Here is a 41,127-nt window from a genome sequence, read left to right on the forward strand (position 1 = left end):
CGCGAAACCATCAAACAGCGTCGCTTGCTTCATCGAGATGCAGCGGCCTAATGTGACAAACCTGATGGACCAGAGCCTCCGTTAGCTCACGCCGCCGGTTGTCCCAAAAACCCTGACGACGGACAGGCACCGACCTCAAGGCCTTCCTCGAAGGCGCCTTCGCGCATATGGACCATGACCCGCGTCAGGGCGCGGGGCCGGCAAGGGGCTGGTCGAAACTCCCCTATGTGAACGGTAGCCTGTTCTCGGAGAGGAGCCCCGTCCCCGAATTGGACGGTCGCTGCCGCCGCCACCTGCTCGACTGCGCTCGCCTGGACTGGCGCGACATCAACCCTGATATCTTTGGCTCTATGCTCCAGGGCGTGGTCGACACGACGCTGCGTGGCGAATTGGGGATGCACTACACATCCCCCACCAACATCATGAAGGTGCTGCGCCCCATTCTGCTCGATGAGCTCAGGTCCGAGTTGGATCGCGCGGGCACAAGCAAGGACAAGCTGCGTGCATTCCTGAAGAGGCTGCGCAACATACGGGTGTTCGATCCGGCCTGCGGGTCGGGCAATTTCCTGATCATCGCCTATAAGGCGCTGCGCGAAATGGAGATTGAGACCTTCAAGCGGCTGGGAGAAATGCCTCTCGATGTGATCTCGCTCAACAATTTCTACGGTCTGGAGATCGATGATTTTGCGTGCCAGACAGCCCGCCTGGGCCTATGGATCGCCCAGCACCAGATGGATGAGCTGTTCTGGAAGGAGCTCGGCATCAGGCGGCCCTTCCTGCCCTTGAGCGAGGCCGGACGCATCACCCGCGCCAACGCTGCAACGGCGAACTGGCTGGAGGCCTGCCCGTCGAAAGCGGGAAGCGAGACCGTTGTCGTGGGCAACCCCCCGTTCAAGGGCTCCAAGCATCAATCGAAGGCGCAGCGCGAGGACATGAAGGCGGTCTTTTCGCGTCGCGTCCCGAATTCTGGGGAACTCGATTACGTCGCGATCTGGTTCCTCAAAGGCGCCGACTACGCCAAGGCCGCGAACGCGCCCTTCGCTTTCGTCTCCACCAACTCGATCGTGCAGGGCGCTTCTGTCTCGACGCTCTGGCCGCATCTTCTCGATGGCCTCGAGATCCGTTTCGCTCATCGCTCGTTCAAATGGTCGAATCTCGCTACGAAGAATGCGGGCGTGACCTGCGTCATCGTTGGCCTTGGTGCTCCCACGCAGGCCAGCAAGAACCTCTATGACGGGGAGACGGTCCGTCAGGTCTCCCTGATCGGTCCCTACCTTGCACCAAATGTAGCGACCATCGTTGCCAAAAGATCCAGGCCCATCGCCCCGGACTTCGCTCCGATGGTGTTCGGGAACATGCCGAACAATGGGGAGGCGCTTCTTCTCGATCGCAACGAACGAGACGAACTCATCGGGGGCTACCCGGAAGCGGCCCGTTTTGTGCGCCGGCTCTATGGCAGCCAAGAGTTGATGAAAGGTATCGAGCGCTGGTGCCTCTGGATAAAATCCAATGATGTGGAGATGGCGCGCGCCATACCGCCACTGGAGGAGCGCTTCGAGAAGGTGCGCACAAAACGCCTAGACAGCTCGGACGCCGCCGCTAGGAAAATGGCTGAAACGCCATGGTCATTTCGCGAACAGAATGAATCCAAGTCTCACACCATCATCATTCCGCGCCCGTCGTCTGAGAACCGTATTTACTTGCCTGTTATCATATCAGATTTCGAAGCTATAATTTCTAGTGAGGCATTCGGAATATATGATGGAGCTTCGTGGCAAGCGGCAGTTCTTTCTTCTAGATTGCATAGATTATGGTTAGAAACAGTGGGTGGCCGATTGGAGACCCGTGTGCGTTACTCGAACACGCTGGTCTGGAACACTTTTCCAATGCCGGCTCTTTCTGATCATCGAAAGGCTGAACTCGAAGAACATTGGTGGGAGATCGACCGGGCACGCAAAGAGGCCGGCTTCGGTCGAACGCTCGGCGACCTTTACGCCCCGAAGACCATGCCACCTGATTTGCGCCGGGCGCATGAGGAACTCGACGACACGGTGGAGAAGTTATTCGGTGCCCGCCGCTATCGCTCCGATGCGGACCGGATCGAGCATATGCTCCAGCTCTATGACGCGGCGATCCAGGAAAGGGGCGGGCGATGACCGGTATCGCTGACACGACGCTGCATTATGCCGCGAATGGCTCGTCCAAGCAGACCGACAGCCTCGGCATGCGGGCCATGCAGCGGCGTGTCTGGGACGTGCGCGACGCGCATTACATCCTCGTCAAATCGCCGCCCGCCTCCGGCAAGTCGCGTGCCGCCATGTTCGTCGGTCTCGACAAGCTGAAGAACCAGGGCCTGCGCAAGGTGATCGTCGCGGTGCCCGAGCGCTCCATCGGCGCCTCGTTCCGCGACACGAAGCTGACCGAGGGCGGCTTTTTCGCCGACTGGAAGCTCGATCGGGATTTCTGCGGCGTCGGCTCCGAAACCGGCTCGAAGGTGCGGGAGCTGTTGGGCTTCCTGGGCTCCGAGACGGAGACGACGGCGCTCTGCACCCACGCCACACTGCGCTTCGCCTTCGCATCTGCCGGGCTGGAGGCGTTCGACAATTGCCTGGTCTGCGTCGACGAGCTGCACCACGCCTCCAATGATGAGAACAACCGGCTGGGCAATTTCCTGCGCGGCCTCATGGATCGTGGCAGCGCGCATATCCTCGCCATGACGGGTTCCTATTTCCGCGGCGACGGTGAAGCGATCCTGCACCCCGAGGACGAAGCCCGCTTTGAGCGGGTGATCTACACCTACTATGAGCAGCTCAACGGCTACGAGCACCTCAAGGAGCTGCATATCGGCTTCCGCTTCTATCGGGGCAGATATCTGGACGCGATGGGCGAGGCACTCGACCCGCAGCTCAAGACGATCGTTCACATTCCGCATGTCGGCTCATCGGAGGCCGCCGTCGACAAGATGTTCGCTGTGGACGCGATCATCTCCGCCCTCGGGGAGCCGCTCGGCCAGGATTCGAGCACAGGCTTCGAGCGGGTGCGGGCCGGCCGCCGTATCTTGAAGGTAGCCAATCTCGTCGATGACGGCCCCGGCCGCGACAAGGTCATGTCCTCACTGCGCAATCTGCGAAAGCGGGAGGACGTCGACGTCATCATTGCGCTCGGCATGGCGAAGGAGGGGTTCGACTGGATCTGGTGTGAGCATGTCCTGACAGTCGGCTACAGGGGCTCGCTCACCGAAATCGTGCAGATCATCGGACGCGCGACGCGCGACGCGCCTGGCAAGACCTCCGCCCGCTTCACCAACCTTGTATCGGCGCCCTTCGCCAATGATGAAACGGTTGCTCGCGCAGTCAACGACATGCTGAAGGCCATCTCAGTGTCGCTCCTGATGGAGCAGGTGATGGCGCCGGTCTTCCGTTTCCGCACCTTCAGGGGCGCTGATGAGTTTGACGGCACTCCCGGCAGAACAGGGCGGCCAGAGCCCGTCACCAATATGGGCGAGATCGAGGTTATCGGCACGCCGCCGGTGGACCGCGATGCGGCCCGGGTCATTGAAACCGACTTCCCCGATCTTTTCGCGGATGTGCAGGCCGATCCCCGCACCCTGACCGTGATGATCAATCCGGATGATCACCATGCCGATGTGATCTACGACATGGTCGTCACCGATGTACTCCGAACCCGATACCCGGGCTTTTCCGAGGAACAAGTCAGCGATGCGGCGACCCTCTTCGGCATCCGCTCAGGTCTTGCCCGCGCTGTAAACGACGAACCGGAGGCGATCCAGACCGTACCGGCTGGCGCGGCCTATACGCCTGATGTCGCCCAGGATCAGGCGGCCGCAACAGACGCCATGGCGATTGCGACTTCTGCGGGCGACCGTTTCGTTCGCGACACACGTCGCTTCATCGATGTGCGCGAACTGCAGGTGGACCTGCTCGGCAGCCGCCGCGAGTTCGACGACGCCTACGAGCTCTTGTCCAAGGAGCTCAATGAAGAGGTGCTGGCGCGCCTTCATGGCGAAGTCCGTGCGCTGAAGGTCTCAATGACGCAGGAGGAGGCCGAAAAACTGCTCCCGCGCATCCGCGAGTTCATCGGCCGCGAGAACCGAGAGCCCAACCTCAACTCTCCCAATGGACGCGAAGTGCGCCTGGCCGACGCCCTCGCCTTTCTGCGGCGCTTGGCACGCCGGCGTCGGGAAGACATGGGAGGAGCGGACGGCACCGCGGGACCGGCTGGAGCCGACGCAAATGTCTGACGAAGAGATCGATTATCTCAATGATCCGCTTCTCCAATCGCCAGAAGAAAAGCCCAAGGCCGCGAGGACGCCGTTGCTCGAAAGGGCGGCGGAGGTCCTCGGTAAGATCAACGCCTTCGTAGCAGAGGCCGGCACCGAGCCGGTTTCGGCAAAGGGAAAAAGCGTGCGTGAACGCCTGCTGGCCAACGAGCTTGCCGGTCTCCGGGCGTCTCGCGCCGACCTGACGGGGCTGGAGAATGCCGACATTCATGGGCTTGTCTTTGGCCGCTCGGAGCGAAGCGACCCGCTGGACGATCCCTTGCTCAACGATGTCGGCGATATTTTCCTGGTTCGCGATACACTGAAGTCTAAGGCTCAGCCGGACTATGTCGCCGATCGGCGGCCATGCTTGGATTTCGACCGGTTTAGCGCTGCGTTTGAGGCGGTGCGCCTTGCTGTCGAGGAAGGAAGCCGGAAGCCGCAACCTTTCCATCAGGAGCGCGTCGAGCTCGGGGAGTTCTTTGTTCTCAAAGGACAGCTCGTCCATGTCGCCGATGTGCGCGACGAACATCGGCGCAACGGCAAACCGGACGCACGCCTTCGCGTGATTTTCGATAACGAGACCGAATCCAACCTGTTGATGTCCTCGCTGGTGCGGCGTCTCTATGAGGATAAGGACGCCCGCCGGATCGGATTTTCAGGGGCAGGACCGCTGTTCGAGGGAGCCCATACCGGCTTCGTTTATGTGCTTCGCTCTCGCTCAAACCGTCCGGAGGTCCGGGGCCTCCTGAAGGTAGGAACGACGGCCGGAACCGTCGAGGACCGGGTGGCCCGGGCAGAGACGCAGGCGGCATTTCTGTTCGCGCCGGTTGAAATCATTGAGACCTACGAGCTCGTTGGATACTCGGCCAAGGAGGCTGAGCGCATGATCCATGCGGCGCTTAGGCCGTTCCACGTCGCGCTAAAGGTCACAGGGCCAGATGGCCGCTCGTTCAACGCCACCGAGTGGTTTCGAACCGACATCGAGACCGTGTTTCAGATGTTTTCACTCATGTTCGTGAGATGAAAATAATTAGCGCGGGATTAAAATGTGATTATTATGCAAGATAATGAAAAGCTGTAAGGCACCATGGAGTGCCGTGACTAAAGACCTTGGTGGATGGCCCGCGCGACTGCGCCAACCAACCGATCGTCCAGGAAAAGCCCCAGATCGTGCAGCGTACGTAGCCTTTGTTCAAATTCGGCATGGATCGGAATCGCGTCGGGCTCGCGAGCAAGCATTTGAAGCTCAAGGCCGATGGATTGAATGCGCTCCATCCGAGCCCGCTCCTCCTCCGGACTGGGCCAGCCCGGTCCGTCCCGAGCCGCCTTGTCGGCATGTGCTAGGACCCAGCGCGCCACCGCCTCCACGGCGTCGGCGGCGCTAGCGATGAGGCTGTAGCTAGTGCTCCGCCCGCCGGCCGGATCCCGTACCAGAATGCCTTTGCCGCATAGGTCTTCGATGTCGCGCGCGGCAGTGTCCTGCGAGCACTTGGCGAGCGTGGCATATTTGGACGAGGTCAGCTTGCCTTCGAAGCCGTCAAGCAGGCGGTTCACCACGAGGTGCTGCCTCGGATTAAGGGCGCTCCTGGCATGAGCCTCCCAGAACCTCGCCTTGCGCAGAACCGTTGCCAAGGCCGCCTCTGCCCCTTGAAAGGCGCGGTCCAGGCATTCTAGGAACCAGGACAGCCACGCAGTGATGTCAAGGTCGCCCTTCTGCGTCCGCTCCAGGGTGTCGTAATAGGTCTTCCGTTCGATACGGATCTGCGCGGACATGCTGTAGAACCGCTGCGGCGAGCCCTCCGAGCGCGCCAGCGCCATGTCGGCGATGGCGCGGGCGATGCGTCCGTTCCCGTCCTCGAAGGGGTGGATGGTGACGAACCATAGATGGGCTATGGCCGCGACGAGGACAGGGTCGATGCTGCAGGGTGCGTTGAACCACGCGAGGAAGGCCTGCATCTCGGCCGTAAGGCGTTCCGCCCTCGGCGCTTCGAAATGGACATGCTCGCGCCCGATCGGTCCGGAAACCACCTGCATGGGACCAGCCTCCCCGGGGCGCCACGCGCCGACGGTGATCTTCGCCAAGCCGCTGCGCCCGGTGGGAAACAGCGCGGCATGCCAGCCAAACAGCCGCTCCTCGTTAAGTGGGAGGCGGTAGTTCTGGGTCGCGTCCAGCATCATCTCCACGACCCCTTCGACATGGCGATCCACCGGGGCAAGCGCCCCGATATCCATGCCGAGGCGCCGCGCGATCGAGGAGCGCACTTGCGCGCGGTCGAGCCGCTCGCCCTCGATGTCGCTGGATTTGAGGACCTCTTCGGTCAGGGATCGCAGGACGGCTTCGCCACGGAGCTCGAAGCCGAGTCCTTCCATGCGGCCGACTAACCGTCCCTGGTGATGACGCACCGCGGCCAGCGGCGCGGTCAGCACCGCGTGATCCCAGCGAAACCGGTGCCAGTCTGGCAGCTCATGAATGTAATTCATCATTTTCCGCGCTCCATGCGGAGAATGTGAGGGGCAATCTCCGCAAGCGCAAGAGGCAATATCCGCAATTTATGCGGAGAATGAATTCAGCAATCTCCGCGTCAGGCATGCAAACCCGGCGGGTTGGCGCCAACCGCCCTCCGCAAACCCCTGAAACTCGCTGGCCGACAGGACCTGTTTAATCGCACCGCTTCACCATTCCGCCTGCGGCGCTCCCCGGTCTGCTCACCGGACGTCCTGCAACTATCGCGCCCCACGCCTGGGAGGACGCGCAGCCGCCGCCTTGCCGTCGAGAATGTCGGCCATCTCGTCCGCGACGCGGTCGGCCGCGAGCCGCAACGCCTCGTCGATATGGATATAACGTTGCGTCACGCCGCGCGCCGCGTGACCGAGCAGCGCCGCGATCGTCAGTTCGGAAAAGCCGAGGTCGCCGGCGACGCTCGCGAAGGTGTGGCGCAGGGTATGTGGGGTGACGTCCTCCAGGCGCGCCATTGCGCAGAGGCGATCGAGCACGCGCACGATCCCGACGAAATGCCCTTCACCCCAGTCGGCCGGGAAGAAGAAGCGCGATCCGGCTTGTGGCTGAGCCAGCAGCAAGTCGACGGCGGCGCGGCCGATGACCCGCGTCTGCGCGCCGCTCTTCGTGTCGGGAAATCGGATGGAGCCTTCCTCGTCATGGAGCCAGGCACGCTCCAAAGCGAGCCCCTCCATACGGCGCAGGCCCGTCATCAGAAAGAAGCGGATCGCCGCAAGGCCGGTCGGGTGCTCGCCGTCCTGCTCCGCTATCCGCATCGCCTTGCCGAGCTTCTCGATCTCGGCGCGGCTCAGCCGGCGGTCGCGTGGCGTACTGGCGAGGCGACGGACACCCTTTGCCGGGTTGCTTTCGATCTTTCCTAGCCTGACACCGTGCTCGAAGATGGCGTGCAAAGTCGACATGGTCCGCGCAGCGACACCCTCGCCGCCAGTCGCCGCACCGCCGCGACTGCCGGCGCGCGGCTTGGACGTCTTGCCCGCCGCGATGTCGGCCTGTGCCCCCTCGATATCTCCGAGCTTGAGCGCGCTGACCGCGCGCTTCCCGAGGAGCGGCCGGATATGCACGTCGATGCGGCTGCGATCCATGGCAAGCGTTGACGCTTTGATGGGCCGGCGTCTCTTACCGAGGATCCGGCCGGCCTCCGCCTCGGCCAGATACCAGTCGCACACCTCAGCAACGGTGATGGCGTCACTGGCCGCCGCTTGCTTTTCTTCGAGAGGGTCGACGCCCCTGGCGATCCGGCCGAGGACGGTCTTCGCCTCGCGCCGTGCCTCCTCCAAGGTCATGACGCCGTAGCGGCCGATCATGATGCGACGGCTGCGGCCTTGGGCGTTGCGATATTGGACGACGAAGGTCTTCAAGCCCGAGGCGACGACCTTGACGCCGAAGCCCCTGAGCTCCTGATCCCACTCGATCAAATACGAACCTTTGACCCCAACCTTCGAAGGTTTCAGAGCATCGACCGTCTGCTTCGTGATCTTTGCCATTATATATCAGCGTGTTAGATGACCTTTGCTTACTTTATCACGGGCGGCCCGCCGGAGTAAGCAGAAAGTCAGCTTTTAAGGGCGAGTTCAGGCGCGCCCTCGGTGAGGTTCGGCGACGGAAATGAGGAAAATATAACGTTATTACCGTAGTTTATACGAGTCCAGCGCAGTTCCTCGCAGCGTGGCGCAAGCACCTGGGGCACCTTGCCAAGGTTGGGGTCGTGGGTTCGAATCCCATCGCCCGCTCCAATTTTCCCAAAGAAAATCAAATGCTTAGTAAGCGCCCTTCGGGGCTTTTTCTGCTTGCCGGCCAGGCTCGGCCCTTCCGGCGAGCGCTCGGCAAGGTCGCCACGAGCACCCCGATGAGCCCAGTGTGATGGCCGGGTCGATGACGATTGCCACCTATCAGGCGCCGATCGTTTCGCCATGATGAAAGCGCACCAGCCGCGTCACCGCTGCGGTCGCGGATACGGGCATTCCGCCGCTGGGTTCCGAGGTCCGTTCCGGCACCGCGTGGCTCAGCGGAACTGGGCGGGAAGCCAGAGCGAAAGCGCCGGCACATAGGTCACCAGCAGCAACACCAGCACGCTGGCCCCGAAGAACGGCCAGATCGTGCGCATCGCCTCGCGTATGCTGATGCCTCCCACCGCGCAGCCGACGAAAAGCACCGTTCCTACCGGCGGTGTGTTCAAGCCAATCCCTGCATTGAGAATCATCACCACGCCGAAATGCACCGGATCGATGCCGAACGCCTTCACGATCGGCAGCAGGACGGGCGTGCAGATGATGACCATCGGCGCCATGTCCATGAAGGTACCGAGCACTAGCAGCGCGACATTGATCAGCAGCAGCACGATGATCGGGTCGCTGGAAATCGCCTGGATGCCCGCGATGACGGCCTGCTGCACCTGCAGGAAGGACATCAGCCAGCCGAACGACGCCGCCGCGCCGATCACCAGCAGCACCATGGCGGTGGTGCGCACGGCGCCGAGCGTCGCCTCGACGAAGCCGTGCCAGTCGAGTTCGCGATAGACCAGCAGCGACACCAGCAGCGCATAGAGTACCGCGATGCAGGAGCTTTCCGTCGCGGTGAACACGCCCGAGCGGACGCCGCCGAAGATGATGCCGACGAGCAGCAGCCCCGGCAGCGCGGCGAGGAAGTAATAGGCGACCCTGACGACGCCAGGGAACGGTTCCGCGGGATAGCCGCGCCGGCGCGCCACCCAATATGCTGTGGCCATCAGCGCGAGCGCCAGCAATAGCCCGGGGACGATGCCGGCGGTGAACAGATCCGCCACCGACACCGTGCCGCCGGCGGCGATCGAGTAGAGGATCAGATTGTGCGAAGGCGGGATCATCAGCGCGATGATCGCCGCATTCACCGTGACGTTGACCGCATAGTCGCGATCATAACCGCGCGCCGCCATCTGCGGGATCATCAGGCCGCCGACGGCTGAGGCATCGGCCACCGCGGAGCCGGAAATGCCGCCGAACAGCGTGGAGGCGACGATGTTTACCTGGCCGAGGCCGCCGCGCAGGTGGCCGACCAGGCCGGCGGCGAAGCGGATGAGTCGCGCCGCTATGCCGCCGCGGATCATCATGTCGCCGGCAAAGATGAAGAACGGGATCGCCATCATGGCGAAGACGCTGATGCCGGAGTTCAATTGCTGGAACACCACCACCGGCGGCAGTCCGATATAGAGCACGGTCGCAAGCGAGGCGATGCCGAGGCAGAAGGCGATCGGTGTGCCGATCAGCATCAGCAGGGTGAAGCTGCCGAACAGAATCCAATGGGCCATCACAGCGTCTCCACGATCTCGACGTCCGCCGCGGGCTTCACGCCGAGCAGGATGTCGACGAAACGCTCCGCCGCGAACAGCGCGATAAGCGCGCCGCCGCCGACAAGGGGCAAGAAGTCGACGCCGCCGGGAATGCCGAGCACCGGGATGGTGGCGGTCCAGGTGCCGATGGCCAGTTGCAGGCCGTAGACCGTCATGGCGCCGCCAAAGAACGCGACCAGGCCTAGATTGACGAGGTCCATCAGCCTGCCGGCCCATTCCGGCACCATGTGGCGCAGCAGGTCGAGCCCGAGATGTACGCTCTCGCGCACGCCGACTGCGGCGCCGAGCAGGATGAACCACGCCATGAGCTGCAGCGCGATCGGCTCGGACCATGTCGGCGTGTCGTTGAGAATATAGCGGCCGAAGACCTGCCACCCGACCACGATCGTCATGGCGATCAGGCCGGCGCCGGAGAGGTACAAGGCCGCGCTGGAGAGCAGGCTCAGCACGCGACGAACGCGGTGGAGCATCTGGTGCATGCGGGAAACCTTCACGGGGCGTGTGCCTCCGCCCGGCACGGCGACCCGCGCACCGGCGTCACCGGGGGCGGGCCATCCGGTCGCGACCGGCCGTGTGCGCGCGTTCACTGGACCGCCTGGATGCGCGTCACCAGATCCTTCATCTTCGGGTCGGTGATGAATTTGTCGTAGACCGGCTTCATCGCGTCGATGAAGGGCTGCTTGTCGACGGTGATGACATTCGTGCCGGCGGCGCGAACCTTGTCTTCTGAGGCCTTCTCACGCGCGCTCCAGAGTTCGCGCATCTTGACGACCGATTCCTTGGCCGCGGTCCGCACGATCTTCTGGTCCTCGGGTGACAGCTTGTCCCAGCTGATCTTGGAGATCACCAGCGCTTCCGGCGCGAGCGAATGGTCGGTCAGCGTGTAGTTCTTGGCGACCTCGAAATGGCGCGAGGATTCATAAGACGGCCAGTTGTTCTCGGCGCCGTCGACCACGCCGGTCTCAAGCGAGGAGTACACCTCGCCGAACGGCATCGGCGTCGCATTCGCGCCGAAGGCCTGCATCATCGCGATCCACAGGTCCGACTGCTGCACTCGGATCTTCATGCCCTTGAGATCGGCGATCGATTTGATCGGCTTCTTGGTGGTGTAGAAGGAGCGGGCGCCGGAATCGTAGAAGGCGAGGCCCACCAGCCCGTGCGGCGCGAAGGCAGCGAGTATCTCGTCGCCGATTGGCCCGTCGATGGTCTTGTGCATGTGGTCGACGGAGCGGAATAGGAACGGCAGGCCGAGTACCTGGGTTTGCGGCACCAGATTGTTGAACGGCGCCGTGTTCACCCGGTTCATGTCGATCACGCCGAACCGGGTCTGCTCGATCGTGTCCTTCTCGCTGCCGAGCGAAGCGTTGTTGAACACCTTGACGCCGATGCGCCCATTGGTGCGCTCCGACACCAGCTTGCCCATATAGATGACGGCTTCGACCGTCGGGTAGCCGTCCGGATGGATGTCCGCGGAGCGGAGTGTGATCGGCTGCGCGCTCGCTGTCGTCACGACCGACGACAGCGCAAGGGCCGCAGCGAGGCAAAGCATGCTTGCTGTCTTCATTGACGTTTTCCTCTCCCAGGGCAGCGGCGATTTTCGCCGTCTTGGTTCGCGCGAGGTCGGTCGTTGCCGCTCGCGGATTGATTCAGGATGCGGCGGCACGTCTCCTGTGCGGGTAGGCGGCGAAGCGAATGTCGAAGCTGCCGACGCCCTCGAATTCGAGCCGCGCGGTCTGGCCCGGCAGGACGTCGTGAACGCCGGTCGTCATGCCGGTCAGAACGACATCGCCCTTGGCGAGCGACCTACCGCGCCCGGCCAGCTGCCGGGCAAGGAAGGCCACCGCGGCGAACGGACCACCCGGCACGCGGGCCGCGCTGCCCTCGCCGACCGGGACGCCCTCCACCCGCGTGGCCGAGGCCAGGGTGCTCCAGTCACGCATCTGCCCGGGCTCGATCCGTGGGCCGACAATGGCGCCGGCATTGTTGCCGTGATCGGAAATCACCGCCCCGGGGCCGAGCTGGTTGATGGTGGCGAGAGGGCTGGAGGCGATCTCCGAGCCGACATGCAGCGTGGCGAAGGCGCCGACATCGCCCAACCAGTCCTGCGGATCGGAGGGCGGCTCACCGGTCACCCGCACCACGAACTCGGCCTCGACTGCAGCGAAACCGCCCTCGAAAATCAGTGCGTCGACGGCGCCGCCATCGGTAACCGTCTGCACAAGGTCGGCGAATACCGGCCCGACCAGCCGCTCCGCACTATAGCGGGCGTGGAACGCCGGCGGGATCATCGCGACCTTCCATCCGCCGAGGCGACGGGTGGTCAGACGCAGCACCTCGTCCTGTACCGCATAGGCCTCTTCAAGGCTGCCGGGCAGCACGCCGGGGAAACCGGACAGCGCTCGCCCATCGCTACGCGCGGAAACGAATTGTGCGGCGGCACTCGTCACTACCGTCTCCCCCGGGCGTTCGCTCTTCATTTTTAGTATGGTAGATACTGATACTGGTATGGTACAAGGTCAAGTGGCAATGTGATCGACGTTGGTATCCAAGGGGGACGGCTTGAACATCGAGACGGGCGACGCAGCGGAAACCAGCGCGCGCCGCATCGAACGCGAGATACGCAAGGCGATCATCACGATGGAGATCGAGCCCGGCGCGCCGCTCTCGGAGCAGGACATCGCCGCGCGTTTCAAAGTTTCCCGCCAGCCGGTCCGCGAGGCGTTCATTTCGCTGGCCCGCGCCGGCCTCGTCGAAATCCAGCCGCGTCGGGGCACCTTCGTCGTCAAGATATCGCTGGAGCGGATGCTGGAAGCCCGCTTCATCCGTGAATCGCTGGAGACCGCCGTGGTCCGTCGCGCCTGCGAGCGGTTCGATGCACGTGTCCGCACCCGGATCGACTTTTATCTCGACGCACAGACCGCCGCCGCCGAAGTCGGCGCCCACTATGAATTCCAGCGGGCCGACGAGATGTTCCACGCCGCCCTCGCGGAAGGCGCCGGCTGCCCCTCGGCCTGGACGGTAATCGACGACATCAAGGCGCACATGGACCGTGTCTGCCATCTCACGCTGCCATCCGCCACCGCCCTGCCGCGCCTGATCGAGCAGCATCGCGACATCCTTAGAGCGATCGACGCCCGCGACGCCGATCAGGCCGAAGCCGCGCTCAAGGCGCATCTGGCGGAAATTCTCAAGGCGCTGCCCGCGGTGCGAAGCGCCCACGCCGACATTTTCATCTGACGAGGTCGGGCAACGACCCGTGCGAGAAGGGAACGCCAATGGATATTCGCCACGCGGTTCATCCCGCCCAAGCCGAGGCGCTTGATAGCGAGGGCCTGCGCCAGCATTTCCTCATCGAAAGCGTGTTCGAGGACGGGCGGATAACCGCGTCCTACACGCATTACGACCGCATGATGGTGCTCGGTATCGCACCCGCCGACGCGCCCCTGACGCCAGCGGACGAACTGGCCCGCGTGGTCGGCTCCGATTTTCTGCTGGAACGTCGCGAACTCGGCGCCATCAATGTCGGCACCGGCGCGGCACGCGTCATCGCCGACGGCGAGGTCCTGATCGTGCAACCCCAGGAAGCGGTCTATCTCGGCATGGGCATACGCGCGCTCAGCTTCGAGAACGTCGACCCCGCGCATCCCGCCCGCCTCTATGGCAACTCGGCTCCCGCGCATATGCGCCATCCGAGCCGCGTGGTGCGCGAGCAGGATGCCTCGCCACAGCCGATGGGAAGCCTCGAGACGTCCAACAAGCGGACCATCTTCAAATATCTGCACCCCGGCGTGCTGCCGACCTGCCAGATCGTGATGGGCCTCACCCGGCTCGAACCCGGCAGTGTCTGGAACACCATGCCGGCCCATACCCATGACCGGCGCATGGAATCCTATTTCTACTTCGAGCTCGCCCCCGACAGCCTGGTGCTGCATCTGATGGGACGGCCGGAGGCGACGCGTCACATCGTGGTGCGCAACGAGCAGGCGGTACTGTCGCCGCCCTGGTCGATCCATGCCGGCGCCGGCACCGGCGCCTACGCCTTCATCTGGGCCATGGCCGGCGACAACCAGTCCTTCGCCGACATGGACTTCGTGCCGATGGCGGAGCTGCGCTGATGGGGGTGGGCGCGCTGTTCGATCTTTCCGGCCGCATGGCACTCGTCACCGGCGCGCGGAGCGGCATCGGCCAGGCCGTCGCCGATGTGCTGGCGCAGGCGGGTGCCGACATCATCGGCCTCGGCTCGAGCCCGATGCCGGAGACGGCGGAACGGATTGCGCGCCATGGCGTGCGGTTCCACGCGGTGCTGCACGACCTTGCCGAGCCCGGCGACCTGGACGGGCTGGTTGGCGAACTCGAGGCGGCGTTCGGCAGCATCGACATACTGGTCAACAATGCCGGCATCATCCGCCGCGCCGGCGTGCTCGACTTCACGCAGGCCGATTGGGACGCCGTGATGGACGTCAACCTCAAGAGCCTGTTCTTCCTGTCGCAGGCTGTCGCCCGCCGCTGGGTGTCGCGCGGCACGCCGGGACGCATCATCAACATCGCGTCGCTGCTGTCGTTTCAGGGCGGCATCCGCGTGCCGTCCTATGCCGCGAGCAAGCATGGCGTACTGGGGGTTACCCGGTCGATGGCCAACGAGCTGGCCGGCCACGCCATCACGGTGAACGCCATTGCTCCCGGCTATATCGAGACGGACAACACGGTGGCGCTGCGCGCCGATCCCGAGCGCAGCCGCCAGATACTCGAGCGCATCCCCGCTGCCCGCTGGGGGACGCCGGACGATCTGAAGACCGCCGTCCTGTTCCTGGCCTCACCCGCCTCCGGCTATGTCAACGGCTCAGTGGTTGCCGTGGATGGTGGCTGGCTGGCGCGTTAGGGGCAGGTCGCGCGTGCGACGCGCGGCGCCTCCGGGGGATGGCCGAGCGCATGCAGGATGCCGCGCAGCTCGGCCAGCCCGCGCATGCGGCCGATGGTCGGATAGCCTGGGGTGACGGTCTTGCCGAGATCGTCGAGCATGCGATGCCCGTGATCGGAGCGGAAGACGATGGTCGCGCCGGGCGCGCGGCGGCGATCTTCCTCCACCAGCGCCTTCAGCACCGCGACCATGTCAGTGTCGCCGTCGAGATGCGCGGATTCGTGGAAACTGCGCGGATCCTGCTCGCGCCTCGTGTTGCGCAGATGCGCGAAATGGATGCGGGGCGCGAAACGGCGCGCGATGGCGGGTAGATCATTGTCGGCCCGCGCGCCGAGGCTGCCGGTGCACAGGCACATGCCGTTGGCGGGCGAGGGCACCGCCTCGAACAGGGCCGCATAATCGGCCGGTGTCGAGGCCACGCGCGGCAGGCCGAAGAGCGGGCGGGGCGGGTCGTCGGGATGCAGCGTCAGCTTGACCCCGACGCTCTCGGCGGCGGGGACGACGGCGGCGAGAAACTCGATGAGGTTGCGGCGCAGCCGCGCGGCGTCGATGTCGCGATATTCCTTCAGCTTTTCGCGAAAGCCGGGAAGCGTCATCGGCTCGGTGGTCGAGCCCGGCAGGGCGCTGGCAATGTTGCGCACGAGGTCGGCGACCGCGCCTTCGTCCATCGCCTCGTAAACCGCGCGGGCGCGGGCCTGCTCGGCCGGCGTGTAGTCGCGCTCGGCGCCGGGGCGCCGCAATAGGTGTAGCTCGAAAGCGGCGAAGGTTTCGAAATCGAAGCGCATCGCGGTGGCGCCGGTGTCGGTGACGTAATCGAGATCGGTCCGGCACCAGTCGACCACGGGCATGAAATTGTAGCAGACGATGCCGATGCCGGCCCGGCCGACGGCCTCCAAGCTGGCGATCCAGGCCTCGATCTCCGTCTTCGCCGCGCCGCCGCGGCGCTTCACCGCGTCCGGGATCGGGATGCTCTCGACCACCGACCAGGCGAGCGGCACCCGGCCGGGCGGCGTGGTCTCGATGAGATGGCGCCGCGCCTCGACTGCCTCGCGTGTCCAGACCGCCCCGATAGGCACCTCGTGCAGCGCCGAGACGATGTCGGTGGCGCCGACATGGCGCACCTCGTCGAGCGTCACCGGCGCCTCCGGCCCGAACCATCTCCAGCCCTGGCGCATGCGTTCCTCCTCGTGCCCGGTTGGCCGGGTCCGCCGATCAGACGAAATAGTTCGGGAAGCGGCCCTTCAGCGCGTCGACATCCGGGATGACGGCGCTGACATGGGCCTCCATCGCCCTCTTCGCCGCCTCGGCGTCTCCGGCGGCGATGGCGTCGCGAATGGTGGCGTGCTCTGCCAGAACCTGATCCATCCGCCCCAGCATGGGCAGGGTGAGGCGGCGGGCCCGGTCGACCTGCACCTTCACCTGGGTGAGCAGCGTCCAGATGCCGGGATGGCCGGCGAGATCGGCCACGGCGGCATGAAACGCTTCGTCGGCCTCGTGGAACGCATCGGTATCGTTGACCAGCGCGGCCGCCTTCTGCCGGCCGATGGCGAGGTCGATCATGGCCATGCGATGAGGCGCCGCGGCCTGGGCGGCCTTCTCCACCGTGAGGCTCTCCAGCGCCTTGCGGATCAGCACGGCTTCGGGGATGGCGCTGACCGGCACCCGCGAGACGAAGGTTCCCGACTGCGGAAACACGTCGACTAAGCCCAGCTCCGCCAGCCGGATCAGTGCCTCGCGCACCGGCGTGCGGCTCACCTGGAAGCGTTCGATCAGCGTCTTGTCCTGCAACGGTGTTCCCGGCGGCAGGCGCAGGGCAATGATCTCCGTGCGCAGCATGTCGAACACCTGCGTGGCGGAGGTGATGCGGCGCGCCCGCAGCGGCCGGGCAAGGTCCTCGGGGGCGCGCGGAGAGAGCAGGGAGGTGTCGGTCATCGAGGATGGCGTCCGATCGGAGCGGATTGACATTCTAATATATTAGTTGGTACTGGTTGCCAAGGCCGAACGAAAACACAAACGGCCAGACCAGCTAGAGGGGAGGACCGATGGCGCTGCATCCAGACCGGCTGCTGCCGATAGAGGCGGAGGCGCGCGTTGTTGCGCGGCGGCTGTTCGCGCAGGTCGAGGCGCTGCCGATCGTCTCGCCGCACGGCCATACGGAACCGGCCTGGTACGCGCAGAACCTGCCTTTTCCCGACCCGGCGGCGCTGTTCGTCATTCCCGACCACTACATTTTTCGCATGCTGTACTCGCAGGGCGTGCCGCTGGAGGCGCTCGGGGTGCCGCGCAGCGATGGCGGGCCGGTGGAGACGGACGGGCGGAAGATCTGGCGGCTTTTCGCCCAGCATTACCGGTTGTTCCGCGGCACCCCCTCGCGCCTGTGGTTCGAGCATGCGCTGGAGACGGTGTTCGGGATAGAGGAGCGGCTCGGTCCGGACAATGCCGACGCGCTCTATGACCGGATCGCTGCGGCGCTGACGCGCGACGATATGCGTCCGCGCGCGCTCTATGACCGGTTCGGCATCGAGGCGATCGCCACCACCGACTCCGCGCTTGACGATCTCGCCCATCACGACGCCATCCGCGCCTCGGGCTGGCATGGCCGGGTGGTGCCGACCTATCGCCCCGACGCGGTGGTCGATCCGGACCGGCCGGGTTTCGCGGCGGCGCTTGCGCGACTGTTCGAGATCACCGGTGAACCGGTGAACTGGGCGGGCTATCTCGAAGCCCACCGCATCCGGCGTGCCTATTTCGCGGAACGCGGGGCACGGGCGACCGACCACGGCCACCCGACTGCGCTCACCGCCGATCTCGATGCCTTCGAGGCTGCCCGGCTGTTCGAGCAGGTGCGCTCCGGCACGGCGGATGCGCGCGAGCGCGAGCTGTTCCGCGCCCAGATGCTGACCGAGATGGCGCGCATGAGCCGCGACGACGGGCTGGTGATGCAGATCCATCCCGGCTCGGTGCGCAACCACAATGCGCCGCTGTTCGCGCGCTTCGGCTTCGACAAGGGCGCCGACATTCCCTCCAGCACCGATTACGTGCACGCGCTGCGTCCGCTGCTCAATGCCGTGGGCAACGACCCGGCGCTGACGGTGATCGTGTTCACCCTTGACGAGGCCGCCTATTCGCGCGAGCTCGCCCCGCTGGCCGGCCATTACCCGGCGTTGCGGCTCGGGCCGGCATGGTGGTTCTTCGACAGCCCGGATGGCATGCGCCGCTTTCGCGAGACCACCGCCGAGACCGCCGGCATCTACAACACCGTCGGCTTCAACGACGACACCCGCGCCTTCCTGTCCATTCCGGCCCGGCACGACGTTGCCCGGCGTGTGGATTGCGCCTGGCTCGCCCGTCTCGTCTGCGATGGCCGGCTGGACGAGGACGAGGCGCAGGAGATGGCACGCGATCTCGCCTACCAGCTCGCGAAGGACGCCTATCGACTGTGACGAAACGGCCGGGGCCTCGACGCACCGGCACATCGGAGGAAGCCCACCATGCGCATGACCCGCCGACATTTCATGGGAACCACCGTCGCGCTTGCCGGCCTGCCGCTGTTCGGTGGCGCCGCCTTCGCCGCGCTCAAGCCGCCGTCCAGGCCCGTAACGCTCACCGTGGCCGACGTCGCCGGCAACCTCGCCCTCACCCAGGCGGCACTCCAGCTCTATGCCGAGACCAAGCCCGACTGGGTGAGCCGCATCGCCTTCACCAAGGCCCCCGCGCCCGAATTGCCATCCAAGCTCAAGGCGCAGCAGGCGGCGGGCCGGGTGGATATCGATCTGGTGCTCACCGGCACCGATGCGCTCTCCGCGGGCATCGCCCAGGGAATATGGACCGATCTCGCCCCCTACAAGGCCGATCTTCCCGATCTTTCCGCCATCCTCATCCCGCAGGCTTTCAAGATGCAGGCCATGGCGCAGGATCGCGGTGTCGTCGTGTCCTATTACCCCTCGGGACCGCTGATCGAGTTCATGCCCGACCGGGTGCCGACGCCGCCCAAGACCGCCGAGGAACTGCTGGAATGGAGCCGCCAGCACAAGAACAAGTTCATCTACGCCCGCCCGTCCAATTCGGGGCCCGGCCGCACCTTCCTCATGGGCCTGCCCTACATACTGAAGGACAGCGACCCGAAGGATCCCGAGAAGGGCTGGGGCAAGACCTGGGCCTATCTCGAGGAACTCGGCAAGAATATTGAGTACTACGCCTCCGGCACCACGCAGACCATGCGCGAGCTGGGCGACGGCACCCGTGACATCGTGATCTCCACCACCGGCTGGGATATCAATCCGCGCGTGCTGGGCACCGTGCCGGCGGAGGCAAAGGTGGGCACGCTGGCCGGCTTCCACTGGGTGACGGACGCCCACTACATGGTCGTGCCTAAGGGCGTGCCGGAGGACCGGCTCGCGGTGCTGCTCGACCTGATGAACTTCATGCTGACGCCGAAGGCGCAGGCCTATGCCTATGATCAAGGCTATTTCTATCCCGGCCCGGCGGTAAAGGACGTGCCGCTGTCGATCGCTCCGGCCGAGAGCCAGCAGGCGATCAAGGAATTCGGCCGTCCGGAATATGACCGCTGGATCGCCGACAATCCGCAGGAGGTGCCGCTCGACGCCGACCGGATGGTCGCGGCGTTCCGCATCTGGGACGAGCGGATCGGCGCGAAGAAGAGCTGATCGCGGTCCGTCCTTGCGGCCGGGCAAGCCCCGGCCGCCTGCCGCCGCCGGAGCCTTGCCCGGCCCCGTCTTCGCCTCGCCCCGGAGCCGTCACGCGATGAACGCCCATCCCACTTTTGCCACGACGGCTGCGCCTGCGGCGGGTCCCGCCGGCGGTGGCCGGCTCGAACTCCTCGACCTGCAGCGCAGCTTCGGCACCTATCGGGCGCTCGACGGCATCAGCCTCACCGTGGAGCGTGGCGAGTTCATCGCGCTGCTCGGCCCGTCCGGCTGCGGCAAGTCGACGGCGCTCAACTGCATAGCCGGCCTGCTGCCGCTGACCGGCGGGGAGATCCGCGTCGATGGGCGCCCGATCCATGAACTCCAGCCGGAGCAGCGCGGCTTCGGCATGGTGTTCCAGTCCTATGCGCTGTTTCCGCACATGACGATCCGCAAGAATGTCGCTTTTGGCCTCACCATGCAGGGCGTGCCCAGGGCAGAGACCGAGCAACGCGTGGATGCCGCACTCGATCTGGTGCGACTGCGCTCGCAGGCTGACAAGCTGCCCGGCCAACTGTCCGGCGGCCAGCAGCAGCGCGTAGCGATCGCCCGCGCCATCGTCATCCGCCCGCCACTGGTGCTGATGGATGAGCCGCTGTCGAACCTCGACGCCAAGCTGCGGCTCGAAATGCGGGCGGAAATCCGTGCCATCCATGATGCCATCGGCTCGACCACCATCTACGTCACGCACGACCAGGACGAGGCGCTGTCGCTGGCAGACCGCATTGTGGTGATGTCGCATGGGCTGATCCGGCAGGTCGGCACGCCGGAGGAACTCTATGAGCGCCCGATCGGCGTGGATGTGGCCGATTTCATGGGCTACCGCACCCGCATTGCCGGCGTGGTCGCCGATGCCGGCGGCAATGTCGACATTCCCGGCGGAAGGCTTTCGCTGCCGGCCGCGCGGGCGCATGCCGCCGGTGCCCGCATCTCGATTTCCGTGCGTCCCGAGGACCTGCTTGCGGGTCCGTCCGGCGCCGGCATCCCGGCGACGGTGCGGGCGATCGAGTATCGCGGCCGGGCCTGGTTCGGCTCCGCCGTGCTGGCGGACGGAGCGGTGGTGTTCTTCCGCGCCGAGACCGCGCTCGCCAGCGGCCAGCCCGTCAGCCTGCGCTTTGATCCTGCGCGCACCCTCGTCTTCGCGGAGGCGGCGGCATGAGCGAGGCGACGTTCACCCCCGGCTACGCGCCAGCCCGGCTCTCGCTGCGCACGCGGCTCGCCGCCCGCGGCTTCGATGGCACCACGCTGCTCGTGCTGCCCGGCCTGCTCGCTGTGCTCGGGCTGTTCATCTACCCCTTCATCTATGGGGTGATCGATTCCCTCTCCCCCGCCACCGGGCCGTGGTACGAGAGCTACCGGCGTTTCTTCACCGATCCTTTCCTCTACAACACCGTCGGCGCCACGCTGCGGCTGGCCGTGCCGGTGACGGTGCTCAATCTCGCTCTGGCGGTGCCTATCGCCTTCCGGGTGCGGCTGATGCGCCGTCAGCGCCTGCTCACCATCATCCTCGTGCTGCCGATCACGCTCGGCACCGTGCTGGTGGCTGAGGGCCTTTTGAGCTTTCTCGGGCCGCAGGGCTGGTTCAACCGCACGCTGGTGACCTTCGGCCTGATCGAGGCGCCGCTGCGGCTCACCAATAATTACTGGGGCGTGTTCGCCTCGCTGCTCATCACCGGCTTTCCCTTCGCCTTCCTGCTCACGCTGTCCTACGTCTCCGGCATCGACCCGGCGATCGAGCAGGCAGCGGCGACGCTGGGAGCGAATGCACGGCGCCGGTTCCTGCGCATCTTCCTGCCTCTGCTGGTGCCGGGGCTGGCGGTCACCTTCTGCCTCGCCTTCGTGCAGGCCTTCGCCGTTTTCCCTTCGGCGGTGCTGCTCGGCGCGCCGGCCGGGCCGACCCGGGTCATCTCCATCGCCGCCTATGCGGCGGCGTTCGAGGAATACAACCACTCGCTCGGCTCGGCGATCGCCATGATCATGGGCGCCGTCCAGTTCGTCGTCGTGCTGGCCGTGCTGGCACTGCGCAACCTGTTCTATCGCGGCCCGGCGGGCGGGACGAAAGGCTGACATCGATGATCCGAGACCGTGGCATCGGCTCGAAGCTCTGGCGCACTGCCGTCTGGGGCGTGGCGCTACTGTTCGTGTTCAATCTCATCGGCGTCATCGCCGCCGTGATGGTGAACTCCTTCGCGACACGTTGGCTCGGCACCTGGCTGCCGGTGGACTACACCACGCGCTGGTATTTCTCCGCCTGGCAGGAATTCCAGCTCACGGAGGTGCTCGTCGTCACCTTCGAGATCGTCTTCCTGGTGACTGCGCTGTCCGGCCTCATCGGCATCACCACCGCCTATGCGCTGGCGCGGCGGGACTTTCCCGGCAAGCGGGCGGTGACGCTGCTGTTCCTTCTGCCCATGCTGGTGCCGCCGCTCACCTATGGCATTCCGCTCGCCACCCTGCTCTACCAGGTCGGCTTGGGGGGCAGCTTCTGGGGGGTGGTGATCATCAATCTGGTGCCCTCCATTCCCTTCGTGGTGCTGGTAATGATCCCATTCATCGAGCAGATCGACCCTCGCGTCGAGGCGGCCGGGCGGGTGTTCGGCGCCGGCACGGGCAGCCTGTTCCTGCGCATCCTGCTGCCCCTGCTGCTGCCGGGCATGCTGGCCGCGCTGCTGCTGGTGCTGGTGCGCACCATCGCCATGTTCGAACTGACCTTCCTCGTCGCCGGCCCGACCAGCCAGACGCTGGTGGTCTCGCTCTATTACGCGGTGTTCGCCTCCGGCGTGCGCGCCTCGCAATCCATCGATGCCATGGCGGTGGTCTATATGGTGACGACGCTGTTCTGGCTGGTGCTGGCGCTGCGCTTCGTCAACCCCACGCAGATCGTCGCCCGGGCCAAGCAGTCCCAGGCGGCGCATTGAGCTCGGCACGATGAAGCGTCTCTCGCAGGCCACTTTGTGCGACCTCCCGGCAGGAGTATCACGCCCCGGCTATGACCGTGGCGCCACCCGCATCGGCATCGTGCATCTCGGCATCGGCGCGTTCCACCGTGCCCATCAGGCGGTGATGACCGAAGCCGTGCTCGCCGCCGGCGATCTTGCCTGGGGCATTGCCGGGGTTTCGCTGCGCAGCGCCGAGACGCGCGATGCGCTCGCTCCGCAGGACGGGCTGTATTCGGTCGCGGTTCGCGATGGCACGGGCGATCGTTTCGCCGTGGTCGGGGCTGTACTGCGCCTTCTGGTGGCGCCGGAGGATCCCGTCGCCGTGCTCGACCTGATGGCCGCGTCCGAGACCCGCCTCATATCGCTCACCATAACCGAGAAGGGCTATTGCCACCTGCCGGCAACGGGCGAACTCGACGAGACCCACCCCGACATCGTGCATGACCTCGCTCATTCCGAACGGCCGCGAACAGCGATCGGTTTCCTCGTCGAGGCGATTGTCCGGCGGCGCGAGGCGGGACTGCCGCCCTTCACCGTGCTGTCCTGCGACAACCTGCCGGCCAATGGACGCACGTTGGCCCGCGTCGTGACGCGCTTCGCGGCGCTGCGCGATCCGGCGCTGGCGGAGCATGTGAAGACCCGCGTGGCGTTCCCCTGTTCCATGGTGGATCGCATCGTGCCCGCCACCACGGATGCCGACCGCGCGCTCGTGGCCGGTGCGCTCGGCGTCGAGGATGCCTGGCCGGTGACGACCGAGCCGTTCCTGCAATGGGTGATCGAGGACCGTTTCCCTGAGGGGCGGCCGAACTGGGAGGGGGCCGGCGCGCTCTTCGTCACCGATGTCGAACCCTTCGAGCAGATGAAGCTGCGGCTGCTCAACGCCAGCCATTCGACGCTCGCCTATCTCGGCTATCTCGCCGGGCATCAGACGGTGGCCGAAGTGATGGCCGCACCGGGGTTCGCCGCCTTGCTCGACCAGATGATGAGAGAGGAGGTCTCGCCGACGTTGCCGCCGCTCGAAGGCTTCGACCTCGCGGCCTACCGGGCCATGTTGCTCGCCCGCTTCCGCAATCCGGCGCTGCATCATCGCACCTGGCAGATCGCCATGGACGGTTCGCAGAAGCTGCCGCAGCGCCTGCTCGGCACCATTCGCGACCGGATCAAGGCCGGTGCCGGCTTTGAGCGTCTCGCGCTGGGCGTTGCCGCCTGGATGGTCTACGCCACCGGCCGCGATGAGGCGGGCAATCCCATCGACATGCGTGACCCGCTTGCCAGCCGCTTCGCTGCGGCAACGGCAGGGAAGCGGCAGGCCTCCGCTCTCGTGGAGGCCTATCTCGGCATCCGCGAGGTGTTCGGAGACGATCTGTCCGCCTCGACGCCCTTCCGCACCACGCTGGTGCGCGTGCTGGACGGACTGCTGGCCGACGGGGCGGCGCGAACCGCCCGGAGCTTTGAGAGGACGTAGACGCGGTCATCGGTCGCATGATCCGTTTGCGCAGCGGATCGTCTCCGTGTCATGCGGACCCGCCAAGTTCCTTCACCTTCTTCCGCAGCGCCTTGACCTCCTCGAAACGGGGCGTGACGTCGCGCAGCACGGCCACCATGCCGGTCACCGCGCCGCCCGCGTCCTTGAGCAGGCCGATGGTGAACTCCAGCGAGATCCGTCGTCCGTCCCTGGTGAGCCCGGGAACCGCGAGCAGGTCGCCGGCGCCGTAGCGGCTCTGGCCGGAGGCAACCGTCTCGCGATAGCCCTCCCAGTGGCGGGCGCGGAACGGCTCGGGAATGATGATGTCGAGCGAGGAGCCAAGCGCCTCTTGCTCGGAAAAGCCGAAGATGCGTTCGGCGCCGGGGTTCCACAGTACGATCAGGCCCTGCGCGTCGCTGGCGACGACGGCATCGGCGGCACTGTCGACCAGCGCTTCGCCGATTCCTCCCCGAGTGAAGCCGGCAAGGGCGCGCGACTGCCGCGATCCGACCACGGCGGCGGGCGGTGCGGCCACCGTGCCGCCTGCCGCCTCATCGCCGAACAGGTCCTCCACCGCGCCGAAGAATTCGTAATGCAGTCGCTCCGGCGGGACACCGAAGCTGGCGAGCGTCGGCACGAAGGCGCGGAGGAAGCCGAGCGGGCCGCAGAGAAAATACTCGGCCTCGGCGAGCGGCGTGTGCGCCGTCAGCCAGTCCTGCGTGAGCCGGCCGGAGATGTCGAAATCCCGCCCCGCCACCTCGTCACTGCCGGGATGGGTATGCAGGAACGTCGTCTCCACCCCGCCATGCGCGGCGGCGAGCGCACGCACATGCCCGGCGAACGCCTGGGTGCGCGCGCTCTGCGTGCAGTGGACGAAGTGCACGCGAAGGCCGGGACGCTGCGTTGCGACGGCTTCGAGCATGGCCACCATCGGCGTCAATCCGACCCCGGCGCTCACCATGACGACGGGGCGCGCATCGGTGGCGGGCAGCACGAAGCTGCCGCCCGGCGGCGCGATGTCGAGCCGCGTGCCGGGCTGGGCCTCGTCATGCAACCATTTCGATACCAGCCCTTCGGGCTCTCGCTTCACCGAAATGCGGTAGGTCGCACCGTTCGGCGCCGCCGAGATGGTGTAGTTGCGCTTCTGCCGCCCGGCGCCCGGAACGTCCGCGAACAGCGTCAGATGCTGGCCGGCCACATGCGGCGCCGGCGGCCGTCCGTCGAGCGGGCACAGCACGAAGGAGGTGATGACGTCGCTCTCCCGGTGGCGGCTCTCGATCGCGAAGGGCCGCGGCGCGGCGCCGTGCCGCTCCTCCTGCTCGACGTCTCTCGCCACCTGGCCGCCTTCGGTCATGTTTGCCTCCGTTTAAATCATGTATATGATATACATGTATTCATGAACTGGAAAGCCTCCAGACAGGCGGCCTCATGCGACTCACCCGCTATTCCGACTATGCCGTGCGCGTGCTGCTCTATCTGGCGGCGCGCAGCGACCGGTTGTGCTCGATTTCCGAGATCGCCGCCGCCTATGGCATCTCGCAGAACCATCTGATGAAGGTGCTGCACGACCTCGGCAAGGCCAACTATGTGGCAGGCGTGCGCGGGCGCGCCGGCGGCTACCGGCTGGCGCGGCCGGCCTCGGAAATCCGAGTCGGCGATCTGCTGCGCCACACCGAGGACGATTTCGATCTGGTTCCCTGTGGGGACTGCGCGCTCTCCACGGGCTGCGGCGTTTCTCCGGTGCTGGATGAGGCGATGGCCGCCTTTTTCGCCGTCCTCGACGGTTACACGCTGGCCGACCTCGTCGACCGCAGGAGCGGCTTTCGACGCCTGATCCTGTCGCTTGGTCCAGACGGGCCGGCCACCAGCGCCGGCGTGTCGTGAGCGCGGCGATCCCCTTGTGCTCCTCGCCGTGCTGCTCGGTGCCGTCCTGTTATCCGCGGCTAGGCTCGCCCCGATGATGCGCCGGGTCGCCATCTGGATCTCGGCAGAACTTCGGCTGGTGCATTTCGCGCAGGTCTGGCCGTGACCCGCATCGCTTCCCTCAGGTTTCGGAGATCATCTTGTCTGCCATTGCCCGCTTGAAACTGTTCCGGCCGATACTCGCGGGCGCGAATCTGCGTGACCGCCTGCTGGCCTGCATCGGGGCTCTGGTTGGAATTGTGCTGACGGGGCTTATCTGCGGGCTCGCCGCGAGCGATACGCAGCATCTGCTTTGGCTCGTACCACCCATGGGCGCCTCCGCCGTGCTGCTGTTCGCCGTGCCGGCGAGCCCGATGGCCCAGCCCTGGCCGACGATCGGCGGCAACACCATCTCCGCGCTCATCGGTCTTGTCGTCGCCCACAACATGCCAATCTCCGCGCTCGCCGCCGGCATCGCGGTGGGCGGCGCGATCGGCGTCATGTCGCTGCTGCGCTGCCTGCATCCGCCGGGCGGGGCCGCTGCGCTGGTCGGCCTCTTCGCCGGAGCCTCGTCGAGCTATGCCTTCCCGATCCTGCCGGTCGGCCTGAACGCCGCCGTGCTGGTTGGCTGCGCCTGGATCTATCACCGGTATTCCGGGCACAGCTTTCCGCATGTCGCGGCGGCGCCCCCACCGACGGCGAAGGAGCTGCCCTGGACCTTCAGTAAGGCGGATCTCGCCGCCGCGCTGGCCCAGACAGGCGAAACCTTCGACATCGACGTGAACGACCTCGAACGGCTGTTGCGCGAGATCGAGCAGCGGACGCTGGCGCGTTCCTATCGCGACCTCGACTGTGCGGACCTCATGTCGCGAGGTGTCATTTCCGTCCGCCTGTCGACGCCGCCCGAGGAGGCGCGAGCCCTTCTCGTCCGGCACGATGTGCGCCGACTGCCCGTGCTCGACAAAGCCGGCGGCGTGGCCGGCGTCATCGGCCTGCGGGAGCTGGCGGGCTCGGGAGCCTCGCTGCGGGAGTTGATGACCCCGGCCGCCACGGCATCGCCGCAGACGCCCGCCATCGGGCTCCTCGACCGCTTTGCCCGGGATCGCGTCCACGCCGTCTTCATTGTCGACGATGCCTGCCGTCCTATCGGCGTCGTGACGGAGGCCGACTGGCTCGCCGTGCTGACACGCGGGCTCGCCTAGCGGGACGGCCGGCTGATGCCGTCGAGGGTTGCGTGCCTCACCCTCGGCGGCTCCTCGCATGTTCGATCAGTGCTCGGAGCTTCGGCGCCAGGTTCCGGCGGCTTGGATAGTACAGATAGAAGCCCGCGAAACGCGGACAATAATCTTCGAGGATCGGCACCAGTTCGCCTCGCTCGATGGCCGGGCGGAAGCTCTCTTCCATCCCGAAGGTGATGCCGGCGCCGGCGATGGCGAGCTTGATCATCAATGCCATGTCGTTGGTGGTGATCTCCGGCGCCACCGCTACCGCGAACTCCTTTCCGCCCTCGGCGAATTCCCACCGATAGGGTGCAACCCGCGGCGCGGATCGCCAGCCAATGCAGCGATGGGCCGCGAGTTCGCGCGGGCTGGAGGGTGCGCCATGGCGGCCGAGATAAAGGGGCGAGCAGACCGCCAGCTGGCGCTGCTCGCCAGAGACCGGCACGGCGATCATGTCCCGCTCGATCACTTCGCCGAGTCGCACGCCGGCATCGTAGCCTTCGGCGACGATGTCGAACTCCTCGTCGGTTACCGTGATGTCGAGCTGGATGTCGGGATGGGCCGCCGCGAAGCCGGCCAGCAGGGGTCCGTCGAGAAAGCGCTCGGCGATGGAGGAGACGGCGAGCCGGAGTTGGCCGCGAGGTTTTCCCTCGAGGCTGCCGGTGGTCTCGACGGCGGCGCGTATATCGGCAAGCGCCGGGCCCAGGGCGGCGTTGAGACGTTCGCCGGCCTCGGTGAGGCTGACGCTGCGCGTGGTCCGCCGGACGAGAGCCGTCCCCATCACGGCCTCGAGCCGGCCGATGGTCTGGCTCACCGCCGAACGTGTGACGCCGAGCCGGTCCGCGGCGGCGCGGAAGCTCCTCTCCTCGGCGACCAGCCTGAAGATCGTGAGAGCGTTGAGGTCGATGTTCATTGGTTAGTTTGGCTTTCCAATTTGTCGAACAATGGCCGACTTCCGGCGACAATGCCGCGCGACTACCTTGCTGCCAACGTCAAGTTTCCAGCAGCACAGGAGAATTCAGATGGCTCTCGACCAGGTCGTCCTGATCACCGGCGCTTCCAGCGGCATCGGCGCGGGCATCGCCCGCGAACTCGCAAGGGCTGGTGCTCGGCTCGCCCTCGGCGCCCGGCGCACCGACCGGCTCGACGCTCTCGCGGCGGAAATCGGCGGCGACGTCCTCATCCGTCGGCTCGACGTGACGAACCGCGCGGATGTCGCCGCCTTCGCCGCGGCCGCCCGCGAGCGCTTCGGTCGCGTGGACGTCATCGTCAACAATGCCGGCATCATGCCGCTCTCGCTCATGGCTTCGCTCAAGGTCGACGAGTGGGATCGCATGATCGACGTGAACATCAAGGGCGTGCTCTACGGCGTCGCTGCCGTGCTGCCGGAGATGACCGCGCGCGGCGACGGCCACATCATCAACATTGCCTCTATCGGGGCGCTCGCGGTCTCGCCAACGGCGGCGGTCTACTGCGCGACGAAGTTCGCTGTCCGGGCCATTTCCGACGGGCTCCGGCAGGAGAACGACCGGCTGCGCGTCACCTGCATCCATCCGGGCGTGGTCGAGAGCGAACTCGCCGACAACATCACCGATCCGGTGGCTGCCGAGGCGATGAAGGCCTACCGCGCGATCGCCTTGCAGCCGGACGCGATCGGCCGCGCGGTCCGCTACGCCATCGAACAGCCCGCCGATGTCGATGTCAGCGAGATCGTCGTCCGCCCCACCGCCAGCCGGTGAGGAGATGACGACATGGCTTTCACGCTGAACGCGCCACTGCGCGCCGCCACGACGCTTGCGTTTGTCGCGGCGCCGGCCACGGTCCCTGCCGACACGCTGGAGGAACGTCGCCGGCGTGGCGATGCGGTTGTCCGCTTGCTGAACAAGGGCGAAGCACAGCCGACGCTCGAGAGACTGCGACGGGAATTTCCCTTTCTCGCCGACGCAACGGAGGCTTACGCGCTCGGCGATGTCTGGTCGCGTCCCGGCCTCGACAACCGCACCCGCCAGCTCGCGGCGGTTGCGGCCTTCGCCTCGCTCGGACTGCCGGCCTACATGAAGATCCATGCCGGCTATGCGCTCAATATCGGCGTGTCCGAGGAGGAGGTGAGGGAGGTGGTCTCCATGGTCACCGTCACTGCCGGTTTCCCACGTGCCATCGCCGCGTCGCAGGCGCTGTCCGACCTGTTCGCCGAGCGCCGTGCCGCGGCGCCGGCCCAGCCATAGGAGAGCCCGATGACAGATCGCGCATCGCTGCGAGCGGCCCTTGCCGCCGCTCTCCTGCTCCTTCTCGCACCCGAAAAGGCGTTCGCCCAGATGACCCGCCTCGACCCCGTCCAGCCTCAACCCGCGCAAATTCATCCCTATGTCGGCATGTGGGTGACCACAGACGGCCTGATCCGCCAGGAACTGCTGCCGAACGGACGCTATGATGAGGCGCGAGGCGCCCGCCGCAGCGCCTATCAGGGGCGTTACGAGGTGATAGGCCGCGAGATCTTCTACTGGGACGACACGGGCTTCACCGCCGATGGCATCTTCGTCGACCAGGACACGCTGCACCATGGCGGCATGGTGTTTCTCCGGGAGAAGTGAGGGGCTCCCTCTCCCGGGCGGGACTTGGTTGCCATGCGCCAGAGGCAGATGGTCGGCTGAACGCCGGGAATGGACACGTTCGCGCGCGGTCTCGGCAGGAACTTGGGCCGCGTAGCTAGGTCAATGCCAGCTTGCGCAGCAAAACGCGCACCCGTTCGGCTTCCTGCCGGACGAAGCCCGCGAATGCGTCGCCCGTCAGATAGAAACTGGTCCAATTGTACTGGAACAGCTTCGACCGCCAGGCGCCGCTGACGACCATGCGGTCGACCGCCTCGCAGAGCCATGCCTTCTGTGCCGGCGTGAGGCCGGACGGGGCGACGACGGCGCGCCAGTTCGACAGCTCGATGTCGAGGCCCTGCTCGGCGAAGGTGGGGATGTTCACGCCAGGCAGACGCTGCGGCGAAGTGACGGCCAGGGGCCGCAGCCGCCCGAGTCCCAGTTCCGGCAGCATCTCGCTGAGCCCGGTAGCGAGGCAGGTCGCGCTGCCGGATATGACCGCGTTCGCCGCGCCGACTCCTCCGGTAAAGCCGCGATAGGTCAATAGACGTCCGGGAATACCGATGTGCCGCCCCAGCATGCCGACCAGAAGATGGCCGGTGCCGCCGACCGATGCGCCCGTATAGACAATGCGCTCGGGATTCGCCCGCGTCGCCGCGAGAAGCTCATCCAGGGAGAAGATGGTGGAATCGGTGGATACGGCAAGGGCGACATGCTCGGTCGTTAGGGAGGCGATCGGCGTGAGGTCGAGTATGTCGGCATGAGCGCGATCAATGGAGGTCGGGCCGATCATCCCCAGCCCGCAGACCATCAGCGTGTCGCCGGCACCACGATAATTGTCGGTGAACTGCACCAGGCCGGCGACCGGCCCGGCGGTCTGATAGACGAAGTCGGGCTCCGCGACGATGCCGGTTTCTTGCAGGCTTGCGGCGATGGCTTGGCCGATGCGGTCCCATCCGCTGCCCAAGGTCGAGGGAATGAAGAGGGTCAGGCTGTCGCCGGCGTGTGACCGCGCACCCGTCATTGACAGGCCGGTGAGGCCGCCGGCCAGACCGGCGATGAAGTGACGACGGTCCATGCGCTCCGCGCTCCGCTCCGCGCCGCCGGATCGGACGGAGGCGCTGCACGTCTTGGCATAGCGTGTTGGCTGCCGGGCTGGAAGCCAGGAGTTGCATCGAGGCTGCCGGCGACGCGGTGAGCGCTACTCGGAAGGTGTCTCGCCGGTCGCGAAATGGTATCTGGTAACCTGCCTATAGGTTCGGCCGGGCCGCAGCCAGGGCGAGGGGAAGGCCGTGTGATTGACGGCGTCGGGAAAATTCTGCGCCTCGAAGCAGATTCCGGCATGTGGTCCGTGTCTCTGTCCGCCGAGTCCATGCTCGGTCGGCTGCAGGTACTGGCCGTCATAGAGCTGCAGCCCCGGCTCCGTGGTGAACACGGTGAGCGACATGCCGGTGCGTGGTGACCGGGCCCGCGCGGCGATGCGCGGCGGGGCGTGGGGCGTGCCGTCGAGCACGAAATTGACGTCGTAGAGTGTCGCCTGGTCGGCCAGCCGGCGAGGCCTGACGAAGTCGAACGGGGTCCCCGCGACGGGCGAAACCTGCCCGGTGGGTACCAGCTCTCCGCCGACGGGTGTGTAACGGTGCGCGGCGATCTCGACCTCGAGATCGCGCACCGAACCCTCGGGATCGAGCGTGAAATAGGAATGATGGGCGAGATTCACCGCGGTCGGCGCGTCCGTCGTGGCGGTCATCTCCACGGTGATCGTGGCGGGTGCCGACAGGCGATAGGTGCAGCGCACGTCGAGCGTGCCGGGATAGCCTTCCTCGCCGTCGGGCGATTGGCGCGTCAGCGTCACCGCCGTCGCGTCCGCCGCCACGATGTCCCACGGGCGATGCGAGAAGCCGCGCGCGCCGCCATGCAGATGGGTGATGCCATCCTCGTTGCGGCCGACATCATAATCGCGCCCGTCCAGCCTGAAGCGCCCGGCGCGGATGCGATTGGCGACGCGCCCGCAGGTGGCGCCGAGATAGGACGGATTGGTGAGATAAGGCTCGAAATTATCATAGCCGAGCACGACCCGCACCGGGGCACCGTCCGGGCCGGGCACGAGAAGGTCGCGCAATGTCGCGCCCCAACTCAGCACGCGCGCCGAGCTGCCGTCCGGTCCGGTGAGGGTGATTTCGTGGATGGGGCTGCCGTCGGCCTCGCCGACCCGTTCGATGCGGCTCATTTTTCCTTCCCGTCTGCCTCGCTGCTGCGGGTCTGCCGCAGGAAATCGATCAAGGAGCGCCCGGCGCCGAGAATGTGGTCGCGGGTCAGGCTGGCGGCCTTGTCGGCATCGCGGGCGATGGCCGCCTGAAGAATCCCCTCATGCTCCAGGCGGGCGCGGCGCATGCCGTCCGTCTGTACCAGCTGGACTCGCGAGTAGCGGTCCACCCGATCGAGCGCGGCGTTGATCGTCTGAAGGTAATAGGGCCGGCCGGAATCCTCGTACAGGGCATAGTGGAAGCGCCGGTTGAGCTCGCCCCAGCGCGCCGTGTCGGGCTCGGTGGCGAAGGCGGCGGCGAAGGCGGCGGCGCGGTCGAGCGATTCCGGCGAGATGCGGGCGATGGACCGGCGCAGTACCTCCGGCTCAACCAGGGCGCGGAACTCGAACAGTTCCTCGACCTCCTCGATGGAGAGGCGGGAGACCACGGCGCCGCGATAGCGCTGGGTGGTGACGAGGCCCTGTTCCTCAAGGCGCGTGAGCGCCTCGCGCACGGGTATGCGGCTGACATTGAACATCTTGGCGATGTGGTCCTGCCGCAGCGCCTCGCCCTCCTTGATGTCGCCCTGGGCAATGGCCTCGCGAAGCGCATCGAAGATGACGTCCGAGGCCGAGGCCATCAGGCCGATATCCGTCGCTTTCAGCTTCACGTGGCGTTTCTCCCAGCTGGCAAGAAAAGGATATTGAAAATTGGATCCAAAAAATAGATACTCACGTTAGAAACCTTGATCGCCCATATCTTGATCACCCAGGAGCGCGGACCATGTGGACAGGTGTTTTTCCGGCTGTAACCGCCAAGTTCACCGAGGACGGCGCCCTCGACCACAAGGAAATGGAGCGCTGCTTCGCCCGGCAGATCGCCGCCGGCGTGGACGGCATCATCGTCAACGGCTCGCTCGGCGAGGGCCCGATGCTCTCGCATGACGAACGGCTCGAAGTGCTCTCGGTCGCTCAAGGCGTGGCCGGCTCCCGTCCCGTGCTCATGACCATTGCCGATGCGGCGACGCGCGACTGCGCCGCGCTGGCCGCCCGCGCCGCCAAGGCCGGCGCCTCGGGCCTCATGGTGGTCCCGAGCCTCGTTTATCATACCAATCCGAAGGAAACCGTCGCCACGCTGAGCGCCATCGCCCAGGCGGCCGACCTGCCGGTGATGATCTATTCCAACCGCATCGGCTACCGCGTGGACGTCACCATCGACATCATGGCCGAGCTGGCCAAGGATGCGCGCTTCGTCGCCATCAAGGAATCCTCCGACGACATCCGCCGCACCACCGAGATCTTCAATGCGCTGGGCGATCGCTACGACGTGTTCACCGGCGTCGACAATCTCGCCTTCGAGGCGCTGGCGGTGGGCGCGGTCGGCTGGGTCGCCGGCCTCGTCATCGCCTTCCCCGAGGAGACGGTCGCGATCTACCGGCTGATGAAGGCCAAGCGCTATGACGAGGCGCTGACGATCTACCGCTGGTTCCGCCCGCTGCTCGACCTCGATGTGTCGACCTACCTCGTGCAGAATCTCAAGCTGGTGGAAGCGCTGGTGACCGGCACCACCGAGCGCGTGCGTGCCCCGCGCCTGCCGCTGGAGGGCGAGCGCCGCGCCAATGTCGAGGCCATCGTGCGCGAGGCGCTCGCCAACCGCCCGCTCCTCGCCAAGGCGGCGTGAGCGGCAGGTCCCTTCGGCTTCCCTCACGCCGGTCCGCCGGGACGTGAGGGAAGGGAGTTTTGCAGTGTCGCGTGACATGAAGCCCGGGCAGCACGACGTCGTCATCATCGGCGCGGGCATCGTCGGCCTCGCCAGCGCGTTCCACCTGCTCGGCGAGGGACGGAGCGTGACGCTGGTCGAGCGCGGCGGCGTGGCGGAGGGGGCGAGCTTCGGCAATGCCGGCGCCTTCGCCTTCACCGACATCCTGCCGCTCGCCTCGCCGGGCATCCTGCGCAAGGCGCCGAAATGGCTCATGGACCCGCTCGGGCCGCTCGCCATACCGCCTTCCTACTTCCCGCATATTCTCCCGTGGCTCCTGCGTTTCTGGCGTGCCAGCCTGCCGGACCGCTACGCGCATTCGCTCATCGTGCAGAGCCGGCTGATGCGGCTCGCCTCCAGCGCGATGGAAGCGATGCTGCGCGAGGCCGGGCTGGAATCGCTGGTACGCTGCGACGGCAATCTCCAGCTCTATGAAAGCGAGGCCGAACTCGCCGCCGCCCAGTCCGGCTGGGATGCGCGGGCGAGGGAGGGTATCGCCTTCGAGCACGCGCGGGGCGCGCGCCTCGCCGAGTTGCAACCGGGCCTTGCGCCGCGCTTCACGGTCGGCACCTTCACCCCGCACTGGCAGACCGTGTCCGATCCTTATCGCTTCGCGCTGGCACTGTTCGATGCCGTGATGATGCGCGGCGGCGCGATCGCCCGTGGCGAGGCGGTGCGCATCGAGCCCCTGAGCGAGGGCGTGCGCGTGCATCTGGCCGACGGCACCATGCTGCGGGCCAATCAGCTGGTCGTGGCCGGCGGCGCCTGGTCGCGGCCGCTGGCAAAGTCGCTCGGCGACGCGATCCCGCTGGAGACCGAGCGCGGCTACAACACCACGCTGCCGCCCGGCGCCTTCGACCTCAGGCGCCAGCTCACTTTTGGCGGGCACGGTTTCGTCGTCACCCCGCTCGCTACCGGCATCCGCGTCGGCGGGGCGGTGGAACTGGGTGGGCTGAAGGCGCCGCCGAACTTCAAGCGCTCGCTGGCGATGGTGAAGAAGGCCGCCGCCTTCCTGCCCGGTCTGCGGGCGGAGGGGGGGCGACAATGGATGGGCTTTCGCCCGTCACTGCCGGATTCGCTGCCGGTCATCGGCCCTTCCGGCGCCGACCCGCGCGTGCTCTATGCCTTCGGTCATGGCCATCTCGGTCTGACACAGAGCGCCGCGACGGGTAGGCTGGTCGCCGACCTCGCGGCCGGCCGCACGCCCTCGATCCCGCTCGATCCCTTCCGTCCCGACCGCTTCTGACGAGTAAACGCCATGGCGCGACACAGCTTCTTCTGCATAGACGGCCACACCTGCGGCAACCCGGTGCGCCTGGTGGCCGGCGGCGGGCCGAACCTTGAGGGTTCGACCATGCTGGAGAAGCGCGCCCACTTCCTGCGCGAATTCGACTGGATCCGCACCGGGCTGATGTTCGAGCCGCGCGGCCACGACATGATGTCGGGCTCCATCCTCTACCCGCCGACGCGGCCGGACTGCGACATCGCCATCCTGTTCATCGAGACCTCGGGCTGCCTGCCCATGTGCGGCCACGGCACCATCGGCACCGTCACCATGGCGATCGAGCACGGGCTCGTCACGCCGAGGACGCCCGGCGTGCTGATGCTCGACACTCCCGCCGGCGTGGTGAAGGCCGAGTACCGGCAGGAGGGGCAATATGTGGAAGAGGTGCGCATCACCAATGTGCCCGCCTTCCTGTATCAGCGCGGCCTCACGGCCGACTGCCCCGGCCTCGGCGAGGTGACGGTGGACGTGGCCTATGGCGGGAATTTCTACGCCATCGTCGAGCCACAGGAGCGTTTCAGCGACATGGCGGACTTCACCGCCGGCGAGCTGATCGGCATGAGCGGCGCGCTGCGGCGGGCGCTGAACGAGAAATATGAATTTGTCCATCCTGAGAAGCCGGAAATCCGTGGCCTCTCGCACATTCTCTGGACCGGCGTCGCCCAACACCCGGAGGCGCATGCGCGCAACGCGGTGTTCTACGGCGACAAGGCGATCGACCGCTCGCCCTGCGGTACCGGCACCTCCTCGCGCATGGCGCAGCTCGCCGGCCTCGGCAAGCTGAAGGTCGGCGACGAGTTCGTGCATGAGAGCATCATCGGCTCGCTGTTCAAGGGCCGGGTCGAGGCGCAGGCGAAGGTGGGAGCGCGCGACGCCATCATCCCCTCCATCGGCGGCTGGGCGCGCATGACCGGCTACAACACCATCTTCATCGACGACCGCGACCCCTTCGCACATGGATTCGTGGTGGTGTGAGCCCTGACACGGCCTAATGGCCGATGCCGGCCGGCTCGGCGGGCCCGTGATGATGCCGGCACTCGCTGTGATCGGCGAGAATCTCGATCACCCGGCACGCGGCGACATGGCCGTGCGAGCAGCCATCCACCATGCGCTCCAGCTCGGCCTTCAGCGCGTTGAGGCTGGCGATGCGCCGCTCCACCTCGACCAGCCGGTCGCGGGCGATGGCGTCCGCTGCCGCGCAGGACTGCTCGGGCTGGTCCTGCAATTGCAGCAGGGTGCGGATCGCCTCGATCTCGAAGCCGAGCTCGCGGGCATGGCGGATGAAGGCGAGCCGGCGCATGTCGGTCGCGCCATAGGAGCGGCGCCCGCCTTCCGTGCGCGGCGGCGCGGGCAGCAGGCCGATCTCCTCGTAATAGCGCACGGTCGGCACCTTTACGCCGCTGACGCGCGCCACCTCGCCGATGCTGAACGGCCCGGAATCGCCCTTGCTCATTTCGCGCTTGCTCCTCTAGTCGCTAGAGGAATTAGGCTCGCCGCGACGATGAGACAAGAGGTGAGCCATGTCGGCCGTGAAGACCCGCTACCGCATCGACGGCATGGACTGCGCGTCCTGCGCGGCGAAGATCGATACGGCGGTGCGCCGGGTGACCGGTGTCGCGGACGTGTCGGTCTCGGTGACGGCCGGCACGATGACGGTGGAGCATGACGGTGCGGACCTCGTCATATTGGAGAAGCGTGTCTCTGGCCTCGGCTACGGCATCTTCGCGCTGCCCTTGACGGGAAAGACAGCGCCCGCTCCCGCGGCGCCGGCGCATGCCCATCACGATCACGATCACCCGCACGACCATGCGCACGACGCCTGTTGCGGCCACCATCATGATCATCATCACGCGCACGGCCACGAACATCACGATCATGGCCACGGTCCTTCCCATGCCGCGCCCGCCAAGGCGCCCGTCGCAGTGGCGACGGCGGTGGAGGGCCACGACCACACCCATCTGCCCGGCGAGGGGCCGTGGTGGCAGAGCGGCAAGGCGCGGCTCACCCTCGTCTGCGGCGCGGCGCTGGTTGCCGCCTATGCCGCCGGGCATTTCGTGCCCCGGCTCGATCCCTGGATCTTCATCGCCGCGCTGCTAATCGGCCTCGTGCCGGTAGCGCGCCGCGCGGTGATGGCGGCGCTGTCCGGCACGCCCTTCTCCATCGAGATGCTGATGACCATCGCCGCCGTCGGCGCGGTGATCATCGGCGCGGTGGAAGAAGCCGCCGCCGTGGTGTTCCTGTTCCTGGTCGGCGAACTCCTGGAAGGCGTGGCCGCCGGCCGCGCCCGCGATTCGATCCGCTCGCTGACCAGCCTGGTGCCGAAGACGGCGCGCCTCATTGAGGGCGGCACCACGCGCGAAGTGTCGGCCGAGAGCCTTACGATCGGCGCCGTCATACTGGTGCGGCCCGGTGAGCGCATCCCCTGCGATGGCGAGGTGCTGGAGGGAACCGGCGCAGTGAACGAGGCGCCGGTCACCGGTGAGAGCGTGCCGGTGGCGAAGCTGCCGGGCGACAGGGTCTATGCCGGTACGGTGAACTTCGAATCGGCGCTGACCATCCGTGCCACCACCGAGCCCTCCGACAACACTATCGCCCGCGTGGTGCGGCTGGTGGAGGAGGCGCAGGAGAGCAAGGCGCCGACCGAGCGCTTTATCGACCGTTTCTCGCGCTGGTACACCCCGCTCATCGTGGCGCTGGCGGCGCTGGTCGCCATCGTGCCGCCGCTCGTCTTCGGGGCGGGATGGGACGAGTGGATCTACAAGGGGCTGGCCATCCTGCTGATTGGCTGCCCCTGCGCGCTGGTGATCTCCACGCCGGCGGCGATCGCGGCGGGCCTCGCCTCCGGCGCGCGGCGCGGCCTGCTGATCAAGGGTGGCGCGGTTCTGGAGGTGCTGCGCACGGTGAACGCGGTCGCGTTCGACAAGACCGGCACGTTGACCGCGGGCAAGCCGGAGGTGACGGATCTGATCGCCTTTGCCGGCGATGAGGCGGCGCTCATCGCCCGCGCCGCCGCGCTGGAGGCCGGCTCGACCCATCCGCTGGCTTCGGCCATCCTCGGGGAAGCCGCCGCGCGCGGCCTCGCCATTCCGCCGGTGCAGAACGCCGGTGCGGTCAATGGAGAGGGCGTCGCCGGCATGGTGGAGGGCGCGGCGCTCTTCCTCGGCTCGCCCCGGGCCGCCAGCACACGCATAAGCCTTTCGCCCCCACAGCAGGCCGCCATCGCGACGCTCAACGATGCCGGCAAGACCGTCGCCGTGCTGCTGGCCGACGGTGTGGTTGCCGGCCTGATCGCCATGCGCGACGAGCCGCGCGCGGACGCCGCCGCCGGTCTCGCGGCGCTGAAGGCGGCGGGCATCCGCACCGTCATGCTCACTGGCGACAATGAGCGCGCCGCCCGGGCAATCGGCGGCGATCTCGGCATCGAGGTGCGCGCCGGGCTGATGCCGGCCGACAAGCAGCGTATCGTCGGCGAGTTGCAGCACGAGGGGCTGATTGTCGCCAAGGTCGGCGACGGCATCAACGACGCGCCCGCGCTGGCCGCGGCCAATGTTGGCATCGCCATGGGCGGGGGCACCGACGTGGCGCTGGAGACGGCGGATGCCGCCGTGCTGCACGGGCGGGTGGGCGATGTCGCGGCGATGATCGGCCTGTCGAGGGCGACCATGCGCAACATCCACGAGAATATCACCCTCGCGCTCGGGCTGAAGGCGCTGTTCCTCGTCACCACCATCGCCGGCATCACCGGGCTGTGGCCGGCCATCCTCGCCGACACCGGCGCGACTGTGCTGGTGACGGCCAATGCGCTGCGCCTGCTGGGGCGGAAGTAGGCCATGTCCCGGATCAGCGCTGGCACGGCATGCAGCTTGTCCGGGAGCAGTGACGGCCGCAATCTGAGCCGGATTGACGGCTTATCGGCGTGAGGCCAATGCGAGCGCCGCCTGAGCCCGTGCCAGCACCTCCTCCGGCGTGCCGGCGGCGCTGAGGCGCACCCAATCGAGCGTGCCGACGTCGCGCGCTGCCTGTTGGCGGACGACGTCGACGGTGGCGTCGGAAGCGTCGCCACGCCGCGCCGCGACCCGCGTTTCGAGTGCCGCGACGGGCGCTTCCAGCCAGATCCCGGTGAAGCGGACGCCCGCCTGCTGCGCCACCTGCGCGAGCGCGGCGCGCTCATCGGCACGCTGGTGCACGCCATCCACCACCACGCCATGGCCCGCGGCGAGAATAGCGGCGGCCCGCCGGCGCAGCTCCGCATAGACCGCCTCGGTCGCCTCCGGCGTATAGGCGGCGGGCGGCAGGCGTTCCAGCTCGCCGATGCCGGCAAGGCGCTTGCGCTCGACATCGCTACGCAGATGCATGGCGCCGGGTAGCGGGCCGATGCCGGGGGCGAGGCGGGCGGCGAGCGTGCTCTTGCCGGTGCCGGACAGCCCGCCAATGCCGACGAGCTGCGCGGGCGCCGGCTTGAGCGCGGTTTCGGCGAGGTCGAGATAGGCGAGGGCTTCCCCGGCAGCGGTCTCGCGCGCAGCGCCGTTGCGATGGATCAGCGCGGCGGCCGTGACCTGCGCCCGTATTGCCGCCCGCAGGCCGATGAACAGCGGCAGCGCCGCCAGACCGTCATGGGGCGCCGTGTTCCCGCAGGCGGCGAAATAGCGGTTGAGTGTGAGGTTCGCCTCGAAGCGCAGGTTGCGCAGCCATAGGTCCATCAGCAGGAAGGCGAGATCGTAGAGCCGGTCGGTGGTGGCGAGCGCCTCGTCGAATTCCAGCGCATCGAACAGCACCGGCGCGCCGTTGATCAGTGCGATGTTCCGGAGATGCAGGTCGCCATGGCAGCGGCGGACCTCGCCGGCCCGAGCGCGTCGGGCGAGCAGCGGGGCGAGGCGGTCGAGGGCGGCGCGGAAGCCCGTCTCCAGCACGGAAATGCGTGCCGGGGCAAAGAGTTCAGTTGCTTCCCGCAATCCGTTAACCACATCGCCAATTACATGGGCGAGCGCTGCCGCCACATCGAAATCCGGATAGCGCGCCGCGCGTTCATGCGCGGCGGCAATGGCTCGCGCCAGCGCATCGATGAGGGACGGTGTGAGCTCGCCGCGCTCGGCCACCTTGTCGAGCGTCGCCTCCTCGTCGAATCGGCGCATATGCACGGCCCATTCGACGATGTCGTCCCCGCACGAATCATCCCCGCCAAGCTGAAGCCGGCCCGCGCGGCGGAGAATCGGCACCAGGCCGAGATAGATGCCGGGCGCGCCCTGCCGGTTGATCTCGACCTCGCGGGCGCAAGCGGCATGGCGGCGCGCCAGGGTGGACAGGTCCATGAAGGGAAAGCGCACGGCACGTTTCACCTTGTAGACCTCATCGCCGGCGAGAAACACCGCCGCGCCATGGGTGTCGATGCGCTTCACCGGGGGGGTGAGCGGGTATGTCGCCGGGTCGGCCAGCAGGCGGAAAACTTCGGACTGGTCGGCGACCACGTGCGGATCAGGCGCTGCGCCGAGGCCGTCTGCTGGGAGACCCGCCACGCCGGGTTCGGCGGATGAGGGAAAAGGCTGCTTCATCGCTGGTGCCCGCCAGGTGGGAGTGCCGGCAACCTAGCAACTCCGGCGCCCGTCTCCCATCCGCAGGAAGACGGGTCCCAAAGGCGATGGGCGGCGGGGTGTCCGGCGTGGCCGTGAGCGGCGACATTCGGGTCTTGCGGTAGAGCGAAACCGCCGGCCCGGCATACCGACCCGAGCGGCGAGGCGATTCAACCGTTTGAAATAACGGCATTATTCATACCGGATCAGGTGTTTTATCCCCCGCTGTCGCGTGCCTGTCACTTTTCTCGAAAAAGCCCGTTGACACCCGAACCGTGTCGCCCCTATAAAGCGGCCATCGACGGGGCGCGCCGCTGACGCGGTGCTGACGCTCCTCTGGTTGCTCCCGACAGAGACGAGGTCTTCGGACCGGCAGTCGCCGGCGGGAAAACTGTCGACCGCTTAAGG

At 66.7% G+C, this 41,127-nt stretch carries 36 protein-coding genes; 21 read left to right on the forward strand and 15 right to left on the reverse strand.

The window, feature by feature from the left end:
* The first annotated feature begins 167 nt into the window (after window positions 1–167).
* The 3 genes from ACO2RV_RS22795 (at window position 168) to ACO2RV_RS22805 (ending at window position 5,306) form a co-directional block, all read left to right on the forward strand.
* Window positions 168–2,156, forward strand: coding sequence for a class I SAM-dependent DNA methyltransferase (locus ACO2RV_RS22795; protein ID WP_423296528.1), 1,989 nt, complete (start codon window positions 168–170; stop codon window positions 2,154–2,156).
* Window positions 2,157–2,224: 68 nt separating this feature from the next.
* On the forward strand, window positions 2,225–4,261 hold the full coding sequence (locus ACO2RV_RS22800) for a DEAD/DEAH box helicase (RefSeq protein WP_423296529.1): 2,037 nt from the start codon (window positions 2,225–2,227) through the stop codon (window positions 4,259–4,261).
* Window positions 4,254–5,306 carry a GIY-YIG nuclease family protein gene (locus ACO2RV_RS22805; RefSeq protein ID WP_423296530.1) on the forward strand — a complete coding sequence of 351 codons (1,053 nt, stop codon included), beginning with the start codon at window positions 4,254–4,256 and terminating at the stop codon, window positions 5,304–5,306. Before ACO2RV_RS22800 ends, ACO2RV_RS22805 begins: the two co-directional genes overlap by 8 nt.
* Window positions 5,307–5,383: 77 nt before the next feature.
* Here the strand turns inward: ACO2RV_RS22805 and ACO2RV_RS22810 are convergent, their stop codons facing one another.
* The 6 genes from ACO2RV_RS22810 to ACO2RV_RS22835 all read right to left on the reverse strand — a co-directional run bounded on the left by ACO2RV_RS22810 (window position 5,384) and on the right by ACO2RV_RS22835 (window position 12,572).
* A complete protein-coding gene (locus tag ACO2RV_RS22810) occupies window positions 5,384–6,766 on the reverse strand; it encodes a Fic family protein (protein ID WP_347881468.1) in 1,383 nt (460 codons plus the stop codon).
* A 240-nt stretch (window positions 6,767–7,006) separates the two neighbouring features.
* Window positions 7,007–8,284 (reverse strand): tyrosine-type recombinase/integrase, encoded by a 1,278-nt coding sequence (locus tag ACO2RV_RS22815; protein ID WP_244450042.1) that lies wholly within the window; start codon window positions 8,282–8,284, stop codon window positions 7,007–7,009.
* 518 nt (window positions 8,285–8,802) lie between these two features.
* The gene (locus ACO2RV_RS22820) at window positions 8,803–10,083 is read right to left on the reverse strand and encodes a TRAP transporter large permease (RefSeq protein ID WP_423296531.1); all 1,281 of its coding nucleotides are present in this window, start codon (window positions 10,081–10,083) and stop codon (window positions 8,803–8,805) included.
* Window positions 10,083–10,604: a TRAP transporter small permease gene (locus tag ACO2RV_RS22825; protein ID WP_423296532.1), complete on the reverse strand. Its 522-nt coding sequence runs from the start codon at window positions 10,602–10,604 to the stop codon at window positions 10,083–10,085. The genes ACO2RV_RS22820 and ACO2RV_RS22825 overlap by 1 nt, the downstream gene beginning before the upstream one ends.
* A gap of 104 nt (window positions 10,605–10,708) precedes the next feature.
* Window positions 10,709–11,689, reverse strand: a complete 981-nt coding sequence (locus ACO2RV_RS22830; protein ID WP_423296533.1) for a TRAP transporter substrate-binding protein — start codon at window positions 11,687–11,689, stop codon at window positions 10,709–10,711.
* A gap of 82 nt (window positions 11,690–11,771) precedes the next feature.
* The gene (locus ACO2RV_RS22835; RefSeq protein WP_423296534.1) at window positions 11,772–12,572 is read right to left on the reverse strand and encodes a 2-keto-4-pentenoate hydratase; all 801 of its coding nucleotides are present in this window, start codon (window positions 12,570–12,572) and stop codon (window positions 11,772–11,774) included.
* A gap of 112 nt (window positions 12,573–12,684) precedes the next feature.
* Between ACO2RV_RS22835 and ACO2RV_RS22840 the strand changes: the two genes are divergently transcribed.
* The 3 genes from ACO2RV_RS22840 to kduD are packed head-to-tail and all read left to right on the forward strand — an operon-like array spanning window position 12,685 to window position 15,004.
* Window positions 12,685–13,362, forward strand: a complete 678-nt coding sequence (locus ACO2RV_RS22840; protein ID WP_423296535.1) for a GntR family transcriptional regulator — start codon at window positions 12,685–12,687, stop codon at window positions 13,360–13,362.
* 38 nt (window positions 13,363–13,400) lie between these two features.
* The gene (gene kduI / locus ACO2RV_RS22845; RefSeq protein ID WP_423296536.1) at window positions 13,401–14,240 is read left to right on the forward strand and encodes a 5-dehydro-4-deoxy-D-glucuronate isomerase; all 840 of its coding nucleotides are present in this window, start codon (window positions 13,401–13,403) and stop codon (window positions 14,238–14,240) included.
* A complete protein-coding gene (gene kduD / locus ACO2RV_RS22850; protein ID WP_423296537.1) occupies window positions 14,240–15,004 on the forward strand; it encodes a 2-dehydro-3-deoxy-D-gluconate 5-dehydrogenase KduD in 765 nt (254 codons plus the stop codon). Before kduI ends, kduD begins: the two co-directional genes overlap by 1 nt.
* Here kduD and uxuA read toward each other — a convergent pair.
* On the reverse strand, window positions 15,001–16,218 hold the full coding sequence (uxuA, locus tag ACO2RV_RS22855) for a mannonate dehydratase (RefSeq protein ID WP_423296538.1): 1,218 nt from the start codon (window positions 16,216–16,218) through the stop codon (window positions 15,001–15,003). The two genes, kduD and uxuA, sit on opposite strands and share 4 nt — an antisense overlap.
* A 37-nt stretch (window positions 16,219–16,255) precedes the next feature.
* Complete coding sequence (locus ACO2RV_RS22860) at window positions 16,256–16,975, reverse strand: GntR family transcriptional regulator (RefSeq protein ID WP_423296539.1); 720 nt, start codon at window positions 16,973–16,975, stop codon at window positions 16,256–16,258.
* 110 nt (window positions 16,976–17,085) lie between these two features.
* Here ACO2RV_RS22860 and uxaC point away from each other — a divergent pair, with 110 nt between their 5' ends.
* The 6 genes from uxaC (at window position 17,086) to ACO2RV_RS22890 (ending at window position 24,153) form a co-directional block, all read left to right on the forward strand.
* Complete coding sequence (gene uxaC / locus ACO2RV_RS22865) at window positions 17,086–18,486, forward strand: glucuronate isomerase (protein ID WP_423296540.1); 1,401 nt, start codon at window positions 17,086–17,088, stop codon at window positions 18,484–18,486.
* A gap of 48 nt (window positions 18,487–18,534) precedes the next feature.
* A complete protein-coding gene (locus tag ACO2RV_RS22870) occupies window positions 18,535–19,710 on the forward strand; it encodes an extracellular solute-binding protein (RefSeq protein ID WP_423296541.1) in 1,176 nt (391 codons plus the stop codon).
* A gap of 97 nt (window positions 19,711–19,807) precedes the next feature.
* Window positions 19,808–20,908, forward strand: coding sequence for an ABC transporter ATP-binding protein (locus ACO2RV_RS22875; protein WP_423296542.1), 1,101 nt, complete (start codon window positions 19,808–19,810; stop codon window positions 20,906–20,908).
* Window positions 20,905–21,816 carry an ABC transporter permease gene (locus tag ACO2RV_RS22880; protein WP_423296543.1) on the forward strand — a complete coding sequence of 304 codons (912 nt, stop codon included), beginning with the start codon at window positions 20,905–20,907 and terminating at the stop codon, window positions 21,814–21,816. The genes ACO2RV_RS22875 and ACO2RV_RS22880 overlap by 4 nt, the downstream gene beginning before the upstream one ends.
* A 5-nt stretch (window positions 21,817–21,821) precedes the next feature.
* A complete protein-coding gene (locus ACO2RV_RS22885) occupies window positions 21,822–22,667 on the forward strand; it encodes an ABC transporter permease (protein WP_423296544.1) in 846 nt (281 codons plus the stop codon).
* Window positions 22,668–22,677: 10 nt separating this feature from the next.
* A complete protein-coding gene (locus tag ACO2RV_RS22890) occupies window positions 22,678–24,153 on the forward strand; it encodes a mannitol dehydrogenase family protein (protein ID WP_423296545.1) in 1,476 nt (491 codons plus the stop codon).
* A gap of 49 nt (window positions 24,154–24,202) precedes the next feature.
* Here ACO2RV_RS22890 and ACO2RV_RS22895 read toward each other — a convergent pair whose 3' ends face one another.
* Window positions 24,203–25,507, reverse strand: coding sequence for a PAS domain S-box protein (locus ACO2RV_RS22895; RefSeq protein ID WP_423296546.1), 1,305 nt, complete (start codon window positions 25,505–25,507; stop codon window positions 24,203–24,205).
* Window positions 25,508–25,581: 74 nt separating this feature from the next.
* Between ACO2RV_RS22895 and ACO2RV_RS22900 the strand changes: the two genes are divergently transcribed.
* Together ACO2RV_RS22900 and ACO2RV_RS22905 are read left to right on the forward strand one after the other, a co-directional pair.
* Window positions 25,582–26,037 (forward strand): RrF2 family transcriptional regulator, encoded by a 456-nt coding sequence (locus ACO2RV_RS22900; RefSeq protein ID WP_423296547.1) that lies wholly within the window; start codon window positions 25,582–25,584, stop codon window positions 26,035–26,037.
* Between the two features lie 188 nt (window positions 26,038–26,225).
* Complete coding sequence (locus tag ACO2RV_RS22905; protein ID WP_423296559.1) at window positions 26,226–27,257, forward strand: HPP family protein; 1,032 nt, start codon at window positions 26,226–26,228, stop codon at window positions 27,255–27,257.
* 37 nt (window positions 27,258–27,294) lie between these two features.
* Here the strand turns inward: ACO2RV_RS22905 and ACO2RV_RS22910 are convergent, their stop codons facing one another.
* Window positions 27,295–28,188: a LysR family transcriptional regulator gene (locus tag ACO2RV_RS22910; RefSeq protein ID WP_423296548.1), complete on the reverse strand. Its 894-nt coding sequence runs from the start codon at window positions 28,186–28,188 to the stop codon at window positions 27,295–27,297.
* A 109-nt stretch (window positions 28,189–28,297) separates the two neighbouring features.
* On the opposite strand from ACO2RV_RS22910, the gene ACO2RV_RS22915 reads away from it, so the two are divergent.
* The 3 genes from ACO2RV_RS22915 to ACO2RV_RS22925 all read left to right on the forward strand — a co-directional run bounded on the left by ACO2RV_RS22915 (window position 28,298) and on the right by ACO2RV_RS22925 (window position 29,866).
* On the forward strand, window positions 28,298–29,014 hold the full coding sequence (locus tag ACO2RV_RS22915; RefSeq protein ID WP_423296549.1) for an SDR family oxidoreductase: 717 nt from the start codon (window positions 28,298–28,300) through the stop codon (window positions 29,012–29,014).
* Between the two features lie 12 nt (window positions 29,015–29,026).
* Window positions 29,027–29,500, forward strand: coding sequence for a carboxymuconolactone decarboxylase family protein (locus ACO2RV_RS22920; protein ID WP_423296550.1), 474 nt, complete (start codon window positions 29,027–29,029; stop codon window positions 29,498–29,500).
* A 90-nt stretch (window positions 29,501–29,590) separates the two neighbouring features.
* Window positions 29,591–29,866 (forward strand): Atu4866 domain-containing protein, encoded by a 276-nt coding sequence (locus ACO2RV_RS22925; protein WP_423296560.1) that lies wholly within the window; start codon window positions 29,591–29,593, stop codon window positions 29,864–29,866.
* A 115-nt stretch (window positions 29,867–29,981) separates the two neighbouring features.
* Here the strand turns inward: ACO2RV_RS22925 and ACO2RV_RS22930 are convergent, their stop codons facing one another.
* The 3 genes from ACO2RV_RS22930 to ACO2RV_RS22940 all read right to left on the reverse strand — a co-directional run bounded on the left by ACO2RV_RS22930 (window position 29,982) and on the right by ACO2RV_RS22940 (window position 32,779).
* The gene (locus ACO2RV_RS22930) at window positions 29,982–30,941 is read right to left on the reverse strand and encodes a Bug family tripartite tricarboxylate transporter substrate binding protein (RefSeq protein ID WP_423296551.1); all 960 of its coding nucleotides are present in this window, start codon (window positions 30,939–30,941) and stop codon (window positions 29,982–29,984) included.
* A 123-nt stretch (window positions 30,942–31,064) separates the two neighbouring features.
* On the reverse strand, window positions 31,065–32,093 hold the full coding sequence (locus ACO2RV_RS22935; RefSeq protein ID WP_423296552.1) for an aldose epimerase family protein: 1,029 nt from the start codon (window positions 32,091–32,093) through the stop codon (window positions 31,065–31,067).
* The gene (locus ACO2RV_RS22940; protein ID WP_423296553.1) at window positions 32,090–32,779 is read right to left on the reverse strand and encodes a GntR family transcriptional regulator; all 690 of its coding nucleotides are present in this window, start codon (window positions 32,777–32,779) and stop codon (window positions 32,090–32,092) included. The genes ACO2RV_RS22935 and ACO2RV_RS22940 overlap by 4 nt, the downstream gene beginning before the upstream one ends.
* 113 nt (window positions 32,780–32,892) lie before the next feature.
* Between ACO2RV_RS22940 and ACO2RV_RS22945 the strand changes: the two genes are divergently transcribed.
* From ACO2RV_RS22945 to ACO2RV_RS22955, 3 genes are all read left to right on the forward strand, one after another.
* Entirely contained in the window at window positions 32,893–33,789 is an 897-nt protein-coding gene (locus ACO2RV_RS22945) for a dihydrodipicolinate synthase family protein (RefSeq protein ID WP_423296554.1), read from the forward strand.
* Window positions 33,790–33,865: 76 nt separating this feature from the next.
* A complete protein-coding gene (locus ACO2RV_RS22950) occupies window positions 33,866–35,113 on the forward strand; it encodes an NAD(P)/FAD-dependent oxidoreductase (protein WP_423296561.1) in 1,248 nt (415 codons plus the stop codon).
* 12 nt (window positions 35,114–35,125) lie between these two features.
* A complete protein-coding gene (locus ACO2RV_RS22955) occupies window positions 35,126–36,127 on the forward strand; it encodes a 4-hydroxyproline epimerase (protein ID WP_423296555.1) in 1,002 nt (333 codons plus the stop codon).
* Between the two features lie 13 nt (window positions 36,128–36,140).
* Here ACO2RV_RS22955 and ACO2RV_RS22960 read toward each other — a convergent pair whose 3' ends face one another.
* Window positions 36,141–36,605 carry a MerR family transcriptional regulator gene (locus tag ACO2RV_RS22960; RefSeq protein WP_423296556.1) on the reverse strand — a complete coding sequence of 155 codons (465 nt, stop codon included), beginning with the start codon at window positions 36,603–36,605 and terminating at the stop codon, window positions 36,141–36,143.
* Window positions 36,606–36,672: 67 nt separating this feature from the next.
* Here ACO2RV_RS22960 and ACO2RV_RS22965 point away from each other — a divergent pair, with 67 nt between their 5' ends.
* Complete coding sequence (locus ACO2RV_RS22965; RefSeq protein ID WP_423296557.1) at window positions 36,673–38,979, forward strand: heavy metal translocating P-type ATPase; 2,307 nt, start codon at window positions 36,673–36,675, stop codon at window positions 38,977–38,979.
* Between the two features lie 81 nt (window positions 38,980–39,060).
* Here the strand turns inward: ACO2RV_RS22965 and ACO2RV_RS22970 are convergent, their stop codons facing one another.
* Window positions 39,061–40,701, reverse strand: coding sequence for an AAA family ATPase (locus tag ACO2RV_RS22970; protein ID WP_423296558.1), 1,641 nt, complete (start codon window positions 40,699–40,701; stop codon window positions 39,061–39,063).
* Between the last annotated feature and the right edge of the window lie 426 nt (window positions 40,702–41,127).

Origin of the sequence: Ancylobacter sp. VNQ12, assembly GCF_049445835.1 — a bacterium.
GTDB lineage: Bacteria > Pseudomonadota > Alphaproteobacteria > Rhizobiales > Xanthobacteraceae > Ancylobacter.

Bases quoted from the DNA above. Each gene is read 5' to 3' on its own strand.
- ACO2RV_RS22795 (WP_423296528.1), top strand. From the start codon at position 168: ATGGACCATGACCCGCGTCAGGGCGCGGGGCCGGCAAGGGGCTGGTCG.
- ACO2RV_RS22800 (WP_423296529.1), top strand. From the start codon at position 2,225: ATGCGGGCCATGCAGCGGCGTGTCTGGGACGTGCGCGACGCGCATTAC.
- ACO2RV_RS22805 (WP_423296530.1), top strand. From the start codon at position 4,254: ATGTCTGACGAAGAGATCGATTATCTCAATGATCCGCTTCTCCAATCG.
- ACO2RV_RS22810 (WP_347881468.1), bottom strand. From the start codon at position 6,766: ATGATGAATTACATTCATGAGCTGCCAGACTGGCACCGGTTTCGCTGG.
- ACO2RV_RS22815 (WP_244450042.1), bottom strand. From the start codon at position 8,284: ATGGCAAAGATCACGAAGCAGACGGTCGATGCTCTGAAACCTTCGAAG.
- ACO2RV_RS22820 (WP_423296531.1), bottom strand. From the start codon at position 10,083: ATGGCCCATTGGATTCTGTTCGGCAGCTTCACCCTGCTGATGCTGATC.
- ACO2RV_RS22825 (WP_423296532.1), bottom strand. From the start codon at position 10,604: ATGCACCAGATGCTCCACCGCGTTCGTCGCGTGCTGAGCCTGCTCTCC.
- ACO2RV_RS22830 (WP_423296533.1), bottom strand. From the start codon at position 11,689: ATGAAGACAGCAAGCATGCTTTGCCTCGCTGCGGCCCTTGCGCTGTCG.
- kduI (WP_423296536.1), top strand. From the start codon at position 13,401: ATGGATATTCGCCACGCGGTTCATCCCGCCCAAGCCGAGGCGCTTGAT.
- kduD (WP_423296537.1), top strand. From the start codon at position 14,240: ATGGGGGTGGGCGCGCTGTTCGATCTTTCCGGCCGCATGGCACTCGTC.
- uxuA (WP_423296538.1), bottom strand. From the start codon at position 16,218: ATGCGCCAGGGCTGGAGATGGTTCGGGCCGGAGGCGCCGGTGACGCTC.
- ACO2RV_RS22860 (WP_423296539.1), bottom strand. From the start codon at position 16,975: ATGACCGACACCTCCCTGCTCTCTCCGCGCGCCCCCGAGGACCTTGCC.
- uxaC (WP_423296540.1), top strand. From the start codon at position 17,086: ATGGCGCTGCATCCAGACCGGCTGCTGCCGATAGAGGCGGAGGCGCGC.
- ACO2RV_RS22870 (WP_423296541.1), top strand. From the start codon at position 18,535: ATGCGCATGACCCGCCGACATTTCATGGGAACCACCGTCGCGCTTGCC.
- ACO2RV_RS22875 (WP_423296542.1), top strand. From the start codon at position 19,808: ATGAACGCCCATCCCACTTTTGCCACGACGGCTGCGCCTGCGGCGGGT.
- ACO2RV_RS22880 (WP_423296543.1), top strand. From the start codon at position 20,905: ATGAGCGAGGCGACGTTCACCCCCGGCTACGCGCCAGCCCGGCTCTCG.
- ACO2RV_RS22885 (WP_423296544.1), top strand. From the start codon at position 21,822: ATGATCCGAGACCGTGGCATCGGCTCGAAGCTCTGGCGCACTGCCGTC.
- ACO2RV_RS22890 (WP_423296545.1), top strand. From the start codon at position 22,678: ATGAAGCGTCTCTCGCAGGCCACTTTGTGCGACCTCCCGGCAGGAGTA.
- ACO2RV_RS22895 (WP_423296546.1), bottom strand. From the start codon at position 25,507: ATGACCGAAGGCGGCCAGGTGGCGAGAGACGTCGAGCAGGAGGAGCGG.
- ACO2RV_RS22900 (WP_423296547.1), top strand. From the start codon at position 25,582: ATGCGACTCACCCGCTATTCCGACTATGCCGTGCGCGTGCTGCTCTAT.
- ACO2RV_RS22910 (WP_423296548.1), bottom strand. From the start codon at position 28,188: ATGAACATCGACCTCAACGCTCTCACGATCTTCAGGCTGGTCGCCGAG.
- ACO2RV_RS22915 (WP_423296549.1), top strand. From the start codon at position 28,298: ATGGCTCTCGACCAGGTCGTCCTGATCACCGGCGCTTCCAGCGGCATC.
- ACO2RV_RS22920 (WP_423296550.1), top strand. From the start codon at position 29,027: ATGGCTTTCACGCTGAACGCGCCACTGCGCGCCGCCACGACGCTTGCG.
- ACO2RV_RS22925 (WP_423296560.1), top strand. From the start codon at position 29,591: ATGACCCGCCTCGACCCCGTCCAGCCTCAACCCGCGCAAATTCATCCC.
- ACO2RV_RS22930 (WP_423296551.1), bottom strand. From the start codon at position 30,941: ATGGACCGTCGTCACTTCATCGCCGGTCTGGCCGGCGGCCTCACCGGC.
- ACO2RV_RS22935 (WP_423296552.1), bottom strand. From the start codon at position 32,093: ATGAGCCGCATCGAACGGGTCGGCGAGGCCGACGGCAGCCCCATCCAC.
- ACO2RV_RS22945 (WP_423296554.1), top strand. From the start codon at position 32,893: ATGTGGACAGGTGTTTTTCCGGCTGTAACCGCCAAGTTCACCGAGGAC.
- ACO2RV_RS22950 (WP_423296561.1), top strand. From the start codon at position 33,866: ATGAAGCCCGGGCAGCACGACGTCGTCATCATCGGCGCGGGCATCGTC.
- ACO2RV_RS22955 (WP_423296555.1), top strand. From the start codon at position 35,126: ATGGCGCGACACAGCTTCTTCTGCATAGACGGCCACACCTGCGGCAAC.
- ACO2RV_RS22960 (WP_423296556.1), bottom strand. From the start codon at position 36,605: ATGAGCAAGGGCGATTCCGGGCCGTTCAGCATCGGCGAGGTGGCGCGC.
- ACO2RV_RS22965 (WP_423296557.1), top strand. From the start codon at position 36,673: ATGTCGGCCGTGAAGACCCGCTACCGCATCGACGGCATGGACTGCGCG.
- ACO2RV_RS22970 (WP_423296558.1), bottom strand. From the start codon at position 40,701: ATGAAGCAGCCTTTTCCCTCATCCGCCGAACCCGGCGTGGCGGGTCTC.